The 56,123-nt window shown below is 52.1% G+C and carries 59 protein-coding genes, 1 pseudogene and 1 other annotated feature; of the genes and pseudogenes, 27 read left to right on the top strand and 33 right to left on the bottom strand.

The genetic code is table 11. The features are described from left to right. The first annotated feature begins 212 nt into the window (after positions 1 to 212). A complete protein-coding gene (gene tonB / locus ACLJR2_RS08080; RefSeq protein ID WP_001534062.1) occupies positions 213 to 941 on the top strand; it encodes a TonB system transport protein TonB in 729 nt (242 codons plus the stop codon). A gap of 59 nt (positions 942 to 1,000) precedes the next feature. Here tonB and yciA read toward each other — a convergent pair whose 3' ends face one another. From yciA to ACLJR2_RS08060, 4 genes are all read right to left on the bottom strand, one after another. After that, positions 1,001 to 1,402 (bottom strand): acyl-CoA thioester hydrolase YciA, encoded by a 402-nt coding sequence (yciA, locus tag ACLJR2_RS08075; protein WP_000210317.1) that lies wholly within the window; start codon positions 1,400 to 1,402, stop codon positions 1,001 to 1,003. A 160-nt stretch (positions 1,403 to 1,562) separates the two neighbouring features. Beyond that, positions 1,563 to 2,102: a septation protein A gene (locus tag ACLJR2_RS08070; protein ID WP_000808682.1), complete on the bottom strand. Its 540-nt coding sequence runs from the start codon at positions 2,100 to 2,102 to the stop codon at positions 1,563 to 1,565. Between the two features lie 56 nt (positions 2,103 to 2,158). Further along, positions 2,159 to 2,902 carry a YciC family protein gene (locus ACLJR2_RS08065; protein WP_000028507.1) on the bottom strand — a complete coding sequence of 248 codons (744 nt, stop codon included), beginning with the start codon at positions 2,900 to 2,902 and terminating at the stop codon, positions 2,159 to 2,161. 25 nt (positions 2,903 to 2,927) lie between these two features. After that, on the bottom strand, positions 2,928 to 3,332 hold the full coding sequence (locus ACLJR2_RS08060; RefSeq protein ID WP_000114955.1) for a YkgJ family cysteine cluster protein: 405 nt from the start codon (positions 3,330 to 3,332) through the stop codon (positions 2,928 to 2,930). A gap of 335 nt (positions 3,333 to 3,667) precedes the next feature. Between ACLJR2_RS08060 and ompW the strand changes: the two genes are divergently transcribed. Further along, positions 3,668 to 4,306 (top strand): outer membrane protein OmpW, encoded by a 639-nt coding sequence (gene ompW / locus ACLJR2_RS08055; RefSeq protein ID WP_000714798.1) that lies wholly within the window; start codon positions 3,668 to 3,670, stop codon positions 4,304 to 4,306. Positions 4,307 to 4,387: 81 nt separating this feature from the next. On the opposite strand, the gene ACLJR2_RS08050 is transcribed toward ompW, so the two are convergent. The 10 genes from ACLJR2_RS08050 to trpL form a co-directional block, all read right to left on the bottom strand. Then, complete coding sequence (locus ACLJR2_RS08050) at positions 4,388 to 5,266, bottom strand: manganese catalase family protein (protein WP_000488354.1); 879 nt, start codon at positions 5,264 to 5,266, stop codon at positions 4,388 to 4,390. Between the two features lie 19 nt (positions 5,267 to 5,285). Then, entirely contained in the window at positions 5,286 to 5,792 is a 507-nt protein-coding gene (locus tag ACLJR2_RS08045) for a ferritin-like domain-containing protein (RefSeq protein ID WP_001109977.1), read from the bottom strand. Positions 5,793 to 5,865: 73 nt separating this feature from the next. Continuing rightward, on the bottom strand, positions 5,866 to 6,369 hold the full coding sequence (locus tag ACLJR2_RS08040) for a ferritin-like domain-containing protein (RefSeq protein ID WP_001022822.1): 504 nt from the start codon (positions 6,367 to 6,369) through the stop codon (positions 5,866 to 5,868). Between the two features lie 89 nt (positions 6,370 to 6,458). Continuing rightward, on the bottom strand, positions 6,459 to 6,641 hold the full coding sequence (locus ACLJR2_RS08035; protein ID WP_000807657.1) for a general stress protein: 183 nt from the start codon (positions 6,639 to 6,641) through the stop codon (positions 6,459 to 6,461). A 479-nt stretch (positions 6,642 to 7,120) separates the two neighbouring features. Next, positions 7,121 to 7,927: a tryptophan synthase subunit alpha gene (gene trpA, locus ACLJR2_RS08030; protein ID WP_000443029.1), complete on the bottom strand. Its 807-nt coding sequence runs from the start codon at positions 7,925 to 7,927 to the stop codon at positions 7,121 to 7,123. Beyond that, complete coding sequence (gene trpB, locus ACLJR2_RS08025; protein WP_000209485.1) at positions 7,927 to 9,120, bottom strand: tryptophan synthase subunit beta; 1,194 nt, start codon at positions 9,118 to 9,120, stop codon at positions 7,927 to 7,929. The genes trpA and trpB overlap by 1 nt, the downstream gene beginning before the upstream one ends. Positions 9,121 to 9,129: 9 nt before the next feature. After that, a complete protein-coding gene (gene trpCF, locus ACLJR2_RS08020; protein WP_001195299.1) occupies positions 9,130 to 10,488 on the bottom strand; it encodes a bifunctional indole-3-glycerol-phosphate synthase TrpC/phosphoribosylanthranilate isomerase TrpF in 1,359 nt (452 codons plus the stop codon). Between the two features lie 3 nt (positions 10,489 to 10,491). Continuing rightward, the gene (trpD, locus tag ACLJR2_RS08015) at positions 10,492 to 12,087 is read right to left on the bottom strand and encodes a bifunctional anthranilate synthase glutamate amidotransferase component TrpG/anthranilate phosphoribosyltransferase TrpD (protein WP_000763489.1); all 1,596 of its coding nucleotides are present in this window, start codon (positions 12,085 to 12,087) and stop codon (positions 10,492 to 10,494) included. Further along, the gene (locus tag ACLJR2_RS08010) at positions 12,087 to 13,649 is read right to left on the bottom strand and encodes an anthranilate synthase component 1 (protein ID WP_001194389.1); all 1,563 of its coding nucleotides are present in this window, start codon (positions 13,647 to 13,649) and stop codon (positions 12,087 to 12,089) included. Before ACLJR2_RS08010 ends, trpD begins: the two co-directional genes overlap by 1 nt. 22 nt (positions 13,650 to 13,671) lie before the next feature. Continuing rightward, positions 13,672 to 13,767 (bottom strand) — a sequence feature (Trp leader region). Continuing rightward, complete coding sequence (gene trpL / locus ACLJR2_RS08005; protein ID WP_010989026.1) at positions 13,744 to 13,788, bottom strand: trp operon leader peptide; 45 nt, start codon at positions 13,786 to 13,788, stop codon at positions 13,744 to 13,746. It overlaps the preceding feature by 24 nt. Positions 13,789 to 13,909: 121 nt before the next feature. Between trpL and rnm the strand changes: the two genes are divergently transcribed. The 3 genes from rnm to rluB all read left to right on the top strand — a co-directional run bounded on the left by rnm (position 13,910) and on the right by rluB (position 16,395). Further along, positions 13,910 to 14,791: an RNase RNM gene (gene rnm / locus ACLJR2_RS08000; RefSeq protein WP_000500450.1), complete on the top strand. Its 882-nt coding sequence runs from the start codon at positions 13,910 to 13,912 to the stop codon at positions 14,789 to 14,791. A gap of 7 nt (positions 14,792 to 14,798) precedes the next feature. Further along, on the top strand, positions 14,799 to 15,419 hold the full coding sequence (locus tag ACLJR2_RS07995) for an L-threonylcarbamoyladenylate synthase (RefSeq protein ID WP_000077250.1): 621 nt from the start codon (positions 14,799 to 14,801) through the stop codon (positions 15,417 to 15,419). 100 nt (positions 15,420 to 15,519) lie between these two features. Further along, positions 15,520 to 16,395 carry a 23S rRNA pseudouridine(2605) synthase RluB gene (gene rluB, locus ACLJR2_RS07990; protein WP_001291233.1) on the top strand — a complete coding sequence of 292 codons (876 nt, stop codon included), beginning with the start codon at positions 15,520 to 15,522 and terminating at the stop codon, positions 16,393 to 16,395. 86 nt (positions 16,396 to 16,481) lie between these two features. On the opposite strand, the gene cobO is transcribed toward rluB, so the two are convergent. After that, entirely contained in the window at positions 16,482 to 17,072 is a 591-nt protein-coding gene (gene cobO / locus ACLJR2_RS07985) for a cob(I)yrinic acid a,c-diamide adenosyltransferase (RefSeq protein WP_001278856.1), read from the bottom strand. Continuing rightward, positions 17,069 to 17,830, bottom strand: a complete 762-nt coding sequence (locus ACLJR2_RS07980; RefSeq protein ID WP_000559310.1) for a YciK family oxidoreductase — start codon at positions 17,828 to 17,830, stop codon at positions 17,069 to 17,071. Before ACLJR2_RS07980 ends, cobO begins: the two co-directional genes overlap by 4 nt. 237 nt (positions 17,831 to 18,067) lie before the next feature. On the opposite strand from ACLJR2_RS07980, the gene sohB reads away from it, so the two are divergent. After that, on the top strand, positions 18,068 to 19,114 hold the full coding sequence (gene sohB, locus ACLJR2_RS07975) for a protease SohB (RefSeq protein ID WP_000422082.1): 1,047 nt from the start codon (positions 18,068 to 18,070) through the stop codon (positions 19,112 to 19,114). Positions 19,115 to 19,155: 41 nt separating this feature from the next. On the opposite strand, the gene ACLJR2_RS07970 is transcribed toward sohB, so the two are convergent. Further along, complete coding sequence (locus tag ACLJR2_RS07970; protein WP_000548616.1) at positions 19,156 to 19,407, bottom strand: YciN family protein; 252 nt, start codon at positions 19,405 to 19,407, stop codon at positions 19,156 to 19,158. 402 nt (positions 19,408 to 19,809) lie between these two features. Here ACLJR2_RS07970 and topA point away from each other — a divergent pair, with 402 nt between their 5' ends. The 6 genes from topA (at position 19,810) to acnA (ending at position 27,444) form a co-directional block, all read left to right on the top strand. Further along, complete coding sequence (gene topA, locus ACLJR2_RS07965) at positions 19,810 to 22,407, top strand: type I DNA topoisomerase (RefSeq protein WP_000513593.1); 2,598 nt, start codon at positions 19,810 to 19,812, stop codon at positions 22,405 to 22,407. A 410-nt stretch (positions 22,408 to 22,817) separates the two neighbouring features. Next, on the top strand, positions 22,818 to 23,792 hold the full coding sequence (gene cysB, locus ACLJR2_RS07960; protein WP_000776233.1) for an HTH-type transcriptional regulator CysB: 975 nt from the start codon (positions 22,818 to 22,820) through the stop codon (positions 23,790 to 23,792). A gap of 280 nt (positions 23,793 to 24,072) precedes the next feature. After that, a complete protein-coding gene (locus ACLJR2_RS07955; RefSeq protein WP_213083417.1) occupies positions 24,073 to 24,213 on the top strand; it encodes a YmiA family putative membrane protein in 141 nt (46 codons plus the stop codon). Further along, on the top strand, positions 24,214 to 24,384 hold the full coding sequence (locus ACLJR2_RS07950; protein ID WP_000029022.1) for a hypothetical protein: 171 nt from the start codon (positions 24,214 to 24,216) through the stop codon (positions 24,382 to 24,384). 109 nt (positions 24,385 to 24,493) lie between these two features. After that, the gene (gene ymiC, locus ACLJR2_RS07945; protein WP_223148964.1) at positions 24,494 to 24,586 is read left to right on the top strand and encodes a small membrane protein YmiC; all 93 of its coding nucleotides are present in this window, start codon (positions 24,494 to 24,496) and stop codon (positions 24,584 to 24,586) included. Between the two features lie 182 nt (positions 24,587 to 24,768). Further along, complete coding sequence (gene acnA / locus ACLJR2_RS07940; RefSeq protein ID WP_000099465.1) at positions 24,769 to 27,444, top strand: aconitate hydratase AcnA; 2,676 nt, start codon at positions 24,769 to 24,771, stop codon at positions 27,442 to 27,444. 55 nt (positions 27,445 to 27,499) lie between these two features. Here the strand turns inward: acnA and ribA are convergent, their stop codons facing one another. Further along, entirely contained in the window at positions 27,500 to 28,090 is a 591-nt protein-coding gene (gene ribA, locus ACLJR2_RS07935; RefSeq protein ID WP_001176284.1) for a GTP cyclohydrolase II, read from the bottom strand. 195 nt (positions 28,091 to 28,285) lie between these two features. Between ribA and pgpB the strand changes: the two genes are divergently transcribed. The 5 genes from pgpB (at position 28,286) to yciH (ending at position 31,938) form a co-directional block, all read left to right on the top strand. Then, complete coding sequence (gene pgpB, locus ACLJR2_RS07930) at positions 28,286 to 29,050, top strand: phosphatidylglycerophosphatase B (RefSeq protein ID WP_000948651.1); 765 nt, start codon at positions 28,286 to 28,288, stop codon at positions 29,048 to 29,050. Positions 29,051 to 29,199: 149 nt separating this feature from the next. Next, positions 29,200 to 29,508 carry a LapA family protein gene (locus tag ACLJR2_RS07925; RefSeq protein ID WP_000876301.1) on the top strand — a complete coding sequence of 103 codons (309 nt, stop codon included), beginning with the start codon at positions 29,200 to 29,202 and terminating at the stop codon, positions 29,506 to 29,508. A 6-nt stretch (positions 29,509 to 29,514) separates the two neighbouring features. Next, complete coding sequence (lapB, locus tag ACLJR2_RS07920; RefSeq protein ID WP_000891378.1) at positions 29,515 to 30,684, top strand: lipopolysaccharide assembly protein LapB; 1,170 nt, start codon at positions 29,515 to 29,517, stop codon at positions 30,682 to 30,684. Positions 30,685 to 30,874: 190 nt separating this feature from the next. After that, on the top strand, positions 30,875 to 31,612 hold the full coding sequence (pyrF, locus tag ACLJR2_RS07915) for an orotidine-5'-phosphate decarboxylase (protein WP_001537903.1): 738 nt from the start codon (positions 30,875 to 30,877) through the stop codon (positions 31,610 to 31,612). Next, positions 31,612 to 31,938 (top strand): stress response translation initiation inhibitor YciH, encoded by a 327-nt coding sequence (gene yciH / locus ACLJR2_RS07910; RefSeq protein ID WP_001285199.1) that lies wholly within the window; start codon positions 31,612 to 31,614, stop codon positions 31,936 to 31,938. Before pyrF ends, yciH begins: the two co-directional genes overlap by 1 nt. Before the next feature lie 119 nt (positions 31,939 to 32,057). Here the strand turns inward: yciH and osmB are convergent, their stop codons facing one another. The 9 genes and pseudogenes from osmB to ACLJR2_RS07865 all read right to left on the bottom strand — a co-directional run bounded on the left by osmB (position 32,058) and on the right by ACLJR2_RS07865 (position 40,634). Further along, complete coding sequence (gene osmB / locus ACLJR2_RS07905; protein ID WP_000481166.1) at positions 32,058 to 32,276, bottom strand: osmotically-inducible lipoprotein OsmB; 219 nt, start codon at positions 32,274 to 32,276, stop codon at positions 32,058 to 32,060. A gap of 258 nt (positions 32,277 to 32,534) precedes the next feature. Then, complete coding sequence (locus ACLJR2_RS07900; RefSeq protein ID WP_001088594.1) at positions 32,535 to 33,287, bottom strand: DNA-binding transcriptional regulator YciT; 753 nt, start codon at positions 33,285 to 33,287, stop codon at positions 32,535 to 32,537. An 86-nt stretch (positions 33,288 to 33,373) separates the two neighbouring features. After that, the gene (locus tag ACLJR2_RS07895; RefSeq protein ID WP_001279854.1) at positions 33,374 to 33,553 is read right to left on the bottom strand and encodes a hypothetical protein; all 180 of its coding nucleotides are present in this window, start codon (positions 33,551 to 33,553) and stop codon (positions 33,374 to 33,376) included. A 121-nt stretch (positions 33,554 to 33,674) separates the two neighbouring features. Continuing rightward, complete coding sequence (gene pdeR / locus ACLJR2_RS07890) at positions 33,675 to 35,657, bottom strand: cyclic di-GMP phosphodiesterase (protein ID WP_015632928.1); 1,983 nt, start codon at positions 35,655 to 35,657, stop codon at positions 33,675 to 33,677. Positions 35,658 to 35,918: 261 nt separating this feature from the next. Then, entirely contained in the window at positions 35,919 to 37,853 is a 1,935-nt protein-coding gene (locus ACLJR2_RS07885; protein WP_000485041.1) for an exoribonuclease II, read from the bottom strand. A gap of 244 nt (positions 37,854 to 38,097) precedes the next feature. Then, positions 38,098 to 39,075: pseudogene (locus ACLJR2_RS07880) on the bottom strand (CMD domain-containing protein); the annotation flags it as partial. A gap of 199 nt (positions 39,076 to 39,274) precedes the next feature. Beyond that, entirely contained in the window at positions 39,275 to 40,063 is a 789-nt protein-coding gene (gene fabI, locus ACLJR2_RS07875) for an enoyl-ACP reductase FabI (RefSeq protein ID WP_000506501.1), read from the bottom strand. Between the two features lie 117 nt (positions 40,064 to 40,180). Further along, on the bottom strand, positions 40,181 to 40,480 hold the full coding sequence (locus ACLJR2_RS07870; RefSeq protein ID WP_031607852.1) for a hypothetical protein: 300 nt from the start codon (positions 40,478 to 40,480) through the stop codon (positions 40,181 to 40,183). Next, positions 40,455 to 40,634, bottom strand: coding sequence for a hypothetical protein (locus ACLJR2_RS07865; RefSeq protein ID WP_001532376.1), 180 nt, complete (start codon positions 40,632 to 40,634; stop codon positions 40,455 to 40,457). The genes ACLJR2_RS07870 and ACLJR2_RS07865 overlap by 26 nt, the downstream gene beginning before the upstream one ends. A 34-nt stretch (positions 40,635 to 40,668) precedes the next feature. Between ACLJR2_RS07865 and steC the strand changes: the two genes are divergently transcribed. Together steC and ACLJR2_RS07855 are read left to right on the top strand one after the other, a co-directional pair. Next, on the top strand, positions 40,669 to 42,042 hold the full coding sequence (gene steC / locus ACLJR2_RS07860) for an SPI-2 type III secretion system effector kinase SteC (RefSeq protein WP_001116901.1): 1,374 nt from the start codon (positions 40,669 to 40,671) through the stop codon (positions 42,040 to 42,042). 466 nt (positions 42,043 to 42,508) lie between these two features. Next, positions 42,509 to 43,216 carry an EAL domain-containing protein gene (locus tag ACLJR2_RS07855; protein ID WP_001268397.1) on the top strand — a complete coding sequence of 236 codons (708 nt, stop codon included), beginning with the start codon at positions 42,509 to 42,511 and terminating at the stop codon, positions 43,214 to 43,216. 15 nt (positions 43,217 to 43,231) lie between these two features. Here ACLJR2_RS07855 and sapF read toward each other — a convergent pair whose 3' ends face one another. From sapF to pspF, 6 genes are all read right to left on the bottom strand, one after another. Next, positions 43,232 to 44,038, bottom strand: coding sequence for a peptide ABC transporter ATP-binding protein SapF (sapF, locus tag ACLJR2_RS07850; RefSeq protein ID WP_000230462.1), 807 nt, complete (start codon positions 44,036 to 44,038; stop codon positions 43,232 to 43,234). Position 44,039: 1 nt separating this feature from the next. Next, the gene (sapD, locus tag ACLJR2_RS07845) at positions 44,040 to 45,032 is read right to left on the bottom strand and encodes a peptide ABC transporter ATP-binding protein SapD (protein WP_001128869.1); all 993 of its coding nucleotides are present in this window, start codon (positions 45,030 to 45,032) and stop codon (positions 44,040 to 44,042) included. Continuing rightward, complete coding sequence (sapC, locus tag ACLJR2_RS07840; RefSeq protein ID WP_001146150.1) at positions 45,032 to 45,922, bottom strand: peptide ABC transporter permease SapC; 891 nt, start codon at positions 45,920 to 45,922, stop codon at positions 45,032 to 45,034. Before sapC ends, sapD begins: the two co-directional genes overlap by 1 nt. Next, positions 45,909 to 46,874: a peptide ABC transporter permease SapB gene (gene sapB, locus ACLJR2_RS07835; RefSeq protein WP_000583298.1), complete on the bottom strand. Its 966-nt coding sequence runs from the start codon at positions 46,872 to 46,874 to the stop codon at positions 45,909 to 45,911. The genes sapC and sapB overlap by 14 nt, the downstream gene beginning before the upstream one ends. Beyond that, on the bottom strand, positions 46,871 to 48,514 hold the full coding sequence (sapA, locus tag ACLJR2_RS07830; RefSeq protein WP_001241625.1) for a peptide ABC transporter substrate-binding protein SapA: 1,644 nt from the start codon (positions 48,512 to 48,514) through the stop codon (positions 46,871 to 46,873). The genes sapB and sapA overlap by 4 nt, the downstream gene beginning before the upstream one ends. 111 nt (positions 48,515 to 48,625) lie before the next feature. Beyond that, positions 48,626 to 49,606 (bottom strand): phage shock protein operon transcriptional activator, encoded by a 981-nt coding sequence (gene pspF, locus ACLJR2_RS07825; protein ID WP_015632931.1) that lies wholly within the window; start codon positions 49,604 to 49,606, stop codon positions 48,626 to 48,628. A 170-nt stretch (positions 49,607 to 49,776) separates the two neighbouring features. On the opposite strand from pspF, the gene pspA reads away from it, so the two are divergent. The 8 genes from pspA (at position 49,777) to tyrR (ending at position 56,012) form a co-directional block, all read left to right on the top strand. Further along, positions 49,777 to 50,445 (top strand): phage shock protein PspA, encoded by a 669-nt coding sequence (pspA, locus tag ACLJR2_RS07820; protein ID WP_000511009.1) that lies wholly within the window; start codon positions 49,777 to 49,779, stop codon positions 50,443 to 50,445. Between the two features lie 59 nt (positions 50,446 to 50,504). After that, entirely contained in the window at positions 50,505 to 50,729 is a 225-nt protein-coding gene (pspB, locus tag ACLJR2_RS07815) for an envelope stress response membrane protein PspB (RefSeq protein WP_001274953.1), read from the top strand. Beyond that, complete coding sequence (gene pspC / locus ACLJR2_RS07810) at positions 50,729 to 51,088, top strand: envelope stress response membrane protein PspC (protein WP_000508938.1); 360 nt, start codon at positions 50,729 to 50,731, stop codon at positions 51,086 to 51,088. The genes pspB and pspC overlap by 1 nt, the downstream gene beginning before the upstream one ends. Positions 51,089 to 51,110: 22 nt before the next feature. After that, positions 51,111 to 51,329, top strand: a complete 219-nt coding sequence (gene pspD, locus ACLJR2_RS07805) for a phage shock protein PspD (protein ID WP_001097607.1) — start codon at positions 51,111 to 51,113, stop codon at positions 51,327 to 51,329. Between the two features lie 75 nt (positions 51,330 to 51,404). Then, the gene (gene pspE, locus ACLJR2_RS07800) at positions 51,405 to 51,719 is read left to right on the top strand and encodes a thiosulfate sulfurtransferase PspE (protein WP_000913432.1); all 315 of its coding nucleotides are present in this window, start codon (positions 51,405 to 51,407) and stop codon (positions 51,717 to 51,719) included. Between the two features lie 148 nt (positions 51,720 to 51,867). Further along, a complete protein-coding gene (locus tag ACLJR2_RS07795; RefSeq protein ID WP_000825858.1) occupies positions 51,868 to 53,265 on the top strand; it encodes a YcjX family protein in 1,398 nt (465 codons plus the stop codon). Continuing rightward, positions 53,262 to 54,323, top strand: a complete 1,062-nt coding sequence (locus tag ACLJR2_RS07790) for a YcjF family protein (protein ID WP_001294481.1) — start codon at positions 53,262 to 53,264, stop codon at positions 54,321 to 54,323. Before ACLJR2_RS07795 ends, ACLJR2_RS07790 begins: the two co-directional genes overlap by 4 nt. A gap of 147 nt (positions 54,324 to 54,470) precedes the next feature. Further along, positions 54,471 to 56,012: a transcriptional regulator TyrR gene (gene tyrR, locus ACLJR2_RS07785; protein ID WP_001235493.1), complete on the top strand. Its 1,542-nt coding sequence runs from the start codon at positions 54,471 to 54,473 to the stop codon at positions 56,010 to 56,012. Positions 56,013 to 56,123 lie beyond the last annotated feature (111 nt).

Here is a 56,123-nt window from a genome sequence, read left to right as displayed (position 1 = left end):
CTTAATCGGTAAAAGTTGCTGATTACGTTATTGGAAAGGGCATTTAACTGCAATGTAAAGATACCGACTTTGTTAAACATGCACATTTTGTGTGGTGTTTTTGTGCAATATCATCTTTTAAATGCCGCTATCGGCAATGCCTTATTGAATATGATTGCTATTTGCATTTAAAATTCAGCTCTGGTTTTTCAACTGAAACGATTATGACTTCAATGACCCTTGATTTACCTCGTCGCTTTCCCTGGCCGACACTCCTTTCCGTAGGCATTCATGGTGCTGTAGTGGCAGGTTTGCTCTATACCTCGGTACATCAGGTTATTGAATTGCCTGCGCCAGCGCAGCCTATCACGGTGACAATGGTTTCACCCGCTGACCTGGAGCCGCCCCAGGCGGTTCAGCCGCCGCCGGAGCCGGTGGTTGAACCCGAACCGGAGCCAGAGCCGATCCCTGAACCGCCTAAAGAAGCGCCCGTGGTGATTGAGAAACCCAAACCTAAGCCAAAACCCAAGCCAAAACCGAAACCGGAACCGGTGAAAAAGGTTGAAGAGCAGCCGAAGCGCGAAGTCAAACCAGCCGCGCCGCGTCCTGCCTCACCGTTTGAAAATAGCGCCCCGGCGCGGCCAACAAGCAGCACCGCGTCGGCGACCAGCAAGCCGGCGGTGAGCGTGCCCACTGGACCTCGCGCTCTGAGCCGTAACCAGCCGCAGTATCCGGCGCGAGCACAGGCGTTACGTATTGAAGGCCGCGTAAAGGTGAAGTTTGACGTGACCGCTGCTGGGCGAGTGGAAAATGTACAGATTCTGTCCGCGCAGCCAGCCAATATGTTTGAGCGTGAAGTTAAGAATGCGATGCGCAAATGGCGCTATGAAGCAGGCAAGCCGGGTTCCGGGCTGGTGGTCAATATTATCTTCCGTCTGAACGGTACGGCGCAGATTGAGTAATCTCTGGCGCCGCCAGCCAGGAATATACCATCACCTGCTGGCGGCGTAAGCGGGTATACTTAACCCTGAACCGGGAGCGGGCGAGGTTTACCGTCCGGATCGACGGCAACATAAATAAACAGCGCCTCGGTGGCCTTGTAGCGCTGTCCAATCGGTTCTGACGCGACTTTTTTAACCCAGACTTCAATATTGATGCTAATAGACGTCGTACCGCGTTTAACGCAGCGCGCGTAGCAACATACGACATCGCCAACCGCGACGGGGCGCAGAAATGTCATTCCTTCCACGCGTACGGTTACAACCCGACCGTGCGCGATCTCTTTGGCCAGTATCGCGCCGCCAATATCCATTTGCGACATCAGCCAGCCGCCAAAAATATCGCCGTTCGCATTGGTATCGGCAGGCATGGCCAATGTACGTAAAACCAGCTCGCCCTGAGGAGTATTATCCATTGTTGTCATTGTAAAACCGACTATCAGAAAAAATTACAGCCGCGATGCTACTATGAATTTTGTGTGGAGAATAGTGGGAATAAAGGTACTGACGGGAAAGCGCAGGGCGTAAAGGCGGAGAAAATATCGCCAGGCGTTCGCAGTCTGGCGATGATAAGTCACGGGAGGGTTATGATTTATCTTCCTGTGGCAGATGCCGGTAGATATAGACGCCGCTCAGCAGGGTAAAAATGAGCGTCAGCGCCGTGAGTCCAAAGACCTTAAAGTTGACCCAGATATTTTGCGGCAACCAGAAGGCGATATAAATGTTAGCCAGACCGCACGCAATAAAAAACAGCGCCCACGCCAGGTTCAGCTTTGACCAGACCTGCTGCGGCAACGCCAGTTCTTTACCTAACATACGTTGGATTAACGGTTTTTTCATCACCCACTGGCTTATTAACAGCGCGCCGGCGAACAGCGCATAAATAACCGTCACCTTCCATTTAATAAATTCATCGTTATGGAAGAAGAGCGTCAGACCGCCGAAGACGGCAACCAGAACAAAGGTAATCAGCGCCATCTTCTCTATTTTCCGATAGCGCACCCAGCTATAAATCAGCACGATTGCCGTCGCGACAATCAGTGCGGAGGTCGCCGCATAGATGTCATAAAGTTTATAAAACGCAAAAAAGACAACCAGCGGTAAAAAATCCAGAAACTGCTTCATTCTTCGATTCCATCATCAACGAGCGTCGAATGCGCCGCGTAACGGCGCATTGCGGATTATTGGCGAATCAACATATACAGGCGGAATAAGTAGATAAGCAATACTGCGGAAATCAGATTGCTCAACGTATTCGCCAGTACAGCGCCTACATTTGGGGTCAGTACAGCGAAGCTGGGCGCGAACAGCAATAGCAATGTTTTAGCCAGTAACCAGCCTATCACCGCGGGCGCGACCAGTCTCATGTTAGCCCAGGCTAAACGCATACTGCTGCGCATTGCGGCAAACACGCCCATTTTCTCTTCAACCAACATCACTGGCGCAAGCGCCAGCACAATGGCCATAATAATCCCCGGAACGACAATCAGCATTATACCGATTTGCACTAACAGGGTAGTCAGAAAAATGAGAATAAACAGTTTAGGCAATGCAGGGGCGCTGGCGCCGATAGCGCGCAGCGCGCTAACCCGATGTCCCGCTGAAACTAACTGAATCATCAGGATGATACCGCCGGCCAGAATAGCGTTGCCGATAAGCCCGGAAAACGTCGAGGCGGCAGAGGCGCGCAACAGGATCTGCTGCTGCTCCGGCGTCATATTTTGTACCAGCTCAAACAGGCCAGCGCTGCCTGCCAGATGTTCTCCTTCACTGAGTTGCGCGATTTGCGCATCGCTGGGTGAAAAGGCATGACCTAAGACCACCGTGATAAATGCGCACAGCAACGAAACCAGCAAGATAGTAATAAATTGATTTCGGAAAAAATTTCCGGCGTCACGGTAAACGGACTTCGCCGTGATAGACATGCACTCTCCTTGAGTTTTGCAGGTGTTAATTTGCGGGCAATTGTACCCTGGATAACTCTACAGTGGCAGCATCAGCAGTTGTATGGAAAAGCATATCTTTGTAAAGCGGCGGTAATCCGTATCGCGCGCGGGCGCGATTGCACGCCTCATTCACTTCGCCTCCTTCGCCCGATATCGAAAATTCGCGACAGGTTGAAGGGCGGTTTTCATAAATAGCGCAACTGACGTTTTCACCCGGCGTGCCAATTAGCGCTTTACAGTGCGGCTGTTTTTGGTTTGTACCGGCCATACAACGTAAAAAAGGGGTAACAGGCTCGGTTAATGATGCCGGAACGCGTCCGCTGGCATCGTCGCCTTCAGCCCAATAAAAGGAGACACGAAAATAGGCACAACAGGCACCGCATGTCATGCATGGGTTAAGAACGCTCATGATTCACCTGCAAAAACTCACGTATCAATAGATTACAACGGAAATTAATCTGTCCCGCAGTGTTCGCGAATCTTAACGCCACGCGCCATTGCGGGACATTGATTACCTTAGCCAGCCTTTATCGCCAGGGCAACAGAGCAGACAAATATTTGCATAGCGTGAATATGTCAAAATTGATCTGAATTCCTATAACCAGGATTTTCAATACAAGTTCTAAATTAATCTGGATCAATAAATGTTAAATTATAAGAACAAATGTGATCTGTGTTAGATCACTTATTACTTCATTGTGGGTATATTCATCACGCTTTTATAACCATAACGATGGAGCGGGTATGAAAAAATTTACAGTGGCGGCACTGGCGTTAACAACTCTTCTCTCAGGCAGCGCGTTCGCGCACGAAGCCGGAGAATTCTTTATGCGTGCAGGTCCGGCAACCGTCAGACCTACAGAAGGGGCGGGTGGTACGCTGGGGCATTTAAACGGGTTTGATGTGAGTAATAACACGCAACTCGGCCTGACATTCACTTACATGGCGACGGACAATATCGGGGTTGAATTGCTGGCGGCCACGCCGTTCCGCCATAAGGTGGGTACGGGCGCGACGGGTGATATCGCCACGGTCCACCTGTTACCGCCAACGTTAATGGCGCAGTGGTACTTCGGCGATTCCAGCAGCAAAGTGCGTCCTTATGTCGGCGTGGGGGTGAACTACACCACCTTCTTCGATAACGACTTTAACGATAATGGTAAAAAGACCGGGCTGTCCGATCTGAGCTTTAAGGATTCCTGGGGCGCGGCAGGGCAAGTTGGGGTAGATTACCTGATTAACCGCGACTGGTTAATTGGCGCCTCTGTCTGGTACATGGATATTGATACTACCGCCAATTATAAAATGGGCGGCGTGCAGCAGCATGACAGCGTGCGTCTGGACCCATGGGTATTTATGTTCTCGGCAGGCTATCGTTTCTAATCGCATGATGTTGTGACGAAAAAAGACCCCGCCAGGCGGGGTCAAAAAAGGACATGACACACGGATTTTACTTGTCGGAACTCACTTGTCTTCTTTCGGTTCGCCGCAGCCTAGTTCTGCGCCAGTGAGAGGATCAACGGTGGGGTCCGATTTCGTTCTTTCTGCCATCGCTTTGAGCAGCGCCATCTGCTCGCGCGGCAATTTCACTGTCGCCAGGCCATCGCCGCCATCAACAGCAGGCATCGGTTCTGCGACATAGTTGAAGTTCTCATCGCTATTCCAGCTACCTCGCGGATCGTCGCCTTGCGACATGTTGTAGTACACGTCGGTATACTGTTCTACCGGCGGTAATTTACCCGGCGGGAAGTTGTTACGAATCGAATACAGCGCCTTTTCAAAAGAGAGCTGGTGCGCGACTTCACGGGTCATTAAGAAACTGAGCGTGTCTTTTACGCCAGGATCGTCGGTCAGGTTAATCAGGCGTTCATAAATAATCTTCGCTCGCGCCTCTGCCGCGATGTTTGAGCGTAGATCGGCTGTGACTTCGCCGATAGTATCAATATAAGCCGCGGTCCACGGTACGCCGCCGGAGTTCGTCAACGCCGGGCCGCCGCCATACAGCAGAGAGGTGATATGGCTGTCATTACCATTCTGCGTCAGCGAGCGATAAAGTTCCGCTTCGCTTTCGGTACCTTCCGCCAGCTCGCCTTTAGCGCCTTTATTAAGCATTCCTACCAGTGAGCCGATAATTTCCAGATGACTCAGCTCCTCGGTGGCGATGTCCATTAACATCTCTCTACGACCGGCATCATCATCGCTTAAACCTTGCGTGAAGTAGCGGCAGGCGGCCGCCAGTTCGCCCTGCGGGCCGCCAAACTGTTCCAGCAGCAGGTTCGCTAATCCAGGATTAGGTTCGCTCACTCGCACAGTATATTGAAGTTGTTTTACGTGTCGAAACATATTGCCTCCTGCTTATTATTTATTTTTTGGCTTCAACGCCATCTGCTTCAGATCGCAGTAAAAATTGTTCCGTTGTCTGCGGAATATGTTTGATAAGCCAGTCAGCCATTTGCATTTCTTCTTTCAGAATGGCTTCAATCGTTGGAATTGAGGCAGTGTCGCCAGCTTTTTTTGCCGCCGCCAGCAGGGAGGTATAACAAGCAATTTCGAACTGCTCGAAAACATAACCGCTAATTGAACCTTTGACAATTTCATCGGAAGGGAACATGCCACCGATAGATTGCCCCATTGCTGCCATTTTACTCATGGAGTCTTTCAACACCGAACGGGAAATGCCATTACGGTCCAACACTTCTTCGAGCATGGTAATTTGATGTTTGGTTTCACTAATATGTTGTTCAATTCTGGCTTTTATATCAGGATAATTTTCAATACGGCTGGCCATAGATTCAAGCATCGATTCTGCCTGTTTTTCCATGGCATGGGCGTCACGAAGCCAGTCATGATAATGTTCAGTATAATTCATTTTACATTCCTCAATGCGTGATAATCTGCCCCGATAATAAAATCGGAATCATGCAAGCTGATAATTAAAAATATTATTTCGATTTGCGTTCAGCACTTTTATTAACATTGCTGACTGCTAAATCGGTAAGTTTTAAATCAGTTTGTTTTTCCTCGTCGAGGGTTTCTTTGAGCAGTTTTAATGCCTTGCTATAGCCGAGCTGCTCGGCCAGGGTGGCTAGCGTGCCGTAGCTGGCGATTTCGTAATGCTCGACTTTTTGCGCCGCGGCGATAAGCGCTGCATCGCGTACTTCGTTTTTCTCCGTACTTTCGATGACTTCATTGGCTTCTTCGATCAGCCCTTCCATAGCGACGCATTTCATTCTTTTCAGTTTAATGCCAGATTCAGATTCGACGATCTGATCAATACGTTCAATCTGACCCTGGGTTTCTTCAAGATGAGATTGAAAGGCCTGGCTTAATTTTTCATTGGACGTGGCTCTGGCAAGTTTAGGAAGAGCCTTGGTTAATTGTTTTTCTGCACTATAGGTATCTGAAAGTAGATGGATAAAAAGGTCTTCAACGGTTTTGATATTCATAAATCTAATTCTCCCGGGCAAAATACTGCGAGCCAGAAGACTCGCAGATTGCTTGATAAAAGCATGTGTTATATTTACATTACAGTAAATCAGGAATTATCGGATTTACGTCCGCCGTGACTATTCTGACCACCTTTTTTACCGGCTTCAGAAGCTCGTTGCGGATCGTTTTTGAAATTCCCGCCGCTATGCTGACCGCCTTTGCGGCCCGCTTCAGATGCTTTTTCACGATTCTCGGCGAAATTTCCTGAACCACCACGATGTTCGGCCATATTATTTCTCCTGTCTCGTTGCTTGCTGAAAAAATCGGTTTTAACCGTGTCGACACCCTATTAAAATTAGTTGGTTAAACCGATTAGTCAAATTGACGGAAATAGTTGTGATTTACCGCGTAAATAACGCACAAAAAATGGTTTAGAGATAATATATTCTATATTTTCTTTTAGAATAAGCGATTTAACAGAAAATGCTTTGCATTGTTATTAATAACAAGAGTCACTATCTGCGGCCCTGGAAACGTTAATGCATTGTTTGTTGACATTTCTTTACATAAAGGCGGGGGAAATTGACGTGAAAACGCTAAATTTTTCGGCGTGATTAGGAGTTTTCTTAGCAAAAATTGACTTCAGACTTTTTGAAAGCTGGACGGGGAATAACACCAAAAAGATTGATGATGTACGCCTGAATCGTGATTCTGGTTTGGCGCCAACCTCTCATTAAGCCGCCAGCGTTATGCTGACGGCTTAACCCGTTATGCGCGGCTGGCGGCTTTCATCGCTGAGACAAAGGACCTGAGCTCCGCCAACATCTGTTCGGGAGACGCGAGGTTTTTCTCGATAATCTTGACAATGGCTGAGCCGGAGATAGCGCCAGCCGCCCCGGCACGCACGGCCGCAGACACCTGTTCCGGCGAGGAGATACCGAAGCCCTGTAACGCAGGCGCGGCATGGTACTCTTTAAGCTTCTCAATGAGATGATGCAACGGCAATGCGCCACGGTTTTCCGCGCCGGTGACGCCCGAACGCGAAAGCAGGTAGGTGTAACCGCGGCCGTAAGATGCGACCTGGCGCAGAAGATCGTCATCCGCATTTGGCGGGCAGATGAAGATCGGCGCGATATTATGCCGTAACGCCGCCTGGCGGAAGGGGGCCGATTCTTCAACCGGGACATCTGCGACCAGCACGGAATCTACGCCAACCTGTTCACAACGGGCATAGAATGCATCTATGCCGTTATTGAACACCAGATTCGCGTACATTAGCAGGCCAATCGGAATGGTCGGGTGTTTTTCACGAATCAGCGCCAGCATTTCAAAACACTGAGCCGGCGTGACGCCAGCGGCGAAGGCGCGTAAGTTCGCATTCTGGATGGTAGGGCCATCGGCCAGCGGATCGGAGAAGGGAACCCCCAGTTCCAGAGCGTCGGCGCCAGCGTCAATCAGTGTGTCGATAATTTTCAGTGACTGTTCAATGCCAGGGTCGCCCAGGGTCACGAAGGGGACAAAAGCGCCTTCCCGGCGATCGTTGAGCTGTGCAAATAAATTTTCGTAGCGTTCCATCAGATTTCCCCTCGCGCTTTCAGGATATCGTGTACGGTAAAGATGTCTTTATCACCGCGGCCAGAGAGATTGACCACCAGCAGTTGTTCTTTTTCCGGCTGCTCGCGCATCATTTTCAGAGCGTGCGCCAACGCGTGGGAGGATTCCAGCGCCGGGATAATTCCCTCATGGCGGCACAACGTTTTGAAGGCTTCCAGCGCCTCATCATCGGTAATGGAGACATAATCCGCGCGTCCGATGCTGTTCAGGTACGCATGTTGCGGCCCAACGGATGGGAAATCGAGCCCGGCGGAAATGGAATAGGACTCTTCAATTTGCCCGTCCGCTGTTTGCATCATCGGCGCTTTCATCCCGAAATAGATGCCAACGCGACCATGTTTAAGCGGCGCGCCATGCTCGCCGGTTTCAATACCGTGACCGCCAGGTTCAACGCCTATTAGCCCGACGCTGGTATCATTAATAAAATCCGCAAACATCCCGATAGCGTTTGAGCCGCCGCCGACGCAAGCGATAACGGCATCTGGCAGACGGCCCTCTTTGTCGAGGATTTGCGCTTTCGTCTCTTCGCCAATCATGCGCTGGAACTCGCGAACGATGGTGGGATAGGGATGCGGTCCTGCCGCCGTGCCGAGCATATAGTGCGCGGTTTCGTAACTACCGGACCAGTCGCGCAGCGCCTCGTTACAGGCATCTTTTAGCGTAGCGGAGCCGCTATGAACCGGGATAACCTCAGCGCCCATCAGACGCATACGGAAGACGTTCGGCGACTGGCGCTCAACGTCTTTGGCGCCCATATAGATACGGCATTTCAGACCCAGCAGGGCGCTGGCGAGCGCAGAGGCGACGCCGTGCTGGCCGGCGCCGGTTTCAGCGATAATCTCGCTTTTCCCCATCCGTTTGGCCAGCAGCGCCTGACCCAGTACCTGATTGGTTTTGTGTGCGCCGCCGTGCAGTAAATCTTCGCGCTTTAAATACAACGTGGTACGCGTACCGGCGGTAATGTTCTGGCATTTCGTCAGTGCGGTGGGGCGTCCCGCGTAGTTTTTTAGCAGATCGGCGAATTGCGCCTGAAATTCAGGATCTTTTTGCGCGCTGACGAAGGCCTCTTCAAGCTGGTTCAGCGCAGGCATCAGGATCTGCGGCACATACATGCCGCCGAATTCACCAAAGTAGGGATTGAGAAGTGTTGTCATGTTTTTTCCTTAATATGCGCGCAGTGTCTGAAAAACCGAGGCCAGAAGACGAGCATCTTTGATGCCCGGCTGTGACTCCACACCTGAATTAAAATCGAGACCGGCACAGCCGACTTGCGCCGCCTGGACGCAGTTATCGGCCGCCAGCCCGCCCGCCAGTAACACATTATCCAGCGGTTGCCCCCGTAGCAGTGACCAGTCGAAGCGCTGCCCGCTGCCGCCTTGCCCATTGTCGAAAATGTATTTATCGACATGGTGATAATCGCGTGCGGGAAGGGCATCGCTAACGCTCAGCGCCTTCCAGATTTGCACATTGCGCGGCAACGCCTCACGCAGTGCGTTGACATACGCCTGGTCTTCGCTGCCATGTAGCTGTACGGCAGAAAGCGACAGGACGGCGGCTTTCTGGCAAACATCGGCGATATCAGCGTCCTGGAAAACGCCGACATACTGTAATGGTGCGCCGCTTATCACTTCTCGCGCCTGCTCAACGCTCACCGCGCGCGGAGATGAGGGCACAAAAATCAACCCGCCATATATTGCGCCAGCGTCACAGGCCGCTTTAGCGTCCTGGGCGCGGGTCAGGCCGCAGACTTTATTTTCGCCAAGCAGCACGCGACGGACGGCGGCGTTAAGATCGTCATGCGCCATTAACGCGGAGCCAATTAAAAAACCGTTGGCGAAGTGGCTCAGTTCGCGTACCTGACCATAGGTGTTAATCCCGGACTCGCTGATGACAGTCACGCCGTGGCCCAGTTTTGGCGCCAGCTGGCGGGTGCGATTCAAATCAATCGACAGATCGCGCAGATCGCGATTGTTGATACCTACCACTTTTGCGCCTAACGCTATCGCGCGCTCCCGTTCTTCGTCATTACTGACCTCCGTGAGCACGCCCATTTTCAGACTGTGCGCGACGGCGGAGAGTTGGCGATACTGTTCGTCATCCAGAACCGAGAGCATCAGTAAACAGGCATCGGCCTGATAGTAACGGGCAAGGTAGATCTGATAGGGATCGATAATAAAATCCTTACACAGAATCGGCTGCGGCGCGCTTTGGCTAACGACCGGCAGAAAATCGAAGCTCCCCTGAAAATATTTTTCGTCGGTGAGCACCGAGATCGCCGAGGCGTAATGTTGATAAATACTGGCAATACGCGCCGGATCGAAATCGTCGCGAATCACGCCTTTTGATGGCGATGCTTTCTTACACTCCAGAATAAAGGCGGTACGCGCGCCCTGGAGCGCATCATAAAAATGGCGTGTACTTGGCTGGATCTCATTTTGAAAGCTGGCCAGCGGCTGTTGCTGTTTGCGGGCTTCTACCCAAATCGCCTTGTCTGCGACGATTTTCGCTAAAACGGTTTGCATTATTTACCCTCTTGCCGCCAGTGCGGTGACTCTGTCATATGCGGTGCCGTTGCGCAGAACATCAAGCACGGTTTGCGCGTTGGCTTTGAGATCTTCCTGACCATGCAGACGCATCAGCATCGCCACGTTGGCGGCGACGGCGGCCTCATGCGCGGCATCGCCTTTACCTTGTAATAACCGCGTCAGAATGTCACGGTTTTCTTCCGGCGTGCCGCCAGCCAACTGATCCTGATGGTAAGGCGTCAGGCCAAAATCCTCCGCCGTAAGTTGATAGCTTTTAATTTCTCCGTCATGCAGCTCCGCGACAATCGTCGGCGCATGGAGCGAAACCTCATCCATGCCGCCGCTATGTACCACCGCCGCGCGCTGATAGCCCAGTACCCGTAAGGTTTCCGCAATCGGCAGCACCAGTTCCGGGCTATAGACGCCAATCAATGCCAGCGGCGGATGCGCCGGGTTGATCAGCGGGCCGAGTACGTTGAACAGGGTTCGCGTTTTTAACTGTTGGCGAACCGGCATCGCGTGACGGAATCCGGTGTGATATTTCGGCGCGAACAGGAAACAGACGCCCAGTTCATCTAACGCCTGACGTGATTTATCGGCGTTCATATCCAGATTAATACCGAACGCCGCCAGCAGATCGGATGACCCCGATTTGCTGGACACGCTACGGTTGCCGTGTTTCGCCACTTTCAGTCCACAGGCCGCTGCGACAAAGGCGCTGGCGGTAGAGATATTGATGCTGTTACTGCCATCGCCGCCGGTACCAACGATATCCGCAAACAGATAGTCCGGGCGCGGGAACGGGGCGGCATTTTCCAGCAACGCAGTGGCGGCGCCGGCAATTTCATTGGGATGCTCGCCGCGAATTTTCATGCTCACCAGCGCGGCGGCGAGCTGTTCAGGCTTAAGTTCGCCGCGGACGACCGCCGAAAACAACTGATGGCTCTCTTGTTGCGTCAGTGTTTGCGCCTGATAGAGTTTCTCCAGAATCGGCTGTAGGGTGTTGGTCGGTTCCAGCTTTTGCTGCGCCCAGGCTAATGTTTGCTCCAGCAGACGCGCGCCCTGTGTCGTCAGGATGGACTCAGGATGAAATTGAAAACCGCAAACGCGATCCGCATCATGACGTACCGCCATCACCATGCCGTTGAAATGGGCGTTAATGGTTAGCCCGGCAGGAACATTACTGCCGACCAGCGAATGATAACGCGCGACCGGTAGCGGATTCGCCAGCCCGGCGAACATCGCCTGACCGTCATGCTCAATGCTGGAGGCTTTGCCATGCAGGATTTCTCCCGCCTGACCGACATAACCGCCGTAAGCTTCGACAATCGCCTGATGCCCCAGACAAATGCCGATGATCGGTAACTTGCCGCGTAGTCGGGTCAGCAGCTCCGGCATACAGCCTGCCTCGCTGGGAACGCCCGGACCGGGGGAGAGCATTAGCACCGGATTTTTCATTGTCGCCAGGCGATCGATAAGCGTCTGCGCCGGAATATGGTTACGGTAAATCACCACGTTATGACCGTTGGTCCGTAGCTGATCTGCCAGGTTCCAGGTAAACGAGTCGATGTTATCGAGCAGCAGAATATCAGCCATCAGAAGGTCTCCTGTGCATGATGCGCGGTGGCGATAGCACGCAATACGGCGCGCGCTTTATTACGGGTTTCATCGGCTTCAGACTGCGGAACCGAGTCCAGTACAATTCCGGCGCCCGCCTGTACGGTGGCGATACCGTTTTCCACCAGCGCGGAGCGGATAACAATACAGGTGTCCAGATCGCCGTGGGCGGTGAAGTAACCGACCGCGCCGCCATAGCTGCCGCGGCGCTGTCCTTCCGCATCGGCAATCAACTGCATGGCGCGTACTTTCGGCGCGCCGCTCAGGGTGCCCATGTTCATGCAGGCGCGATAGGCGTGCAGCGCGTCGAGATCGTGACGCAGTTCGCCCACCACCCGGGAAACCAAATGCATCACGTACGAATAGCGGTCAACTTTTGTCAGATCGGCAACGTAGCGACTGCCCGGCGTACAGATGCGCGCCAGGTCATTGCGCGCCAGATCGACCAGCATCAGATGTTCGGAAAGCTCTTTATGGTCGGTACGCATGTCCAGCTCAATACGGCTGTCGAGATCTCTGTCCAGCGTACCATCGGCGCGGCGACCGCGTGGACGGGTACCCGCGATGGGGTAAATCTCAATCTGACGACTGGCGGCGTCATATTTCAGCGAGCTTTCCGGCGACGCGCCGAAAAGCGTGAAATCATTATCCTGCATAAAGAACATATACGGGCTGGGGTTGCTCTTTTTCAGCACGTAGTAGGCAGCCAACGGCGACGGGCAGGGCAGTGAAAAGCGGCGCGACGGCACCACCTGAAATATCTCCCCCGCGCGGATGGCTTTTTGCAACTGGCGTACCACCGCGCCGAACGCGTCATCGCTCTGATTGCATTCGCAGCGCATGTCCGGCACCGGCGTGACCGGCAACGGCGGCGCAGGCTGGGTTAACTGTTGGCTAAGGTAAGCCAGGCGGGCGTTCAGGCGCTGTTTTTCCCGGTCGCTTGCGGTGAACAGACTGGCCTGAATACGAGTGCTTTTTTTCTGATGATCTATCACCATCAGCGTTTCCGCTAAATAAAAGCAGTAGTCCGGGCAGTTATTGCCAGCCTCAAGGTGTGGCAGCGCTTCAAAGCCAGCGACCAGGTCGTAGGCAAACAGACCGCCGAAAAACATAGCCTCCCGCTCTTGCGTCGGTATGTTCACCACTCCCTGTAACAGACGGAACGCATTAAATACCGACAGAGAGCATAAACGGGCGTCTTCATCTAATAATGGGCTGACGGGCGGAAAGCGTAGAATGCGACCGACAGGCAGGACTTCGTTCTCCACGCCAGCGGGGAGGGCGGTATCCAGTAGCGGTAATAACGAGGCGCCATTATCAGATAACGCCTGAATAGTGACAGTGTCACCTAGAGCGGTAATGCGCAGCGCGCTATCTACCAGCAGCAGGCTTTTTAAATCGTCTTTACTGTCGATATCCGCGGATTCCAGCAGCAGCGTTGCCGGGCGATCGCCGCAGACCTGATGAAAAAGCGCCGTTGGGTTTTCCCGGTAGGCGGCATCGCAGGTCAACAGTTCGAGCGTGGGTTTTGGTGTTTGCATGGTTATTCTCATTATTTTGTTCAAAAAAAAGCCCGCTTAACAGGCGGGCCGGGTATCGTTTGGCTGATTACAGCTGTTCATACACCGCCCGCTATCAGGAAGTGCGCCACCAACCGTGTAATGCAAATGTCGCTGCCATTTTAGATACCCTCTTCATGTGAACTTTCGTACTAGTTAACTAGTTCGATGGAATAATGTCAACACCTATTTCAGTATATTTGCCGGAACCGTTATGATGTACATGACATACCTTTATCTCTATGGGAGCCGCCTTGAGCGACACGAATTACGCAGTGATTTACGATCTGCACAGTCATACCACGGCGTCCGATGGACTGTTGACGCCAGAAACATTAGTACACCGTGCGGTAGAGATGCGAGTCGGCACGCTGGCGATTACCGATCATGACACCACAGCCGCGATTCCTGCGGCAAGAGAAGAAATTTCACGTTCCGGGCTGGCCCTGAATCTTATTCCCGGCGTGGAGATTTCAACGGTCTGGGAGAATCATGAGATTCACATTGTGGGTCTGAATATTGATATTGCGCACCCGGCAATGCGCGATTTTCTGGCGCAGCAGACACAGCGGCGTCAGGCGCGTGGTCGGCTCATTGCGGAGCGTCTGGAAAAAGCCCATATTCCCGGCGCGTGGGAAGGGGCATTGAGACTGGCCAATGGCGGCGCGGTGACGCGCGGCCACTTCGCCCGCTTTCTGGTGGAGTGCGGCAAAGCCGCAACCATGGCGGATGTTTTTAAAAAATATCTCGCGCGTGGGAAAACCGGTTACGTTCCGCCGCAGTGGTGTACAATAGAACAAGCTATTGATGTCATTCATCATTCTGGCGGTAAGGCGGTGTTGGCCCATCCGGGACGCTACGACCTTAGCGCTAAGTGGCTGAAAAGATTAGTGGCATATTTTGCCGACCATCATGGCGACGCGATGGAAGTGGCGCAGTGCCAACAATCGCCCAATGAACGCACCCAACTGGCGACGCTTGCGCGTCAGCATCATTTATGGGCATCGCTTGGATCTGATTTCCATCAGCCCTGCCCGTGGATTGAGTTGGGGCGTAAACTCTGGCTGCCCGCTGGCGTTGAAGGCGTATGGCAGACATGGGAACAGCCGCAAATATCACAGTGAGGGAAGTATGAGCCAGTTTTTTTATATCCATCCGGATAACCCACAGCAACGGCTGATTAATCAGGCCGTCGACATTGTGCGTAAAGGCGGTGTTATTGTTTATCCAACCGATTCCGGCTATGCCCTAGGTTGTAAAATTGAAGACAAAGGCGCAATGGAGCGCATTTGCCGCATCCGTCATCTGCCGGACGGCCACAACTTCACGCTGATGTGCCGCGATTTGTCCGAGTTGTCGACCTACTCCTACGTCGACAACGTGGCATTTCGTCTGATGAAAAACAATACGCCGGGTAATTACACCTTTATCCTGAAGGGGACAAAAGAGGTGCCGCGCCGTCTGTTGCAGGAAAAGCGTAAAACTATCGGCCTGCGCGTACCGTCAAACCCGATTGCGCTGGCGTTATTGGATACGCTGGGCGAACCAATGCTCTCGACGTCGTTGATGCTGCCTGGCAGCGATTTTACCGAGTCGGACCCGGAGGAGATTAAAGATCGGCTGGAGAAGCAGGTGGATCTGATCATCCACGGCGGTTACCTCGGTCAACAGCCTACCACGGTAATCGATTTGACCAATGACTCCCCGGTGGTGCTGCGCGAAGGCGTCGGCGACGTTACACCTTTCTTATAAGGGCGTAAGCCTGTATACTACGCGGCCTTAAAATGGCGCGGCAACGCGCCGTTCATTCTCCTGTTCGACGCCTGTGAAGGCGACACCTGAAGGAAGCTCTATGAGCGAAAAGTTACAAAAAGTGCTGGCGCGCGCTGGCCACGGCTCTCGCCGTGAAATCGAATCCATTATTGAAGCGGGACGTGTCAGCGTTGACGGTAAAATCGCCACGCTTGGCGATCGTGTTGAAGTCACTCCCGGTTTGAAAATCCGTATTGACGGTCACCTGATTTCGGTGAAAGAGTCGGCGGAACAAATTTGCCGCGTTCTGGCCTATTACAAACCAGAAGGTGAACTGTGTACCCGCAATGACCCTGAAGGGCGGCCAACCGTTTTTGATCGCTTACCGAAACTGCGCGGCGCGCGGTGGATTGCGGTAGGACGTCTGGATGTCAACACCTGCGGGCTATTGTTGTTTACCACCGACGGTGAACTGGCGAACCGCCTGATGCATCCTAGTCGTGAAGTTGAACGTGAATATGCCGTGCGCGTGTTCGGTCAGGTGGATGAATCGAAACTGCGTGATTTAAGCCGTGGCGTACAGTTGGAAGATGGTCCGGCGGCATTTAAGACCATTAAATTCAGCGGCGGCGAAGGCATTAACCAGTGGTATAACGTGACGCTGACGGAAGGGCGTAACCGCGAAGTTCGCCGACTGTGGGAAGCGGTAGGCGTTCAGGTCAGCCGTCTGATCCGCGTTCGTTACGGCGATATCCCGCTGCCGAAAGGCCTGCCGCGCGGCGGCTGGACTGAGCTCGACCTCGCGCAAACGAACTATCTGCGTGGTCTGGTAGAGCTCCCGCCGGAAACCTCGTCGAAGGTTGCCGTCGAAAAAGACCGTCGTCGTATGAAAGCGAACCAGATCCGTCGGGCGGTAAAACGCCACAGCCAGATAGCTGGCGGACGCCGCTCCGGTGGGCGTAATAACAACGGGTAATCTCTACCGCGGTCTATAGGCCGAGAATCATCAGACAAGAGGGTTTGTGCCGGATGGCGGCGCAAACGCCTTAATCCGGCCTACGGTTAATAATCAATTCCCATCTGGGCTTTTACGCCCGCGTCGAAAGCATGTTTAACCGGACGCAGTTCGCTGACGGTATCCGCAAGATCAAGAATATCCCGGTGACAGCCGCGACCTGTAATAATCACCGTCTGGTGACCAGGGCGCGCGTTTAGCGCGCTTATGACCTCTTCCAGCGGCAAATAGTCATACGCCACCATATAGGTCAGCTCATCCAGGACCACCATATCAAGCAGCGGATCGGCCAGCATCCGTTTCCCATGCTGCCAAACGGCCATACATGCTGCGGTGTCTGCCTCGCGATTTTGCGTCTCCCAGGTAAATCCCGTTGCCATCACCTGAAATTCGACGCCATGCGGTTCCAGCAGATTACGCTCGCCGTTGGGCCAGGTGCCCTTAATAAATTGCACCACGCCTACGTTTTTACCGTGTCCTACGGCGCGGGCGGCAGTCCCGAAAGCCGCCGTGGTTTTGCCCTTACCATTGCCAGTAAACACGATAATAATACCGCGCTCTTCCTGTGCCTGGGCGACACGGGCGTCAACCCGATCTTTTACCTTCTGCTGGCGCTGCTGATAACGTTCATCACTCATTGGGCGATTCCTGGTTTACGGCCCGGTTGGGCGTCAAAGGTCATACCGGTTTTACGGCGACTGTCGTCGCCCATAAGCCACAGGTAAAGCGGCATAATATCGGCAGGCGTTTTTAATTTCTGTGGATCTTCCGTCGGAAAGGCGCTGGCGCGCATACTGGTGCGCGTGCCGCCCGGGTTAATGCAGTTAACACGCAGAGAACGGTTCTGGTATTCGTCCGCCAGCACCTGCATCATTCCTTCAGTAGCAAACTTCGAGGTGGCATAGGCGCCCCAGTTGGCGCGTCCCTGACGGCCAACGCTTGATGACGTAAAGACCAGCGAGCCGGCATCGGACTTCAGCAATAACGGTAACAGCGCCTGGGTGAGCATAAAGGTGGCATTAACGTTTACCTGCATGACATCCTGCCAGATCTGCGGATCTTGTTCGCTCATTGGACCGATTTCCCCCAGTAACCCGGCATTGTGCAGGACGCCATCCAGGCGGGGATAGTGCGCGGCGATGCGGTCGGCCACTTGCCGGCACTCTTCAGCGGTGCAGGTCAGTAGATCAAGCGTAAACCACTGTGGTTGAACATGTTGCTCGTCAGCAATGTGCTGCGCGACCCGACGCAGTTTCTCTTCGTTACGTCCCAGCAGAATCACCGTTGCGCCGTAACGCGCATACGTGAGCGCGGCTTCCCGCCCAATGCCATCGCTGGCGCCAGTGACCAGAATAATGCGGTTTTGCAATAGATCTTGTTTCGGTTGGTAATGCATGGCTACTCCTCAACGGTGTGGTGCACCGTCCTGCCAGGTTGTCTTATCTTCGCGTTAACTTTTCGGGTTTATGCCTGAAAGCGCCTTTTTTTTCAATCAGACAGGGGCGATAACGCCGTAAAATGAACGTCTTGTCATACTTTTTCTTCCTCAACAGGCATACGGATGAAGAGAGACTGACTTCGATGCCTGTTGTACACTGAGCGCAAGTCGCGTTATTTAATCAAGGTGGGAGTCGTGGAATTGTTGTCTGAATATGGCTTATTTTTGGCAAAAATCGTCACCGTTGTGGTGGCCATTGCCGTCATTGTGCTGCTGATCGTGAATGCTACGCAACGCAAACGTCAGCGCGGCGAGCTGCGCGTGACCAATTTGAGCGAGCAGTATCAGGAGATGAAGGATGACCTTGCTGCGGCGTTGATGGATGGCCATCAGCAAAAACTGTGGCATAAAGCGCAGAAAAAAAAGCATAAGCAGGAGGCGAAAGCCGCCAAAGCGAAAGCGAAGCTGGGGGACATTGCGACATCGGACAAACCGCGCGTATGGGTGATAGATTTCAAAGGCAGTATGGATGCTCACGAAGTTAATGCGTTACGCGAAGAGGTCACGGCGGTGCTGGCAGTGGCGAAACCCGGCGATCGGGCGGTTGTGCGTCTGGAAAGCCCCGGTGGCGTTGTGCATGGCTATGGCCTGGCGGCATCGCAATTGCAGCGCCTGCGCGATAAAAATATTCCGCTGACCGTGACGGTGGATAAAGTCGCGGCAAGCGGAGGCTACATGATGGCCTGCGTGGCGGAAAAAATTATCGCGGCGCCGTTCGCTATTGTGGGGTCAATTGGTGTTGTCGCGCAAATCCCGAACTTTAACCGCTTTCTCAAAAGTAAAGACATTGATATTGAACTGCATACCGCAGGGCAGTACAAACGTACCCTGACATTGTTAGGCGAGAATACGGAAGAAGGGCGGCAGAAGTTTCGTGAAGATCTCAACGAAACGCACCATCTGTTCAAAGAGTTTGTGCAGCGGATGCGTCCGGCTCTGGACATTGAACAGGTGGCCACGGGCGAACACTGGTACGGTCAGCAGGCGCTGGAGAAAGGACTGGTTGATGAGATTAACACCAGCGATGAGGTTATCCTCGGCCTGATGGAAGGGCGCGAGGTGCTGAATGTGCGCTATATGCAGCGTAAAAAACTGATCGATCGTGTTACCGGCAGCGCGGCGGAAAGCGCGGATCGGCTGCTGCTGCGCTGGTGGCAGCGTGGACAAAAGCCGTTGATGTAAACCGCTATTGCCGGATGGCATTCAGCGCCATCCGGCATGGATTAATCAACCAGGTGATACTTCTCAGACAGCACATGCGCCAGGTGTTTAAACATGTTAAACACCGCGGTGCTTTTAGGGGTCGGTAACCCTTGCTCGTCTAAAAAGTAATCGCCGCTGAAAACCAGCACGCCATTTCTCTGCGTTACGCCGGTGGCGACAATACCTGCCATCGTGTCTTCGTGTTCCCGAATAATTTTGTTGGCTTCAAGCAACAGTGTTTCGCGATCGATAGGTTGCGTCTCTTTATGCATTTTTTACTCCTTAAACAAGGAGATTAGTCTACGCTGAGCACTTCTGATGGGCAAATATTCTCACAGGAAATTGATGGATTTGTCATGTTGCGTTCACTGGCAAGATTTGTTTTTGCATGCTAATAAAGTTGCGTATCGAATTTTATCAGGTACAGTGTGACGCTTTCGTCAATCTGGCAACAGAATTGCTTGACATTCGACCAAAATTCCGTCGTGCTATAGCGCGTGTGTGCAAAAAAGCCTGTTAACTCAGTCACCTGAGGGTTACATTTCGTACACAAAGCCAGTACAAGGGGTTGATATCCGCAGACGCAGAGACCATATATCGTTGTCTCGTCGCCAGTGGAAGGTGAATCAACGTGCGACGCATTCCTGGAAGAATCAACTTAGGTAAAGGTGAATATGGGTAAAGCTCTTGTCATCGTTGAGTCCCCGGCAAAAGCCAAAACGATCAACAAGTATCTGGGTAATGACTACGTGGTGAAATCCAGCGTGGGTCATATCCGTGATTTGCCGACCAGTGGCTCAGCAGCTAAAAAGAGCGCCGACTCTACCTCCACCAAAACGGCTAAAAAGCCCAAAAAGGATGAACGTGGCGCTCTCGTCAACCGTATGGGGGTTGATCCGTGGCACAACTGGGATGCGCACTATGAAGTGCTGCCCGGTAAAGAGAAGGTCGTCTCTGAACTGAAACAGTTGGCGGAAAAAGCCGACCACATCTATCTCGCAACCGACCTTGACCGCGAAGGGGAAGCCATTGCATGGCACCTGCGGGAAGTGATCGGCGGCGATGACGCGCGCTACAGTCGCGTAGTCTTTAACGAAATAACCAAAAATGCCATTCGCCAGGCGTTTGAACAGCCGGGCGAGCTGAATATTAACAGGGTCAACGCCCAGCAAGCGCGCCGCTTTATGGACCGCGTGGTAGGCTATATGGTCTCGCCGCTGCTGTGGAAAAAGATCGCCCGTGGTTTGTCGGCAGGTCGCGTTCAGTCTGTCGCGGTCCGTCTGGTCGTTGAGCGCGAGCGCGAGATTAAAGCGTTTGTTCCGGAAGAGTTCTGGGAAATTGACGCTAATACGACGACGCCGTCTGGCGAGGCGCTACCGCTACAGGTCACGCATCAGAACGACAAGCCATTCCGGCCGGTAAATCGCGAGCAGACGCTTGCCGCCGTCAGCTTGTTGGAAAAAGCGCGCTATAGCGTACTGGAGCGTGAAGACAAACCGACCAGCAGCAAACCTGGCGCGCCGTTTATCACCTCCACGCTACAACAGGCGGCCAGCACCCGGCTGGGCTTTGGCGTGAAGAAAACCATGATGATGGCGCAGCGTCTGTATGAGGCGGGCTACATCACCTATATGCGTACAGACTCCACCAACCTGAGTCAGGATGCGGTCAACATGGTGCGCGGTTATATTGGCGATAATTTCGGCAAGAAATACCTGCCGGATAACCCGAACCAGTACGCCAGCAAAGAAAACTCTCAGGAAGCGCACGAAGCGATCCGTCCTTCCGACGTTGCTGTCATGGCGGAGTCGCTGAAAGACATGGAGGCTGACGCGCAGAAGTTGTATCAGCTAATTTGGCGTCAGTTTGTCGCCTGTCAGATGACGCCAGCACAATATGACTCCACTACGCTTACCGTTGGCGCAGGCGAATTCCGTCTGAAAGCGCGTGGGCGTATTTTGCGCTTTGACGGCTGGACAAAAGTGATGCCGGCGCTGCGTAAAGGCGATGAAGATCGCACATTGCCTGCCGTGAATAAGGGCGATGCGCTGACGCTACTTGAATTGACGCCTGCTCAGCACTTTACTAAACCGCCAGCCCGGTTTAGCGAGGCTTCTCTGGTTAAAGAGCTTGAGAAGCGCGGTATTGGTCGTCCGTCTACCTATGCGTCGATTATCTCGACCATTCAGGATCGCGGCTATGTTCGCGTTGAAAACCGTCGCTTCTATGCGGAAAAAATGGGTGAAATCGTCACCGACCGGCTGGAAGAAAACTTCCGCGAATTGATGAACTACGATTTTACCGCGCAGATGGAAGATAGTCTGGATCAGGTTGCGAATCACCAGGCCGAGTGGAAAGCGGTGCTGGATAACTTCTTCAGCGATTTTACTCAGCAGCTCGATAAAGCCGAGAAAGATCCGGAAGAAGGGGGGATGCGTCCTAACCAGATGGTGCTGACCAGCATCGACTGTCCAACCTGTGGCCGTAAAATGGGAATTCGTACTGCCAGTACGGGGGTTTTCCTTGGATGTTCAGGTTATGCGCTTTCGCCGAAAGAGCGTTGTAAAACGACCATTAACCTGGTGCCGGAAAATGAAGTTCTGAACGTGCTGGAAGGCGATGACGCCGAAACCAACGCCCTGCGCGCCAAGCGTCGCTGTCAGAAGTGCGGTACGGCGATGGACAGCTATCTGATCGATCCGAAGCGTAAATTGCATGTGTGTGGTAATAACCCGACCTGTGACGGCTACGAGATTGAAGAAGGCGAGTTCCGCATCAAAGGGTATGACGGCCCGATCGTTGAGTGTGAGAAATGTGGTTCCGAAATGCACCTTAAAATGGGGCGTTTTGGTAAGTACATGGCCTGTACTAACGACGAATGTAAAAATACCCGTAAGATCTTGCGTAACGGCGAAGTTGCGCCGCCGAAGGAAGATCCTGTTCCATTACCGGAACTGCCGTGTGAAAAATCGGACGCGTACTTTGTGCTACGCGACGGCGCCGCAGGGATATTCCTGGCGGCCAATACGTTCCCGAAATCACGCGAAACGCGCGCGCCATTAGTCGAGGAGCTTTACCGGTTCCGCGATCGCCTGCCGGAAAAACTGCGTTATCTGGCGGATGCGCCGCAGCAGGACCCGGAAGGTAATAAAACCGTTGTTCGCTTTAGCCGCAAAACAAAACAGCAGTACGTTGCGGCGGAAAAAGACGGGAAGGCGACGGGATGGTCAGCGTTCTTCGTCGACGGCAAGTGGGTTGAAGGCAAGAAATAACCCCGGCCTGTCGCCACTGTAGTCAAGCGGGCCGCGTAAGCGGCCCTTTTTTATATCCCCTTCATATTTCAAGTGGCTTATGTGTTGGCTACGGATTACTCGGCCCATCTATGGGCCTCGCCCTGACGGGCCGTCGCACGCGACGTTCAAATCTGCTCCCGGCTGATTTGTCGCTCACCCCAGTCCCCTGGTTATCTATGCTCCAGGGAACTCACTCGCTTGTTGCCTTTAATCACTCGAATTATTTTGGGTATCGCGGGCTTATTATTTTATCGCGCTGGCTATACAGTTCAGATATAAATGATATAGTGGTTATAGTTAACATCTTTTTTATTATTAAATCGTATTAGCAGCCCAATGATGTCTGCAGATAAACGATGGCCTGATGGCGCTAATCTGGATGATGTATTATGAAATTGCAGCAGCTTCGTTACATTGTTGAAGTGGTTAATCATAACCTTAACGTCTCCTCTACCGCTGAGGGGTTGTATACTTCCCAGCCGGGGATCAGCAAGCAGGTTAGGATGCTGGAAGATGAGCTTGGCATCCAGATTTTCGCCCGCAGCGGTAAGCATCTGACTCAGGTGACGCCCGCAGGACAGGAAATTATTCGTATTGCGCGTGAGGTGCTTTCCAAAGTCGATGCCATTAAGTCGGTCGCCGGCGAGCATACCTGGCCGGATAAAGGCTCGCTCTATATTGCCACTACCCATACTCAGGCGCGTTACGCATTGCCAGGCGTGATTAAAGGCTTCATCGAGCGTTACCCGCGCGTTTCGCTGCATATGCACCAGGGGTCGCCAACGCAGATTGCGGAAGCGGTATCGAAAGGGAACGCCGATTTCGCGATTGCCACGGAAGCGCTGCATTTATATGACGATCTGGTGATGTTGCCATGCTATCACTGGAACCGTTCGATAGTGGTGACGCCGGATCATCCATTGGCGGCAACGTCTTCCGTAACGATCGAAGCGCTGGCGCAGTATCCGCTGGTGACGTATACCTTCGGCTTTACCGGGCGTTCCGAACTGGATACCGCTTTTAATCGCGCAGGATTAACGCCGCGGATCGTCTTTACTGCAACCGATGCGGATGTGATTAAAACGTATGTCAGGTTGGGACTAGGCGTTGGCGTCATTGCCAGCATGGCGGTCGATCCGCTTGCCGATCCTGATTTAGTGCGGATTGACGCGCACGATATTTTTAGCCACAGCACCACAAAAATTGGTTTTCGCCGTAGTACTTTTTTACGCAGCTATATGTATGATTTTATCCAGCGTTTTGCGCCACATCTGACGCGTGATGTGGTGGATACGGCGGTGGCGTTGCGTTCTAATGAAGAAATTGAAGCGATGTTTCAGGATATAAAGCTGCCTGAAAAGTAATATCACCGTCGATTTGTGTCGTAGTGGCATGGCAGACAAAGCCGCCTTTTGCAATATCCCTCGAAGTATTACGGGTAATGATCAGCAAAATAGTGTTGAATTACCCGTCCCGCCAGTTTCTTTTTCCAAATAGTTATCTTGAGTCAAAAGATTGATTTATTCACTGGCAACGATTCGTAAATTGACTGGATTTTTGACTAAAGTTTATTTAGGATTTGTCTCATCTGATGATTAATTGTACCGATTGTTTGGTGCTGAAATGATAAGTGATACCGATAGCATGAGGTTAGTAATGCCTTCTGAAAACCAGGAACCGCGCCGCGACCCTGAGCTCAAACGTAAAGCATGGCTGGCGGTTTTTGTGGGTTCTGCGTTGTTCTGGGTAGTGGTAGCGCTTGTTATCTGGCATTGGTGGGGCTAAGTGAGCATTACGTCGGAACGCGAGCGCGTGATCGCGCCCCCGATTCAATCTTGTGACGATGATAACACCCCGGATACGACCGTTTTCAGGTCTGTTCCGCAACACTGGACGCTCACACCGCAGCAGCGGGCATTTATTGATGCTTTTGCTGACGAGGTGTCACAAAAATAATATTCGTCTTTTTATTGGCGTTACTGTTTTATTAACGCTGTCTTATTACACCGCAGCAACCGTGTGCTGAGCGCTTCTCAGTATTGATTAAACACAGTTGGTGTCGCCTATGTTAACGTCAAATATAAAGTATTGGTCATGGACTGGCGCGTTTATATTATCGCTACTGTTCTGGGCCGAGTTAATCTGGATTGCCGTCTAATCTCGTCAAAGCCCGATAATGCGTTATTTATCGGGCTTTTTCATCTTCGCTCCTCGCCTGTTAGGTTTCTCCTCTTTTAGCAATTTGGGTTGTTATCAAAACGTTACATTTTGTTTGTGTTATCTTTAATACAACCCTGTGGAGAATCAGGGTAACGCAACCCTGTCATTTAAGGAGGAGCTATGTCGTCAACCCTACGAGAAGCCAGTAAGGATACATTGCAGGCCAAAGATAAAACGTATCATTACTACAGTCTGCCGCTGGCTGCCAAATCCCTGGGCGATATCGCCCGTTTGCCCAAATCACTTAAAGTGTTACTGGAAAACCTGTTGCGCTGGCAGGACGGCGAATCTGTGACTGATGAAGATATTCAGGCGCTGGCCGGTTGGCTTAAAAATGCCCATGCCGATCGTGAAATTGCCTGGCGGCCCGCCCGTGTCCTGATGCAGGACTTTACCGGCGTGCCTGCCGTTGTCGACCTGGCGGCGATGCGTGAAGCCGTTAAACGCCTCGGCGGCGATACGTCGAAAGTGAACCCGTTATCGCCGGTTGATCTGGTTATTGACCACTCTGTGACGGTCGATCATTTCGGCGATGATGATGCGTTTGAAGAAAACGTGCGGCTGGAAATGGAACGTAACCATGAGCGTTATATGTTCCTGAAATGGGGAAAGCAGGCATTCAGCCGTTTCAGCGTGGTGCCGCCCGGCACCGGCATTTGCCATCAGGTTAACCTGGAATACCTGGGTAAAGCCGTCTGGAGCGAATTACAGGACGGGGAGTGGATTGCTTACCCGGACTCGCTGGTGGGGACTGACTCCCATACGACCATGATTAATGGTCTGGGCGTATTGGGGTGGGGCGTGGGTGGTATTGAAGCCGAAGCGGCAATGCTTGGTCAGCCCGTGTCGATGCTTATCCCGGATGTCGTCGGCTTTAAGTTAACCGGTAAACTTCGGGAGGGAATCACCGCTACTGACCTGGTGCTAACCGTCACGCAAATGCTGCGTAAGCATGGCGTCGTGGGTAAATTTGTTGAATTTTATGGTGATGGTCTGGATTCGCTGCCGTTGGCGGATCGCGCGACCATCGCTAATATGTCGCCGGAATATGGCGCAACCTGTGGTTTCTTCCCTATTGACGCCATCACCCTGGAATATATGCGATTAAGCGGACGTAGCGACGATCTGGTCGAGCTGGTTGAAGCCTACGCGAAGGCGCAGGGAATGTGGCGTAATCCCGGAGACGAACCGGTATTTACCAGTACGCTGGAACTGGATATGGGCGATGTCGAGGCCAGCCTGGCCGGGCCGAAACGCCCGCAGGATCGCGTGGCGTTAGGCGATGTGCCGAAAGCCTTTGCCGCCAGCGCCGAGCTGGAGCTGAATACCGCGCAAAGAGATCGCCAGCCGGTTGACTATACGATGAACGGACAGCCATATCAGCTTCCGGATGGCGCTGTCGTCATTGCCGCCATCACCTCCTGCACGAATACCTCGAATCCCAGCGTGCTGATGGCGGCGGGATTACTGGCGAAAAAAGCAGTAACGCTGGGGTTGAAGCGTCAACCGTGGGTCAAGGCTTCTCTGGCACCGGGGTCAAAAGTGGTATCTGACTATCTGGCGCAGGCCAAACTTACGCCTTATCTGGATGAACTCGGTTTTAACCTGGTCGGTTATGGCTGTACGACCTGTATCGGGAACTCCGGTCCGTTGCCGGAGCCTATTGAGACCGCGATTAAAAAAGGCGATCTGACGGTAGGGGCCGTGCTTTCCGGTAACCGAAATTTTGAAGGGCGTATCCATCCGCTGGTGAAAACGAACTGGCTGGCGTCGCCGCCGCTGGTGGTCGCGTATGCGCTGGCCGGAAACATGAATATTAACCTCGCGACAGACCCGCTGGGGTACGATCGTAAAGACGATCCGGTATACCTGAAGGATATCTGGCCTTCAGCGCAGGAAATTGCCCGCGCCGTTGAACTGGTATCATCGGATATGTTCCGTAAAGAGTATGCGGAAGTGTTTGAGGGTACGGAAGAATGGAAATCGATTCAGGTTGAATCGTCCGATACCTACGGCTGGCAGTCGGATTCAACCTATATTCGCCTGTCGCCTTTCTTTGATGAAATGCAGGCCCAGCCTGCGCCAGTCAAAGATATCCACGGCGCGCGTATCCTGGCGATGCTGGGGGATTCGGTAACGACCGACCATATTTCTCCGGCCGGCAGTATCAAGCCGGACAGTCCCGCCGGACGTTATCTGCAAAACCACGGCGTTGAGCGGAAGGATTTTAACTCCTATGGATCACGGCGCGGCAACCATGAAGTGATGATGCGCGGTACGTTCGCCAATATTCGTATTCGCAACGAAATGCTGCCCGGCGTCGAAGGTGGGATGACGCGGCATTTGCCGGGTACGGAAGCGATGTCGATTTATGATGCCGCGATGCTTTACCAGCAGGAAAAAACGCCGCTGGCGGTGATTGCCGGGAAAGAGTATGGGTCGGGATCGAGCCGTGACTGGGCGGCAAAAGGTCCGCGGCTGTTAGGTATTCGCGTGGTGATCGCCGAGTCGTTCGAACGTATCCACCGCTCAAACCTGATTGGGATGGGGATCCTGCCGCTGGAGTTTCCACAGGGCGTAACGCGTAAAACGCTGGGACTGACCGGGGAAGAGGTGATTGATATCGCGGATCTGCAAAATCTGCGCCCTGGCGCGACCATTCCGGTTATGTTAACGAGAGCGGACGGCAGCAAAGAAACGGTGCCTTGCCGCTGTCGCATTGATACCGCCACCGAGCTGACTTACTACCAGAATGACGGCATATTGCACTATGTCATTAGAAATATGCTGAACTAAAGCCGTTTATCGGGCCTGCCGTAAACAGGCAGGCCCGCGCTTTAATACCGGTGGCTTACTTACTTAGCAGGTGGCCCATTTTGGCCGCTTTAGTATCGAGATAATGCTCATTATTTGGATTACGACCCACAATGAGCGGAACGCGTTCGACGATATTAATTCCCGCCTCGGTCAGTATTTCGACTTTCTTCGGATTATTGGTCAGCAGGCGAACTTCATCCACGCCCAGTAATTTGAACATATCCGCGCACAGGGTGAAATCACGCTCATCGGCGGCAAAGCCGAGCTGATGATTGGCCTCCACCGTGTCATAGCCTTGATCCTGTAACGCATAAGCGCGAATTTTATTAAGCAGGCCGATATTGCGGCCTTCCTGACGGTGGTAAATCAGAATACCGCGTCCTTCTTCCGCAATATGCGTCAGCGCGGCTTCCAGTTGAAAACCACAATCACAGCGCAGACTAAAAAGCGCGTCCCCGGTAAGACATTCGGAATGAACGCGAGCCAGTACTGGCGTTTTACCTGAAATATCGCCAAAAACCAGCGCGGCATGGTCGTGTCCGGTTGCCAGTTCTTCAAATCCCACCATCAGAAAGTCACCCAATGGGGTTGGCAGTTTGGCTTCTGCCACACGTTTAAGCTGCATGTATTTCTCCAGATTATGCTGACGCCTGCGGTGTCGTCGCCTGTTGGCTTGTATCCCGCTATTTTGCCATAAGGCGGCGGACATCACCTAATCACTACCACGTAATTGCTCAGGAATGGCACAAATTTGTCAATTTTCCAGTCCGGCGAGAATTTTCAGTTATGATTGTGATACTTATTTATAAAAGGAGCATCCATGCTTTCAATTGCGAGGCGCACCGCGGCAGGCGCCGCCCTGTTGCTTATCATGCCGCTTGCCGTATGGGTATCAGGCTGGCAGTGGCAGCCAGGACATCAGGTCTGGTGGCTAAAAACGCTATTCTGGATAACGGAAACCGTGACCAAACCCTGGGGCGTTATCACGCATGTGATTCTTTGTGGATGGTTCTTATGGTGCCTGCGATTTCGCCTGCGCGCCGCCATTATGCTGTTTGCGATTCTCGGTGGGGCGATTATCGTCGGGCAGGGCGTGAAGTCATGGGTAAAGGAGCGCGTACAGGAGCCGCGGCCATTTGTGGTCTGGCTTGAAAAAACGCACCATATTCCCGTCGATGAGTTCTACACTTTAAAGCGTACAGAACGCGGACATTTAGTGAAAGAGCAGTTGGCCGGGCAACAGAACATCCCCGTTTTCCTGCGTCAGCACTGGCAAAAAGAGACGGGCTTTGCGTTTCCCTCCGGACACACCATGTTTGCAGCGAGCTGGGCGCTTTTGGCCGTGGGTCTGTTATGGCCGCGCAGACGGACTTTCACCATCGCGTTTTTGTTAGTCTGGGCGACCGGCGTAATGGGCAGCCGTTTGCTTCTGGGAATGCACTGGCCGCGAGATTTAGTGGTCGCCACGCTTATCTCCTGGCTATTAGTTACCCTGGCGACCTGGCTGGCGCAGCGAATTTGCGGGCCGCTTATGCCGCCTCGTGAAGAAGCGCAAGAAATTGCTGAACGCGAGCAGGAAAGCTGACAACGGTTGATTTTCTGACTATTGCCCTTAAATCATCTGATGGCGGGCGCATTTCCATTTCGCGCGAGGCGGGAAAATGGTAATTTAGAAGGCTGGATGCGGTAAGTTGGACACGATTTATTCGCGCAAACCACATAACGGGAAGTAATGTGAAATATTTACTCATTTTCTTACTGGTATTGGCGATTTTTGTTATTTCGGTGACGCTGGGCGCGCAGAATGATCAACAGGTGACGTTTAACTACCTGCTGGCGCAAGGGGAGTATCGTATCTCCACGTTGCTTGCTGTGCTGTTCGCCGTCGGTTTTGCGATTGGCTGGCTGATTTGCGGCCTGTTCTGGCTGCGGGTCCGCGTTTCCCTTGCCCGTGCTGAACGTAAAATTAAACGACTGGAAAACAAGCTTTCGCCAGCAACCGACGTTGCGGTCCCTGCCGATTCGTCGGTTGTAAAGGAATAATCATTTATGTTGGAGTTGTTATTTCTGCTGTTGCCTGTAGCCGCTGCCTATGGGTGGTATATGGGTCGCAGAAGTGCGCAACAAACAAAACAGGATGAAGCTAACCGCCTGTCGCGCGATTATGTCGCAGGGGTTAACTTCCTGCTGAGTAACCAACAAGATAAAGCGGTGGATCTGTTCCTCGATATGCTTAAAGAGGATACCGGCACCGTTGAGGCTCATCTCACTCTCGGTAATCTGTTTCGCTCACGCGGCGAAGTCGATCGCGCCATCCGTATTCATCAAACGCTCATGGAAAGCGCTTCATTGACCTATGAACAGCGTTTACTGGCTGTTCAGCAACTGGGGCGCGACTATATGGCCGCCGGTTTATATGACCGCGCGGAAGATATGTTTAACCAACTTACCGACGAAACGGAATTTCGCGTAGGCGCGTTACAGCAGCTTTTGCAAATCTATCAGCTAACCAGCGACTGGCAAAAGGCGATCGAAGTCGCAGAACGGCTGGTGAAACTGGGCAAAGATAAACAGCGTATCGAAATCGCCCATTTTTACTGTGAGTTAGCGTTACAGCAGATGGGCAACGACGACATGGATCGCGCGATGGCGTTGCTGAAAAAAGGTGCCGCCGCAGATAAAAATAGCGCCCGGGTGTCTATCATGATGGGGCGCGTTTATATGGCGAGAGGGGATTACGCCAAAGCGGTCGAAAGCCTGCAACGTGTGATCGTTCAGGATAAAGAGCTGGTCAGCGAAACGCTGGAGATGCTGCAAACCTGTTATCAACAGCTCGGTAAAAATGCCGAGTGGGCGGAGTTTTTACGTCGCGCCGTTGAGGAGAATACCGGTGCTGGCGCTGAGTTAATGCTTGCCGATATTCTGGAAGCGCGTGAAGGTAGTGACGCAGCTCAAGTCTATATTACGCGTCAGCTACAGCGACATCCTACCATGCGGGTGTTCCATAAGCTGATGGATTACCACCTCAACGAGGCGGAAGAAGGGCGAGCGAAAGAAAGCCTGATGGTACTGCGTGATATGGTTGGCGAGCAGGTGCGCAGTAAACCGCGGTATCGTTGTCAGAAATGCGGTTTTACCGCCTATACCTTGTACTGGCACTGTCCGTCCTGCCGGGCATGGTCGACCATTAAACCTATTCGCGGACTTGATGGGCAGTAGTATATAAAAAAAGCTTCAATTTAGTTACAACATACTTGATGACGTAAAGCTAGAAACGACGCTGGCATCGGCGGCCAGGGCTTATCAGGTTGTCAATCGAACCTGTTAATTTCCCTGCGCCGCAGGTAGAATGCACGCCGTTTATCCAATTTGCGCCACTTCCGGTGCCCATCATCAAGAAGGTCTGGTCATGACGTTTACTGCTTCATCTTCTTCCTGCGCTATTACTGAATCGCCTGTCGTTGTGGCGTTGGATTACCATGAACGCGATAAAGCCCTGGCGTTTGTCGATAAAATCGATCCTCGCGATTGTCGCTTAAAAGTGGGCAAAGAGATGTTCACGCTGTTTGGTCCACAGCTCGTTCGGGATCTCCAGCAACGTGGGTTTGATGTCTTTCTTGATCTAAAATTTCATGATATTCCCAACACCACGGCCCGGGCAGTCGCCGCAGCGGCAGACCTGGGCGTCTGGATGGTAAACGTTCACGCGTCTGGCGGGGCGAGAATGATGGCCGCAGCGCGCGACGCGCTGGCGCCATTCGGTAAAGATGCGCCGTTACTCATTGCCGTGACCGTGTTGACCAGTATGGAAACCAGCGATCTGCGCGATCTGGGCGTGACGTTGTCACCGGCGGAACATGCGGAGCGGCTGGCGCGCCTGACGCAGCAATGCGGGCTGGATGGCGTGGTCTGTTCCGCTCAGGAAGCGGTCAGATTTAAACAGGCCTTTGGCGCTGCATTTAAGCTGGTGACGCCGGGCATTCGGCCCGCAGGCAGCGAGGCAGGCGACCAGCGACGCATTATGACGCCCGAACAGGCATTATCCGCCGGCGTCGACTATATGGTGATTGGCCGCCCGGTTACGCAATCGGTAGATCCGGCGCAAACGCTGAAGGATATTAACGCGTCACTGAAACGGGAGGCATAATGAGCGATTCCAATAGCCGTCTGGTTTATTCAACACAGACGGGGCGCATTGAAGAACCTAAAACGGCGCCGGTTCGTCCCAAAGGGGATGGTATCGTTCGCATTCAGCGTCAAACCAGTGGCCGTAAGGGTAAAGGCGTATGTTTGATTACCGGTATCGAGATGAATGATGCGGAATTAACCAAACTGGCGGCTGAACTGAAGAAAAAATGCGGCTGTGGCGGGGCAGTAAAAGAAGGGATTATTGAAATTCAGGGTGATAAACGCGACTTGATAAAATCATTGCTGGAAGCTAAAGGAATGAAAGTAAAATTAGCTGGCGGCTAATGAAAACGCCACGGTTGTAAATTACCGTGGCGTAAAAGTCAACTTTGTCTATTTTTGTAATCCAGACCTGAAAAGAATAAACGTATTATTTTGAGCCGTTCAATATTTAAACGTCTGGATTATTTTCCAACCTGGTGACCAATCACGCCGCCGACCGCCGCGCCGCCCAGGGTGCCTAATGTACTGCCGTCCGTTAACACTGCGCCGCCTAACGCCCCCGCACCTGCGCCAATAGCCGTGTTGCGATCGCGCTTGGACCAGTTTGAGCAGGCGCTCAGAGACATTGCTACGGTGATTGCCAGCACAGCAGCGGCCATTTTTTTGCTCGTCATAAACATAATACTCTCTCCTGAATTAACGATTCACGGAATTAAGCTCACTATAACTATAGTTAAAATAAAACCTGTTAAGAGATTTTCCGTAAAACCTGATTGCGCAGGGGTATATCACGCAGGTGATAGTCACTTCCTGTTATTTCGCTAATATTAATTTTACGATGTTACGCTCGTTACAACAGGTAAATAGTCTTAATTGGGATGTCAGAAAAGTCTTAGAGAGAGGATGATTTGCCATAGGGCAAACCATCGGGAAATATTTTAAACGGATGAGCCAATAACATTGACTAGCAGCCCTGCATGCTCTAACTGCATTTGATCGCTGGCGGAAATTCTGGAATCCGTAATGACACGATGGAAGCGAGAGAGCGGGCCTAGGGGATAGGGATGCACACAGCCAAATTTGGAGCTGTCGGTGAGGACAATCGCTTCTGAGCCTTTTTCCAGAACAGCGTTAACCACATCCGATCGCATCATATCGCGTCCGGTAAAGCCGGTATCAGCCTGCCAGCCATCAATACCGATAAATGCTTTGCTGAAATGCACTTGATGGATAAACTGTCGCGTCAACGGCCCTACCATGCTTTCACTTTTTTTCTGATAGATTCCACCGAGGAGAATGACTTCGCAAGGGGTTTCTTTGAGCAGATGCGCGATATAACTGCTCACGGTGATGATCGTGACATCTTTTTGTTCCGCCAGCGTCCGGGCCAATAGCGCATTGCTGCTGCCATTTTCAATAAAAACGGATTCCCCTGGACTGACCAGCGAGGCGGCGAACTCCGCCAGTCGGCGTTTTAGCGTGTAGTTCGTCATCATGCGAGTCTCTACGTCATCGCTCTCAAGCGAAACGGCGAAACCGTGCGCACGGCGTAAATAGCTCTGTTTTTCCAGGGTATTCAGATCCTGACGAATCGTGACTTCAGATACGCCGGTAATTTTCGCCAGTTCAGCAACGCTCATCTGGCCTTTATCAACCACCATTTGCAAAATTGATTGTTGTCGGGAGTTCATAGTATTAATTTTATACGTTAAGAGGAGTCAACAGACAGTCAGAGAGCCGGGAAGGGCTAACGGCCATCCCGGACAAATAATCGCTATCAGATTTCCCAGGGCGATCCGGGCGCCTGGGATGGCGAGATACCGTCTTTAACCTGATCTAACAGCTCTGCTCTCAATATTTCAAGGTTATTGATGGCCGAGTGGTAATCGCCAGCAACAAGGATATCCAGCACGGTATCAATGCGTGCGGCAATTCGTTGTGCTTCGATATCAGACATGTTTGTCATCCTTAATGTCAGAAAAGGTTTCAATTCATGATGCAGAAATTAATCTGAAAAGAGAAGGGAAAAATAGGGCTATGCCTGTCTGCACAGGCTGTTCTCCCTATTATCGCCGCCATTAACGCATTTTTTTCGTCTGATAACGTTTGTACCAGCGTTCAAAAGAAACGGCGGGCATAGGTTTGGCGAATAAAAAGCCCTGTCGTTCATTGACGCCGTTTTTTGTCAGGAAGGCATCTTCTTTAGCATTTTCTACGCCTTCGGCAATCACTTGTAAATTTAGCGCCTGAGCCACCGCGACAATCGCCCGAACCAGAGATTGCGACAGCGGTTGCTTATGGATATCTCTGACGAAAGCCTGATCCAGTTTAACGGCATCAATAGGGAACCGGGCGAGTTGAGAAAGCGAAGAATACCCGGTGCCAAAATCATCCAGATGAATCTGGGCGCCGAGCTGACTAAATTGCTGGATAACCGATAGCGCCAGCGTGTCGTTTTCGATCAGGCAACTTTCCGTTAGCTCGACATCGATCGGGCAATACTCAAAATTCAGATCGTACAAAGCCTGTTTAAGCGCAGTAAAAAGCGTCTGGTCGGCCAGTTGTCGCGCCGAAAAGTTAACGGCTACGCGCAAGTTAATCCCCTTATCGCGCCATCTCGCAATCTGGCGAACCACATCCAGAATCACCCAGCGGCCCAGCGGGACGATGAGTCCTGACTCTTCGGCGTATGAGATGAACTCCAGCGGCGGAATTAATCCGCGTTCCGGCGATTGCCAGCGTACCAGCGCTTCCAGGCTACGTACTTCGCCGCGCCAGGTAATTTTGGGCTGATAGTGAATAAGTAACTGGTCGTTTTCCAGCGCTTTTCGCAGGTTTGTATCCAGCCAGTGATAGTCAAATACGCGCTGATTCATTTCCGGCGAAAAAACGCAGAACTGACCGCGGCCACCTTCTTTGGCGTTATACATTGCGGTGTCGGCAGTGCGAATGAGACTTTCGCTGTCCTGTCCGTGCCGGGGGGCCAACGAAATGCCAATGGCGCATCCCGTGTAAACTTCAATGAGTCCAATACGAAACGGTTGCCGCAGACGGGTAAGGATTCGTGAGGCTACTGCTTCCAGCGCGGCCTGAGACGTATGGGCAGCGAGGACAATGAATTCATCTCCCCCCAGTCTGGCCAGCAATTGGTCTTCCTCCAGACAACTCAACAGCGCCAGCGAAACGGCCTGTAAGAGCTGATCGCCAAACATATGCCCATAGGCGTCATTAATTTTCTTGAAGTTATCCAGATCGAGATAAACGATACCCACCTGCGACTCGCCAGCCGAGGCAATAGCATGATTAATAAATTCATGAATAGCATTGCGATTGGGCAGGCCGGTGACGGTGTCTGTATTCGCCAGTATGCGTAAACGCTCCTGAGCCCGCCTTTCTTCGGTGATATCCGTGCCTGCGCAGATCAGGAAAATTTCGTTTTTTCCGCTACCGTTATGGATGAATTTATTACGAAATAAGAACAAGCGTTGGCCTTTACGGGTCTTTATCCAGCGTTCGATTTCATAGGCATTGCCATTGCGAAAAAAATTCTCAATGTAGTGTCGGGAGGCAACAGCCTCCCGGCGGCTCATAAATAATTTAAAGACGCTTTGACCAATTACATCTTGCTCTTTTAAGCCCGTGTACTCTTCGCATAACCGATTAAATCGACAGATTTTTCCCCGACTATCCAGTATCGCAATGACTGAGTTGGCTTCTGATACGATTTGCTCGGCAAAAGAGAGCTCCTGCGCCTGCGTTGGCGCGATGGCAGGCGTATCAGGCCAGGTTGCCAGGCTGCCAGCCCATTCACGGTTATTAATCTTACGGCCTACCAGGTGCACTGCGGTAACCTGTTTTTCTATCAACAACGTTATCAGCAGACTGGACGTAATCGCCGTTATTTCCCGGATACGCTCGGCTTGTTCCGGCGATAGCTCAACCGTTTTTTCTGCATCCGTTTCACCTGTCGGGGAGAGATACAGCACGTTGCGGTCATCAGCCAGACGCCAGTGAGAGTGAAGGGGATTTAGCGCCGTTTGTTCCTGAATCTGTTTCATCATGCGTACCATCCCATTTAAGCGCCAGGTGCCCGAAAAGAAAGGTTAGCCATGTTATAAATAAGGGTAATTATGGCTGAACGTATTGTTTTATCTATGTATTCATATGTAATCCAGATTCTGGAAAAAGCATAGTCGCCAGCTAAAAATAACAAGAAATGGGGCGCTTGAATAAGATTAAACTTAGAGCATGACGGAAGGGAGAAGAAGAAAAGAAACGGCCTTTGCCTTCTCAGCAAAGGCCGTTGAGCGAGCTAAGCGTGGTTACGCTGCCGGTCGGGCAATAATGCTGCGGGTTTCCATGCGAACTTCCGCAATAGTGACATCAATGACATCCGTCACTTTATAAACCGTCTCACCTTTAATCTGTACCGTACCGTTTTCCTGGCTGCATACCAGTTCATCGCGAACGGCGTGCAGGAACGGGGCAGGGATAAAGGCGATAGCGCCGTTATCGACCAGTCGCACACGCATACCACCACGGCTGACGTCAATAATTTCTGCCGCGAAACGGGTATTTGTCCCCGCCTTATCGTTAAGGAAGCGTGCATATAACCAGTCGCCGACATCGCGCTCCGCCATGCGGTTCAGGCGACGGCGTTCCGCCATTTGCTGGGTGATATCTTCCTGCGGACGCGCAATAGCTTCCCCCTTGATGACCGCTTTCAGCAGGCGATGGTTAATCATATCGCCATACTTACGGATGGGAGAGGTCCAGGTGGCATAAGCCTCAAGACCAAGACCGAAATGCGGCCCCGGCTCGGTGCTGATTTCCGCAAAAGACTGGAAGCGACGAATGCGGCTGTCAAGGAAACCGGAGGGCTGCGCATCCAGTTCGCGACGCAGTTTACAGAAGCCTTCCAGCGTCAGCACCTCTTCGGCATCGACATGCAGACCATGCGTTTTCAGCAGCGCGGCCAGCGCGTCGGCATTCGCGGGATCGAAGCCCGTATGTACGTTGTAAATACCGAAACCGAGCTTATCGCGCAGTACGCGCGCGGCGCAAAGGTTAGCGGCGATCATCGACTCTTCTACGATACGGTTAGCGATACGGCGCGGTTCCGCCACAATATCCAGTACTTCACCTTTTTCGCCAAGCACAAAGCGGTAATCCGGGCGGTCTTTAAAGACTAACGCATGATGATGACGCCACTCACTGCGGCTTAGACAAATACGGTGCAACAGACGAATCTGCTGGGCAATGCCTTCGTTATCCGGCTGCCAGGTGCCGTTATTTTCCAGCCAGTCGGAGACATTGTCGTACGCCAGCTTGGCCTTCGATTCGATCGTGGCCGCAAAAAAGGCGATATCATCGTCAATGGTGCCGTCCGCGGCGATTATCATGCGACAGGCGAGCGCCGGACGCACTTCGTTGGCGCGCAGTGAGCACAGATCGTCAGACAGCTCACGTGGCAGCATAGGAATATTGAAGCCCGGCAGGTAGTTGGTGAAGGCGCGAATTTTCGCGGCGTTATCCAGCTTACTGCCTTCGGCAATCCAGGCGGTAGGATCGGCGATAGCCACCGTAAGCTGGAGTCTGCCGTCCGCTAATTCCTCAGCATATAGCGCGTCATCCATATCTTCAGTGCTGGCGCTATCGATAGTGACGAAATTCAGCGCGGTCAGATCCTGACGCTCCAGCCCTTCGTCCAGCATCTCCGTCGCTACGCCGTTCGGCGCTTCTTTTTCCAGGTTGTGGCGAGCAAGCGTAACCCACCAGGGAACAAAGTGATCGTCGGCAAAGGTGATGTACTGCGTTAAATCGGCGTAAAACGAACGGTCGCCTTTAAGCGGATGGCGGCGCATTTCGGCAACCGCCCAGTCACCTTCTTTGAACTCATGCTGAACGCCGCGCGCGGCGCGGCAGGGAATCGCGTCTTTCAGCAACGGATGATCCGGCACGATGGACAGGCGGTCATTTTTACCCTGAACTTTTCCCACAAAGCGCGTCAGGAACGGTTCGATCAGTTCTTCCGGCTCGGCAGACTCCCGTTCTTTTTCCGTGTGGATGACCGCGACGATACGATCGCCATGCATCACTTTTTTCATCTGCGGCGGAGGAATGAAATAGCTTTTTTGCGCGTCAACCTCAAGGAAGCCAAAGCCTTTTTCCGTGGCTTTTACGACCCCTTCAGCGCGCGGCGTCTGGGAATGCAGTTGCTGTTTAAGCTGCGCTAGCAGCGGGTTGTCCTGAAACATATTCGTCTATTTTCGTAGCCAAAAGAGCGGCTGACAGTTTTACGCGATTCTGCCTGGCGCAGCAAGCGCTCTTTCTGTAATGGATGAGTTAATAGGTTTCGCCCAACGCGATTTTTAAACGATTCAACCATCCGCACACGCCGCACCAGCCTAACATATTAATGGCCTGCTCCGATGAAACTCCCCTGGTGAGTAGCGGGAAAAAATGCGCGGCGCTAAAGCGATCGGGCGCTCTGGTGAGCCATTGTATCGCCTGTGTCAGCGCAGGCTCAAGCTCCCAACGAGCGATATCGTCGTCTTCCTGGCGTAACGTGATAACAGCGCGGCGCCACGCGCCAGGTTGGGTTGCCTGTTCGTTAAAGCAGGCGGCGCTGCCGTTGATACGTGATGTGAGGAGCGTGATAAGTGGAAGTAAAGAAGGGGGCGATGCAGTGTGTAATGTGCTGGTCAGTATGCGTTCGAGTAACGCGAATGAAGACGGATCGCGCATGAGTACCGGCGCCATCATTTGGCATTGTGAAGACGAATATTGCCGCCGAACTTTGGTATGGGCTGGAGGATATTCTACCAGACTGGCGGCGGGCCGCCATATCGTCTGGGGGTTTTGAAACCGCGCGGCCCTGGCAAAGCGCTGCATCTCCTGGCCGGGCAGCTCACGCACGGGCAGACGGCAAAACGCCTGAAATATCGCCGCTACCCGCGCCTGAAAACCGATAAACCCAATGATCTGATTGATGAGTACGGTATCCCGGGCGGTTAATCCCACCTCTGCAAGCTGTTCGCGGGCCCGCGTATTGATAACGGAGGGGGAGCCGGCAAGCTGACGAGCGTATTGCGTAATTTGCGCCAGCCGTTGATTGCTCTCTCTTGAGGCGTCAGGGCCAGGTAGCGGCGCCAGACGCGCGGCATAATGGCGGCACAAACGCTGAACCCCAAATACCTGAGCGGCGGTCAGCGCGGTGCTCATACGTTCATAGGCGCTAAACGTATGAAGCCGGTCGTTGAGAACCGTGCGGGGAAATAAGACATCCGCCAACTGGCGAGCGGGCTTTAACCATGACTCAAAAGGCGTCAACGCGGTTTCTGCTACCGTTAAATCCAGTAAAAAACGATCGTTAACATACGCGGCTTCCGGCATCAGCGAAAGCGGGGTTTGTGACGACATAGTGGATTGTGTTTCATGATACCAGTGGCTTTTACCCGCTTTTCGGCATTGTTCCATAGGGTTTCCCGAGGATGAAATGGCGATCGATAATGATTCGGCGTCGGATCGTTTATGCTGGATTATCCTGGCGTATGCGGGAAAGGGATGAAAGATTGTTAGGTGATAACAAATATCAGAACGCTATATAACGAGATGAGCGGTGAGTGAGGGGAATGGGGCAGCACAGCCGTGCTGCCCGCTAATAAACTTAATGCGCTTACTTCAGTTCCAGTTCATTCATTGCCGCAATGCTGAACCCGCCGTCAACATGAACGACTTCGCCAGAAATGCCTGCCGAGAGATCGGAGCACAGAAACGCCGCTGAGTTACCCACATCTTCAATAGTCACGGTGCGACGAATTGGCGTAACGGCTTCACAATGCGCCAGCATTTTACGGAAGTCTTTAATACCGGACGCCGCCAGCGTGCGGATTGGACCCGCAGAGATGGCGTTGACGCGAACCCCTTCCGGTCCCATAGCGTTTGCCATATAACGCACGTTGGCTTCCAGAGAGGCTTTCGCCAGACCCATGACATTGTAGTTCGGGATGGCGCGCTCCGCTCCCAGATAAGACAAGGTCAACAGCGCAGAACCCGGATTCAGCATGGTGCGGCAGGCTTTCGCCATGGCAACAAAGCTGTAAGAGCTAATATCGTGAGCGATTTTAAAGCCTTCGCGGGTAACCGCATTAACATAATCGCCGTCCAGCTGATCGCCAGGCGCGAAACCGATCGAGTGTACGAAACCGTCAAATTTCGGCCAAACGTTACCCAGCTCCGCAAACATAGCGTCAATGCTGGCATCTTCAGCGACATCACACGGTAAAACGATGCTGGAACCCAGCTGGGCAGCAAATTCTTCTACGCGGCCTTTCAGTTTGTCGTTCTGGTAGGTGAACGCCAGTTCAGCTCCTTCGCGGTGCATCGCCTGTGCGATACCGTAGGCGATGGACAGTTTACTGGCCACGCCAGTGACCAGAATGCGCTTACCGGAAAGAAAACCCATAGCTTTAATCCTTATAGTCATTGCTTATTTTTTGCTTTTACGAACAATGGTTAACAGCAACTTTTCAACATTATTCGAAATTAGTCTGAAATTATATCCCACTCCTGGCCCCGTGTGTCACGCTATTTTTCCGCCGCTATCTCCGGCAGGTGACGTTCTAAAACCACACGGTAACGAAGTCCCTGAGGATTTTGAGCACTCCCCAGGGCCAAACTGGCAAATCAAAGAGTCTAATGGGACAGGCCCTACGGTGCAGTATACCAGCTGGTGTAAGGTTCGCCTCATCCAACCAGAGACACCGGGACGGATAGCAAGTACGATAGCGATGCGCCTTCCACCAGACAAATAAAGGTTCTGTAGGAAGCCTGAATATTCATCCGAATGGTTTACCTCACCTATTAGCGATGTTATGGACATGTAATTTTAACCAGCAAATGCTTAACAAAAATAATTTCTTTTTTAGGCGCTGAAGGTTTTCTCTATTTATTGATGCAGAGTAATACTGGATATGAAAAATTTTGGAAATCAGGTGATTACAGTAGTTACAAATCAGGTTTTTATATGTTTGCATGTGTATTATAATAAATTTTCAGAGGATGAAACATATGCCGTTTACATTTCATATCGGAAATCATAGTTGTCAGATATCAGAAAAGTATTTAAGAGATATCATCGATAATAAAAAAGAGCATGTTTTTTCAACGTATGAGAAATTCATAGATTTTTTCAGGAATATATTTACCAGGCGAAGTTTAATTTCTGATTATAAAGAGATATATAATCTACTGTGCCAAAAAAACGAGCGTCCCGATATTACGAAGCCTTTCTCGCTACGACCATTTTCGAGGCGAGATGAAGACTGTACACGATGGCGCCCCCTTCTTGGATATATTAAACTTATTGATGCCTCCAGACCTGAAACAATGGATAAATACACTGTAGAGGTATTAGCACATCAAGAAAATATGTTACTACTACAGATGTTTTACGATGGAGTATTAGTGACCGAGACGGAGTGTTCTGAACATTGCGTCGATTTTTTAAAAGAAACGATGTTTAATTATAATTCCGGGGAAATTACGCTTGCCGCTTTGGATAATGATCACCTGACGCCGAGCGAAGCAGGTAGTAATGGAATCTATGAGGCTTTTGAGCAACGTTTGATAGACTTCCTGACCACGCCCGCCACGGCGTCTGGTGATGAGAATGGCGCTATTGATCAGACGGATGCATCACAACCAGCGGCAATAGAGGCGTTTATTAACTCGCCGGAGTTTCAGAAAAATATTCGCATGCGTGATATTGAAAAAAATAAAATAGGTAGCGGAAGTTATGGGACAGTCTATCTGTTAAATGATGAGTTTGTTGTTAAGATTCCAATTAATGAGCGGGGAATAAAAGTGGATGTTAACTCTCCGGAGCATCGTAATTGTCATCCTGATCGTGTCAGTAAGTATTTGAATATGGCCAATGACGACAAGAATTTTTCTCGTTCGGCCATCATGAATATTAATGGTAAAGACGTTACGGTTTTAGTTTCAAAATATATTCAAGGTCAGGAGTTAGATGTTGAAGATGAAGATAACTATCGAATGGCGGAGGAGCTTCTTAAATCCCGGGGGGTTTTTATGCATGATATAAATATCTTAGGTAATATTCTGATTAAAGAAGGGGTTCTTTTCTTTGTGGATGGCGATCAAATCGTGTTGTCACAAGAATCCCGGCAACAGCGAAGCGTTTCTCTTGCAACAAGGCAACTGGAAGAGCAAATTAAGGCCCATCACCTGATAAAATTAAAGCGGGCCGAGACCGAAGAAAATACTGAAGATATTGAATATTATAAGTCACTTATTGCGGATCTTGATGCGTTAATCGGAGAGGAAGAACAGACACCTGCGCCAGGAAGACGTTTTAAACTAGCCGCGCCTGAGGAAGGGACTCTTGTGGCTAAGGTATTAAAGAATGAATTAAAAAAATAGCATTTAGTTCAGTTCTTTTCTGCGAATCGCCGGGGGCTCATTCGCTACAGATTTGCCGATCAATTATTGAGAGTTGCTATTCGCTTCAAGGTCGTTCGGGGGATCTGGACAGCCTGTAGCGGAGATGCAACTCGCCATTAGGGTTGGCGATGCCGCGCTGCCATAGTGGGTGAAATGCCACGCGATGGTGCAACACCATTAACTCGCCTTGATTTTTCCCCTCTGCCTGACAAGAAAAACCTGGCTTTACGGATGGTCTCATGCCGTCGTATTAGCGTTGTTCGGCGTAGTATGTAAATTTCCTTATAGCAATAGAAGAACATTCTCAAAACATAAAATTAGCAAGTTATCATGAAGTTAACATGTATTGTTTTTTTCGATCATTTTTTATATATTGATCGTTTTTATTGATTGATTTGCGTTAAAAGCGCATTATCAGGGAGTTAAGATCAAGTGGAGTGGTCACATGCGCTATTTTTTTATGGCAGAGCCGATAAGGGCAATGGAGGGGGATTTACTGGGTGTCGAAATCACTACCCATTTTGCATCGTCGCCCGCTCGTCCGCTACACCCTGAGTTTGTTATCTCGTCATGGGACAATTCGCAGAAGCGCCGTTTTCTGCTTGATCTGTTGCGGACAATCGCGGCCAAACATGGCTGGTTTCTACGCCACGGCCTGTTCTGTATCATAAATATCGATCGGGGTATGGCGCAGTTTGTCCTTCAGGACAAAGATATTCGCGCATTACTACACGCCATGCTATTTGTGGAGCTGCAGGTCGCTGAACATTTTTCATGTCAAGATAACGCCTTAATCGATCCTTTAATACACGCGCTTCATAAGCAACCTAATCCATTATGGCTGGGCGACCTGGGCGTAGGGAACGCAACCGCTGCGCCATTAGTTTGCGGGTGTTTTAGCGGCGTGAAACTTGACCGCAGCTTTTTTGTCTCACAAATTGAAAAAATGACGTTTCCGCTGCTCGTCAAACATATCCGGCATTATTGTGACAAGATTGTGGTGGGTGGCCAGGAAAACGCACGCCATTTGTCGGCGTTAAAAACGGCAGGCATTTGGGCAACCCAGGGCACGTTATTTCCTTCCGTTGCGTTAGAAGAGGTTGAAACATTGCTGTTGGGCAGTCGCATGAACACCCTCAGAGAATCGAACTGAGGGTATTTGTGTCGCTTAGCGATCCTTTCGCCATGCGTCAGCGGTCAGCGCCTCGCCAAAATGGCCTGCGATTAAACGGCGGGTAAGCTCATGTAGCGGAGAGGCGAGCACATCGGCGGTGCTGCCGCGTTCAACCACTTCCCCCTGATGCATCACTAATACCTGATCGCTAATATGTTTCATCATGCCGATATGCTGCGTGACATAGATATAGGAGATGCCTTGTTTTTCCTGCAATTCAAGCATCAGATTGATGAGCTGCGAGCGCATGGACATATCAAGCGAAGCCAGCGCTTCGTCCGCGATAATGACTTTAGGGCGTAAAATCAGCGCGCGGGCCAGGCCCAGACGCTGTTTCTGCCCCGGCGCCAGCATATGCGGGTAGTAGCTCACGTGATCGGGCAATAGCCCCACCATACGCATCGTCTCGACAATCTGTTTGCGCCGCTGTTCCGGCTCCAGATCGGTATTAAGGCGCAGGGGAAAGTCAAGGATCTGCGAAATACGTTGACGTGGATTCAGTGACGTTGAGGGGTCCTGAAAAATCATTCGAATACGTTGGCTTCGAAACGAATAGTCGCCGTAATGCAGGGGATGATCGTCAATAAGAAGCTCGCCGCTGGTGGGTTCAATCATGCCGGCCAGCATCTTTGCCAGCGTGGATTTGCCGGAACCGTTTTCGCCGATAATGGCCAGAGTCTGACGCTCACGAAGCGTAAAGCTTAATGGTTTCACGGCGTCTACGGTCTGGCGGCGAAACCATCCTGTCCGGTAGCGAAAGGTTTTACTCAGGTTGCGCACTTCAAGCAGAGTTTCCACCATATCACTCTCTCTCCATATTCAGCGGAAAATGACAGGCATAGAGATGATTTTTCGCGCCGGTTAAGCGTGGCGTGATAATGCATTCTCGTTGCGCGTAAGGGCAGCGCGGCCCCAGACGACAACCTATCGGTAACTGCTCCAGTAGCGGGATCGCGCCCGGCAGCGTATTGAGACGGCTTTTATGCGGCATCGCGCTGCCAAAATCCGGAATCGCGCGGATAAGCGCCTGCGTATAAGGATGATGTGGCGTTGTCACCAGATCTTTACTTGGCGCGGTTTCTACCGTCTGGCCGCAGTATAAAACGTTGATTTTGTCAGCCCACTGACTCAGCATTTGCAGGTCGTGGCTAATCAACAGAATGGTGGTATTACTGTTTTGATTCAGTCGGGTCAACAGGCGAAAAATTTGCGCCTGCGTCGTTGGTTCCATTGAGTTGGTGGGTTCATCAGCGATCAGGAGTCGCGGTTGATTCGCCAGCGCGATAGCGATCATAACTTTCTGACACTCGCCATCGGTCAGTTCATAGGGAAAACTGCGCATCGCGTCTTTATGATCTTTAATGCCCACCCGGTGCAGTAATTCAATTGCACGCCGTTTACGCCAGCCTAAACGCTGCCACCAGCGGCCTTTATAGGTCCAGGCGGGAATATTTTGCATTAGCTGGCGGCCGACGCGTTCGGAAGGATCAAGGCACGACTGCGGCTCCTGGAAGATCATCGACACATTATGCCCGACCAGCTTACGCCGTTCACGAGAGGAGAGGCGCAGCAGATCGATATCATCAAAACGCATACGGTCGGCAGTGACTCGCCAGTTGTCTTTCGCGACGCCGCAAATAGCTTTAGCAATCAAGCTCTTTCCGGAACCCGATTCACCTACCAGGCCGCGAATTTCGCCTTCGCTTAATGTCATACTGACGCGATCGACCGCTTTTACCCAACCTTCGCTGGTTTTAAATTCAATGGTGAGATTGCGGATATCCAGTAACGGCATTATTCCACCCCCGCAATAATCGCACGACGAATCCCATCTCCGAGCAGGTTTACCAGTAAAACACTGAGCGTTATCGCCGCGCCGGGTAGCATAACGGTCCACGGCGCGACATAGATTAGCTCCAGCGCATCCCCCAACATGGCCCCCCATTCAGGAGAGGGAAGCTGCGCGCCGAGATCTAAAAATCCCAGCGCGGCGATGTCCAGAATCGCCATCGACAGCGCCCGGGTAATTTCGGTGACCAGACCGGCGGTAATATTCGGTAAAATGGCGAACCACAGAATATTCAGCGTTGTCGCGCCATCCAGACGGGCGGCAATGACGTACTCTTTTTCCAGTTCATCATGCACCATGCTATAGACGGAACGTACCATTCGCGGCAACAGAGCCAGCCAGACGGCAAACATCGCGTGTGACAGATGTGGGCCGGCAAATGCCACGACGATAATCGCCAGCAAGAGCGAAGGGATGGAAAGCAGCGTGTCCAGAATATGGTTCAGCACGGCAGAGCGTAAACCGTGCGTCGCGCCTGCCACTACGCCGAGGACTAATCCACATAGCGTAGCCGCCAGCGTTACGATAAACGCGCCGCCGACCGTGGGCGCCGCGCCGCTTAACAGGCGGCTCAGCACATCGCGCCCCAGATCGTCAGTCCCCAGAAAAAAGGAGACTTCGCCATAGCGTGACCAGGAGGGCGGCAGTAGCTGATAGCCCAAAAATTGCTGATCGATACCATAGGGCGCGATCCAGCCGCCAAAAATACACAACAACGCCAGACCGGCGCATCCATACAGACCCACCATCGCAGGCGCGTCGCTATAAAATTTGCGCCAGGCAGTACGCAGGGTGCCTGGCGGGCGCTTTTCGCTGTAGACGCTATCGTAAGGCATACCATTCCTTATGTTTCAGAGGGTTAGCCATAGCACCCAAAATATCGGAAATCACATTGACCACAATAACCAGCGACCCAATGACCATCACGCCAGCGGAAATAGCGGCATAGTCCTGCTGACGAATGGCGTGAATTAACCATCGTCCCAGCCCTGGCCAGCTGAAAACCATTTCGGTAATCATCGCCAGCGTTAACATGGTTGAAAATTGCAGACCAAGACGGGGAATGACCGGCGGCAGCGCATTATGCAACACGTGACGGCGTAAAATCGTAAAGCGCGACAAGCCGCGCGTGGCCGCCGCTTTAACGTAGTTCTGATCGTAGACCTCAATAGTGCTGATTCGCATCAGGCGGATCACTTCTGTGGTCGGCGCGACGGAAAGCGTGAGCACCGGTAAAACCATATGCCGTATGGCGCTCATCACCATTTCATCACGCCACGGCGAATCTGAAATCCAGGCGTCAATGATGGCGAAACCGGTAACCGGTTTAACTTCATAAAGCAGGTCAAATCGCCCGGATACCGGCAGCCACCCTAGCGTGAGCGAAAAGAACAGTGTGAGCAGAAGCGCCAGCCAGAAAACCGGAATTGAGAAACCTAATAGCGCCAGCGCGCTGATAAAACGATCCGGCCATTTGCTACGCGTCACGCCAGCCAGCATCCCGACCGGGATGCCGACCATCAGCGCAAAACCAAAGGCGAGAATGCACAGCTCCATCGTGGCGGGAAACACCTCTTTAAGCTGTTCGGAGATCAGCTGGCCGTTAATGCTGGACACGCCAAAGTCCCAGTGCAGCAGACCGTTGAACCAGAAAACCCAGGCATTCCATAATGATGCGCCTTGTAGCGGCGCGTGCGGCGTAAAATAGCTCAGGCTAAAGCCGATAAAGGTCAGGAAGAATAGCGTCACCAGCAACAGCAATAACCGACGCAGGGTGAAGATAATCATGGTTTTTTCACCTCTTCGTGTTTTTCGCGGGAGACGCCGGCAAAAGACGCATTGCCGAACGGGCTTAACACCAGCCCTTTAATATCGTAGCGGTAAGCCTGCAGGCGTAGTGATGATGCCAGCGGCAGTATCGGCAGCTCTTTCTCCAGGATATTCTGCGCTTCCTCATATGCTTCTATGCGCGAAGCCAACTGCTGCGACGACAGTGCTTTACGCAGCACGCTGTCAAATTCAGGGTTACACCAGTGGGCGAAATTGGTTTGCGAATTGATGGCCGCACAGCTTAACAGTGGTCTGAAAAAGCTATCCGGATCGTTGCTGTCCGTGGCCCAGCCGGATAAGGTCAGATCGTGATTCATATCCATCAGGCGCGCCTCCTGAAAACGACCTTCAACCGGCACAATGACCACTTTTACGCCAACCTGCGCCATATCCGCCTGAATAAGCTCCGCCGTTTTTAGCGGACTTGGGTTCCAGGCCTGAGAACTGGTCGGCACCCAGAGATGCAGCGTAAGATTCTCAATGCCCAGCGCTTTTAGCTGTTCGCGCGATTTTTGCGGATTGTACTCCGTAATTTTGGCATCGTTATCGTAAGCCCATGAGGCTCTAGGTAAAATGGAGGCTGCGGTTTCCGCCGTGCCGTAATAAATCGACTGCATCAGACGCTGGTTGTTGATCGATAAGGCCAGCGCATGGCGCACTGCGGGATTATTCAACGGCGGCTTATCGGTGTTAAAGGCCAGATAGGCGATATTCATCCCCGGGCGCAACGTCAGGCGCAAACGCGGATCGTCGCGTAAAATAGTTAGCTGGCTGGCGGCGGGCCAGGCCAGAACATCGCATTCACCGGTCAGTAATTTCGATAAACGCCCGGTACCGCCGGAGCCTAAATCCACCACCACTTGCGGCATCAGCGGTTTGCCGCGCCAAAACCCATCGTGGCGCTGGAGACGAATAAACTGCCCGGCACGGTACTCCGAAAGCTGGAAAGGCCCGGTGCCGACCGGTTGGCGGTCTAGCAGTTCCTGACGATCTTTTCGGCTAAGCTGCGCGGCGTACTCAGCGGACATGACGGAAGCGTAGTGTGTGGCCAGATGCCATAAAAAGGAGGCGTCTGGCTGCGTCAGGCGAAACTCAACGGTGTTATTGTCCAGCTTACGCACGCTTTTTACATTGTCGGCGAACTGTAGGCTATCAAAGTAGGGGAAGCTACTGCCGTTGATGTTATGCCACGGATGCCGACGATCAAAAATCCGCTGAAAGGTAAAGACGACATCATCAGCATTGAGTTTTCGGGTCGGCGTAAACCAGGCGGTTTTTTGAAAGGAAACGTCGCGGCGCAGGTGAAAACGGTACGTTGCCCCGTTATCCAGCACTTCCCAGCTTTCTGCCAGCTCTGGGACTAAACGATAAGTATAGGGATCGACATCCAACAGGCGGTCATATAACTGGGCGGCCAGGGTATCGACGATGAGGCCGCTACTCGCTTTTTGCGGATTAAAGGTGTTGACCTGCCCGCTGACACAATACACAAAGCCGCTATCGCGAATATCTGCACTCGCAGTTTGTTCGGGCGCAGCCGTAGCCTGACTACTCAGTAGACCCGCTATCACGATCAGAGACGATAAAACCAGGCGCATAATAGTTAAGTTTTTGAAGTTCAATTTGCAAAGTGTATCGCACTTCGGCCCGCTACGTAAAAATGTCGGTGGATAACTGGCGTAAATGTCGTCAATTAGCCGGAGAAATAGCTAAAGCTGATGCTTTTTAAGCAAGGCGCGAAACTGGTGGTAGGTGAGTGCCAGCAAATCGGCGGCTCGTTTCTGGTTAAATTTCGCCTGCTGTAAGCTACGTTGCAGCAGCGCTTTTTCCTGTTGCAGTTGAAACTCCCGCAACTTGAGCGGCAGGTCAGGCGTGACGGATGCCGCTGGCAGGGCGGGCGCGGGCGGTTCAGCGGGATGGCGTTGAAAAGGATCGATAACAATTTCATCCAAAGGATGTTCACTACTGCCGTGGCGATACACTGAACGTTCGACTACGTTTTTCAGCTCGCGGACATTACCTGGCCAGGCGTAATGCAACAACGTTTCTTTTGCCCGATCGGTAAAACCGGGAAATAAGGGCAGATGTAGCTCACGACACATCTGAATAGCAAAATGCTCGGCCATCAGCATGATATCGCTCCGGCGTTCGCGCAGCGGCGGCAGTTGTACAACGTCAAAAGCCAGCCTGTCGAGCAGATCGGCACGAAATGTCCCTTCCTTCACCATGGCGGGTAAATCGGCATTGGTGGCGCATACTAATCGCACATTAACCTGTAACGGCTGGCTGCCGCCGACGCGCTCTAGCTCGCCATATTCAATCACCCGCAGCAGCTTTTCCTGTACCAGCATCGGCGCTGTCGCCAGTTCATCCAAAAACAGCGTGCCGCCATCGGCGCGTTCAAAGCGACCGGGATGACGTTTTTGCGCCCCGGTAAAAGCGCCCGCTTCATGACCAAACAGTTCGGAGTCCAGCAGATTTTCGTTAAGCGCCGCGCAGTTAAGCGAGATAAGCGGCCCCTGCCAGCGTGAAGAGAGATAATGCAGTCGATTGGCGATAAGTTCTTTACCCGTCCCGCGTTCGCCAATAATCAGCACTGGCTTATCCAGCGGCGCGAGCCGGGAGACTTGTTCCAGTACTTCAAGAAAACGGTTTGCCTCGCCGAGCAGGTTATCTTTAAATTCAGCCATGATGAAAATCGCCACTTGTTAGTGTTTTTCACCACTTTATCCTTTTTTGCTGGCGAGGTAAAACGAAACAATTTCTTTATTATCAGTGGTATGAAAAGTTGGCACGCAAATTGTATTAATCACATAGCAGGGCATCGCCCGTTATCAGAACATTATGTGAGGATTGAATTATGGGTATTTTTTCTCGTTTTGCCGACATCGTGAACGCCAATATCAATGCGTTGTTGGAAAAAGCGGAAGATCCGCAGAAGCTGGTGCGCCTGATGATTCAGGAGATGGAAGATACGCTGGTGGAGGTTCGCTCGAACTCCGCGCGAGCTTTAGCGGAAAAGAAACAGTTATCCCGTCGTATTGAACAGGCTACAGTTCAGCAGGCCGAGTGGCAGGAAAAAGCGGAACTGGCTCTGCGCAAAGATAAAGACGATCTGGCGCGCGCCGCATTGATTGAAAAACAAAAGCTGACCGATTTAATTGCTACGCTTGAACAGGAAGTCACGCTGGTGGATGACACGCTGGCGCGCATGAAGAAAGAGATTGGCGAGCTGGAAAACAAACTCAGCGAAACACGCGCTCGCCAGCAGGCGCTGATGCTGCGTCATCAGGCGGCGAGTTCTTCCCGTGATGTCCGTCGTCAGCTTGACAGCGGCAAACTGGATGAAGCCATGGCGCGGTTTGAATCCTTTGAACGTCGTATCGATCAAATGGAAGCGGAAGCGGAAAGCCATCGTTTTGGTAAGCAGCAATCGCTGGACCAACAGTTTGCCAACCTGAAAGCCGATGATGAAATCAGCGAGCAGCTGGCGCAGTTGAAAGCCAAAATGAAGCAAGATAATCAATAATGACAATGGCGGCGCCGATACGCGCCGTCGCTCATCAGCTTTAGGTGTAAGGAGAACGCATGAGCGCGCTATTTCTGGCCATCCCGTTAACCATTTTTGTGTTGTTTGTGTTACCGATTTGGCTGTGGCTGCATTACAGCAACCGTGCCGGTCGGGGAGAACTGTCGCAAAGCGAGCAGCAACGCTTACTGCAACTCACAGACGATGCGCAACGTATGCGCGAGCGCATTCAGGCGCTGGAAGACATTCTTGATGCAGAGCATCCGAACTGGAGAGAGCGCTAATGGGTGGAATCAATCTGAATAAAAAACTATGGCGTATGCCGCAAAAGGGCATGGTGCGTGGCGTTTGCGCCGGGATCGCCGACTACCTTGATGTACCGGTAAAACTGGTGCGTATTCTGGTCGTGCTGTCGATTTTCTTTGGGCTGGCGTTTTTTACCGTAGTGGCCTATATCGTTCTGTCTTTTGTACTGGACCCTATGCCGGATAATCTGGCCGCAGGCAAACCGCAGCCGACCAGCGGCGAACTGCTGGATACCGTAGACAGAGAGCTTGCCGCAGGCGAAAAGCGTTTGCGAGAAATGGAACGCTACGTCACGTCAGATACGTTCACATTGCGTAGTCGTTTCCGTCAACTTTAAGTGATATATCGGGAAGGTGAAGATGAATACTCGCTGGCAACGCGCCGGGCAGAAGGTGAAGCCCGGCTTCAAAATAGCAGGTAAGCTGGTTCTGTTGACCGCGTTACGCTACGGGCCTGCCGGCGTGGCGGGATGGGCGGTAAAATCCGTCGCCCGTCGTCCGCTAAAAATGTTGCTGGCGTTTGCGCTGGAGCCAGTACTTCGTAAGGCGGCGAATAAAATTTCGCAGCGTTACAAATAGCGAGTCTGGTCATAATATTTCGTTAAGCTCTGGCGTATAGTGTGTGCGAAATACATTACGTGTCAGGACGGAAGTATGTTGAAAAAAGGAATATTTGCGTTAGCGTTATTCGTAGCCATGCCGCTTTATGCCGCAGAATACTGGATAGATGTCCGCATTCCGGAACAATATCAGCGTGAGCATATTCAGGGCGCGATTAATATCCCATTGAAGGAGATTAAATCTCATATCGAAACGGTAGTTCCAGACAGGAACGATACGGTAAAGTTATATTGCAACTCCGGACGACAGTCGGGCATGGCAAAACAAATGTTGCTTGATATGGGGTATACGCACGCGATGAATATGGGCGGCATCAGTCGTCTTGATATGCCGAAAGTAAAAAAATAGATAATCTATTGCTCAATACTCATACTAACCGCGGCGCTTAATGCGCCGTTGTTGATCTCTCCGGGTAGTTGATAATAACGTTTTTGCACATATCTATAACGCAGGCTCGTTATTATTTTTTCTTCTCTTCAGGCTCAACAGGATGTCAATGAAGCGACTTAAAACTGAACTCAACGCGCTGGTCAATCGTGGGGTAGACAGGCATTTGCGTCTTGCCGTAACCGGGTTGAGCCGCAGCGGTAAAACAGCGTTTATCACGGCGATGGTTAACCAGTTGCTTAATGTCCACGCGGGCGCGCGCTTACCGTTGCTCAGCGCGGTACGTGAAGAACGCCTGCTTGGCGTAAAGCGCGTGCCTCAACGTGATTTTGGTATTCCCCGTTTTACCTACGACGAGGGGATACTTCAGCTTTATGGCAATCCTCCCGCCTGGCCCACACCGACGCGCGGCGTCAGTGAGATTCGGCTGGCGTTGCGCTATCGCTCAAACGACTCGCTGCTGCGCCATTTTAAAGATACCTCGACATTGTATCTGGAGATTGTGGACTATCCAGGGGAATGGTTACTCGATCTGCCCATGCTGGCTCAGGATTATTTAAGCTGGTCCCGTCAGATGAACGGCTTGTTGCAAGGGCAACGCGCTGAGTGGGCCGCAAAATGGCGGCAACTTTGCGACGGGCTCGATCCGCTGGCGCCCGCCGATGAAAACCGGCTGGCGGAGATTGCCGCCGCCTGGACGGATTATTTGCATCAGTGTAAATCGCAGGGATTGCATTTTATTCAGCCTGGACGGTTTGTTTTGCCGGGCGATATGGCGGGTGCGCCAGCGTTGCAGTTTTTCCCGTGGCCGGATGTGGACGCCTTCGGCGAGTCAAAACTGGCGCAGGCGGATAAACAGACCAACGCTGGAATGCTGCGCGAACGCTTTAACTACTATTGCGAAAAAGTGGTCAAGGGGTTCTACAAAAATCATTTTCTACGCTTTGATCGCCAGATTGTGCTGGTCGACTGTCTGCAACCGCTTAATAGCGGGCCGCAGGCGTTTAATGATATGCGTCTCGCCTTAACGCAGTTGATGCAAAGTTTTCACTATGGCCAGCGGACTCTGTTTCGCCGCTTGTTTTCGCCGGTGATTGATAAATTGCTGTTCGCCGCGACGAAAGCCGACCATGTCACCCTCGACCAACATGCCAATATGGTGGCCTTGCTCCAGCAGCTTATTCAGGATGCCTGGCAAAATGCCGCGTTTGAAGGCATTAGTATGGATTGCCTGGGGCTGGCGTCGGTACAGGCGACCACCAGCGGCGTGATTGAGGTCAACGGTGAAAAAATCCCGGCTTTACGTGGAAACCGTTTGAGTGACGGCGCGCCGTTAACCGTGTACCCCGGCGAAGTGCCTTCGCGTTTGCCGGGACAAGCGTTTTGGGATAAGCAGGGCTTTCAGTTCGAAGCCTTTCGTCCGCAGGTGATGGATGTTGATAAACCATTACCACACATTCGTCTGGACGCTGCGCTGGAGTTTTTAATAGGAGATAAGCTGCGATGAGCGAACCGTTAAAACCGCGTATTGATTTTGCAGAACCGCTAAAGGAGGAGTCTACGTCGGCCTTCAAAGCGCAGCAAACTTTCAGCGAAGCGGAGTCGCGTACATTTGCGCCTGCAGCTATCGATGAGCGCCCGGAAGACGAAGGCGTGGCAGAAGCGGCGGTCGATGCCGCGCTGCACCCCAAACGCAGCCTGTGGCGTAAAATGGTGATGGGAGGACTGGCGCTGTTTGGCGCGAGCGTGGTCGGGCAAGGCGTGCAGTGGACAATGAATGCCTGGCAAACTCAGGACTGGGTCGCTTTAGGCGGCTGTGCCGCAGGCGCGCTGATCGTTGGCGCTGGCGTGGGATCGGTGGTCACGGAGTGGCGGCGATTATGGCGCTTGCGCCAGCGGGCGCATGAACGCGATGAAGCGCGTGAACTGTTACATAGCCATAGCGTCGGGAAAGGTCGCGCATTTTGCGAAAAACTGGCGCAGCAGGCGGGGATTGATCAATCACATCCGGCATTACAACGTTGGTATGCCGCTATTCACGAAACGCAAAACGACAGGGAAATCGTCGGTTTGTATGCGCATCTGGTACAGCCGGTACTTGACGCGCAGGCGCGACGTGAGATTAGCCGTTTCGCCGCGGAATCGACTCTGATGATCGCCGTCAGCCCGTTAGCGTTGGTGGATATGGCGTTTATTGCCTGGCGTAATTTACGCCTGATTAACCGTATCGCAACGTTGTATGGCATTGAACTTGGTTATTACAGCCGCCTTCGTCTGTTCCGTCTGGTGTTGCTGAATATCGCGTTCGCGGGAGCCAGTGAGCTGGTGCGTGAAGTCGGTATGGACTGGATGTCTCAGGATCTGGCCGCACGCCTGTCCACGCGCGCGGCGCAGGGGATTGGCGCAGGTCTCCTTACCGCTCGACTGGGAATAAAAGCGATGGAGCTATGTCGACCATTGCCGTGGATCGACAACGATAAACCACGTCTCGGTGATTTTCGTCGTCAGCTTATCGGTCAGCTAAAAGAGACGCTGCAAAAGAGTAAGTCGTCGCCTGAGAAATGACCTTCCACAGGGCGCTGATTGCCTGGCTTTACGCCGCAGCGCCCGTTTTTCCGCCATGCTGTCAATATTTGTTGACAGAATCCTTCCTGCCAGCCGAATAGTGGCTTATCATCTATTTAATGGTTCATTATTCAGGTGAAGGTTCCCATGCGTCTGGAAGTCTTTTGTGAAGACCGACTTGGTCTGACCCGCGAATTACTTGATTTACTGGTGTTACGTAGCATTGATTTACGCGGAATCGAGATTGATCCCATTGGGCGAATTTATCTTAATTTTGCTGAGCTGGAATTCACCGACTTTAGCAGCCTGATGGCCGAAATCCGCCGTATTTCCGGCGTAACGGATGTCCGTACCGTTCCCTGGATGCCGTCCGAACGTGAACATCTGGCCCTGAGCGCGCTGCTTGAGGCGTTGCCGGAGCCGGTGCTCTCATTGGATATGAAGAGTAAAGTGGAGATGGCAAACCCGGCGAGTTGTCAGCTTTTTGCCCAGAGCCAGGAGCGAATGCGGCACCATACCGCCGCACAATTAATCAACGGCTTCAATTTTCAGCGCTGGCTGGACGGTAACCCGCAAAGCTCCCATAACGAACATGTCGTAATCAACGGGCAAAACTTCCTGATGGAGATTACGCCGGTACATTTACAAAACGAAAATGACGAATACGTGTTGACCGGGGCGGTCGTGATGTTGCGTTCCACGATTCGTATGGGGCAGCAGCTACAGAATTTGTCCACGCAGGATCTGAGCGCGTTTAGTCAGATTATTGCCGTGAGCGCAAAGATGAAGCACGTCGTTGAGCAGGCGCGCAAACTGGCGATGCTCAGCGCGCCGCTGCTGATTACCGGCGATACGGGAACCGGCAAAGATCTTTTCGCCTATGCCTGTCACCAGGCAAGCCCTCGTTCAGCGAAGCCGTATCTGGCGCTCAACTGCGCTTCAATCCCGGAAGATGCGGTAGAAAGCGAACTATTTGGCCATGCGCCGGAAGGTAAAAAAGGCTTTTTTGAACAGGCGAATGGCGGTTCGGTGCTGCTGGATGAAATTGGCGAAATGTCGCCGCGTATGCAGGCGAAGCTGCTACGTTTTCTCAATGATGGTACGTTCCGTCGCGTCGGCGAAGATCACGAAATTCATGTTGATGTCCGCGTTATCTGCGCCACGCAGAAAAATCTGGTGGAGCTGGTGCAAAAAGGACTGTTCCGCGAAGATCTCTATTATCGACTTAACGTTCTGACGCTTAATTTGCCGCCGTTGCGCGATTGTCCGCAGGATATTATGCCGTTGACCGAACTGTTCGTGGCGCGTTTTGCCGACGAACAGGGCGTTCCGCGACCGAAACTGTCTGCCGATCTGAGTACGGTCCTCACTCGTTACGGCTGGCCGGGTAACGTTCGCCAGCTTAAAAATGCGATTTACCGGGCGCTGACGCAACTGGAAGGGTATGAGCTGCGTCCGCAGGATATCCTGCTGCCTGACTACGATGCCGCGACGGTGGCAGTCGGCGAGGATGCGATGGAAGGCTCGCTGGATGACATTACCAGTCGTTTTGAACGTTCTGTCCTTACTCAGCTTTATCGTAGCTATCCGAGTACGCGTAAACTGGCGAAACGGTTGGGGGTATCGCACACTGCGATTGCCAATAAGCTGCGTGAATATGGTCTGAGCCAGAAGAAGGGTGAAGAGTAGAAAAATAAATATCCTCCGGCATAGCCGGAGGTTTTTCTGATGCGCCTGTAAGGCTTTCTTACCAGCCGCGCCCTAACAGGCGCATACGATCTGACATTTGCATCAAACTTC

It is taken from the genome of Salmonella sp. SAL03688 (assembly GCF_046551895.1).
Taxonomy (GTDB): domain Bacteria; phylum Pseudomonadota; class Gammaproteobacteria; order Enterobacterales; family Enterobacteriaceae; genus Salmonella; species Salmonella enterica.
This window is presented reverse-complemented; position numbering and strand designations above follow the sequence as displayed.

Coding starts and splice junctions, on each gene's coding strand:
- ACLJR2_RS08010 (WP_001194389.1), bottom strand. CDS start 13,649: ATGCAAACACCAAAACCCACGCTCGAACTGTTGACCTGCGATGCCGCC.
- pspE (WP_000913432.1), top strand. CDS start 51,405: ATGTTGAAAAAAGGAATATTTGCGTTAGCGTTATTCGTAGCCATGCCG.
- trpB (WP_000209485.1), bottom strand. CDS start 9,120: ATGACAACACTTCTCAATCCCTACTTTGGTGAATTCGGCGGCATGTAT.
- ompW (WP_000714798.1), top strand. CDS start 3,668: ATGAAAAAATTTACAGTGGCGGCACTGGCGTTAACAACTCTTCTCTCA.
- pspA (WP_000511009.1), top strand. CDS start 49,777: ATGGGTATTTTTTCTCGTTTTGCCGACATCGTGAACGCCAATATCAAT.
- ACLJR2_RS08060 (WP_000114955.1), bottom strand. CDS start 3,332: ATGAGCGTTCTTAACCCATGCATGACATGCGGTGCCTGTTGTGCCTAT.
- sapC (WP_001146150.1), bottom strand. CDS start 45,922: ATGCCTTACGATAGCGTCTACAGCGAAAAGCGCCCGCCAGGCACCCTG.
- ACLJR2_RS07980 (WP_000559310.1), bottom strand. CDS start 17,830: ATGCATTACCAACCGAAACAAGATCTATTGCAAAACCGCATTATTCTG.
- ACLJR2_RS08035 (WP_000807657.1), bottom strand. CDS start 6,641: ATGGCCGAACATCGTGGTGGTTCAGGAAATTTCGCCGAGAATCGTGAA.
- yciH (WP_001285199.1), top strand. CDS start 31,612: ATGAGCGATTCCAATAGCCGTCTGGTTTATTCAACACAGACGGGGCGC.
- osmB (WP_000481166.1), bottom strand. CDS start 32,276: ATGTTTATGACGAGCAAAAAAATGGCCGCTGCTGTGCTGGCAATCACC.
- ACLJR2_RS07955 (WP_213083417.1), top strand. CDS start 24,073: ATGAGGTTAGTAATGCCTTCTGAAAACCAGGAACCGCGCCGCGACCCT.
- ACLJR2_RS07865 (WP_001532376.1), bottom strand. CDS start 40,634: ATGCAAACATATAAAAACCTGATTTGTAACTACTGTAATCACCTGATT.
- sapF (WP_000230462.1), bottom strand. CDS start 44,038: ATGGTGGAAACTCTGCTTGAAGTGCGCAACCTGAGTAAAACCTTTCGC.
- rluB (WP_001291233.1), top strand. CDS start 15,520: ATGAGCGAAAAGTTACAAAAAGTGCTGGCGCGCGCTGGCCACGGCTCT.
- ACLJR2_RS07790 (WP_001294481.1), top strand. CDS start 53,262: ATGAGCGAACCGTTAAAACCGCGTATTGATTTTGCAGAACCGCTAAAG.
- ACLJR2_RS08050 (WP_000488354.1), bottom strand. CDS start 5,266: ATGTTTCGACACGTAAAACAACTTCAATATACTGTGCGAGTGAGCGAA.
- cobO (WP_001278856.1), bottom strand. CDS start 17,072: ATGAGTGATGAACGTTATCAGCAGCGCCAGCAGAAGGTAAAAGATCGG.
- ACLJR2_RS08040 (WP_001022822.1), bottom strand. CDS start 6,369: ATGAATATCAAAACCGTTGAAGACCTTTTTATCCATCTACTTTCAGAT.
- pspC (WP_000508938.1), top strand. CDS start 50,729: ATGGGTGGAATCAATCTGAATAAAAAACTATGGCGTATGCCGCAAAAG.
- pspB (WP_001274953.1), top strand. CDS start 50,505: ATGAGCGCGCTATTTCTGGCCATCCCGTTAACCATTTTTGTGTTGTTT.
- fabI (WP_000506501.1), bottom strand. CDS start 40,063: ATGGGTTTTCTTTCCGGTAAGCGCATTCTGGTCACTGGCGTGGCCAGT.
- pdeR (WP_015632928.1), bottom strand. CDS start 35,657: ATGATGAAACAGATTCAGGAACAAACGGCGCTAAATCCCCTTCACTCT.
- ribA (WP_001176284.1), bottom strand. CDS start 28,090: ATGCAGCTTAAACGTGTGGCAGAAGCCAAACTGCCAACCCCATTGGGT.
- ACLJR2_RS07795 (WP_000825858.1), top strand. CDS start 51,868: ATGAAGCGACTTAAAACTGAACTCAACGCGCTGGTCAATCGTGGGGTA.
- tonB (WP_001534062.1), top strand. CDS start 213: ATGACCCTTGATTTACCTCGTCGCTTTCCCTGGCCGACACTCCTTTCC.
- ACLJR2_RS07900 (WP_001088594.1), bottom strand. CDS start 33,287: ATGAACTCCCGACAACAATCAATTTTGCAAATGGTGGTTGATAAAGGC.
- sapA (WP_001241625.1), bottom strand. CDS start 48,514: ATGCGCCTGGTTTTATCGTCTCTGATCGTGATAGCGGGTCTACTGAGT.
- pspD (WP_001097607.1), top strand. CDS start 51,111: ATGAATACTCGCTGGCAACGCGCCGGGCAGAAGGTGAAGCCCGGCTTC.
- ACLJR2_RS07870 (WP_031607852.1), bottom strand. CDS start 40,480: ATGTCCATAACATCGCTAATAGGTGAGGTAAACCATTCGGATGAATAT.
- topA (WP_000513593.1), top strand. CDS start 19,810: ATGGGTAAAGCTCTTGTCATCGTTGAGTCCCCGGCAAAAGCCAAAACG.
- pspF (WP_015632931.1), bottom strand. CDS start 49,606: ATGGCTGAATTTAAAGATAACCTGCTCGGCGAGGCAAACCGTTTTCTT.
- ACLJR2_RS08065 (WP_000028507.1), bottom strand. CDS start 2,902: ATGTCTATCACGGCGAAGTCCGTTTACCGTGACGCCGGAAATTTTTTC.
- trpCF (WP_001195299.1), bottom strand. CDS start 10,488: ATGCAAACCGTTTTAGCGAAAATCGTCGCAGACAAGGCGATTTGGGTA.
- ACLJR2_RS07855 (WP_001268397.1), top strand. CDS start 42,509: ATGCGCTATTTTTTTATGGCAGAGCCGATAAGGGCAATGGAGGGGGAT.
- acnA (WP_000099465.1), top strand. CDS start 24,769: ATGTCGTCAACCCTACGAGAAGCCAGTAAGGATACATTGCAGGCCAAA.
- lapB (WP_000891378.1), top strand. CDS start 29,515: ATGTTGGAGTTGTTATTTCTGCTGTTGCCTGTAGCCGCTGCCTATGGG.
- pyrF (WP_001537903.1), top strand. CDS start 30,875: ATGACGTTTACTGCTTCATCTTCTTCCTGCGCTATTACTGAATCGCCT.
- sapB (WP_000583298.1), bottom strand. CDS start 46,874: ATGATTATCTTCACCCTGCGTCGGTTATTGCTGTTGCTGGTGACGCTA.
- ACLJR2_RS08070 (WP_000808682.1), bottom strand. CDS start 2,102: ATGAAGCAGTTTCTGGATTTTTTACCGCTGGTTGTCTTTTTTGCGTTT.
- sapD (WP_001128869.1), bottom strand. CDS start 45,032: ATGCCGTTACTGGATATCCGCAATCTCACCATTGAATTTAAAACCAGC.
- rnm (WP_000500450.1), top strand. CDS start 13,910: ATGGGAGCCGCCTTGAGCGACACGAATTACGCAGTGATTTACGATCTG.
- trpD (WP_000763489.1), bottom strand. CDS start 12,087: ATGGCTGATATTCTGCTGCTCGATAACATCGACTCGTTTACCTGGAAC.
- pgpB (WP_000948651.1), top strand. CDS start 28,286: ATGCTTTCAATTGCGAGGCGCACCGCGGCAGGCGCCGCCCTGTTGCTT.
- ACLJR2_RS07895 (WP_001279854.1), bottom strand. CDS start 33,553: ATGTCTGATATCGAAGCACAACGAATTGCCGCACGCATTGATACCGTG.
- ACLJR2_RS07995 (WP_000077250.1), top strand. CDS start 14,799: ATGAGCCAGTTTTTTTATATCCATCCGGATAACCCACAGCAACGGCTG.
- steC (WP_001116901.1), top strand. CDS start 40,669: ATGCCGTTTACATTTCATATCGGAAATCATAGTTGTCAGATATCAGAA.
- ACLJR2_RS07970 (WP_000548616.1), bottom strand. CDS start 19,407: ATGCATAAAGAGACGCAACCTATCGATCGCGAAACACTGTTGCTTGAA.
- cysB (WP_000776233.1), top strand. CDS start 22,818: ATGAAATTGCAGCAGCTTCGTTACATTGTTGAAGTGGTTAATCATAAC.
- yciA (WP_000210317.1), bottom strand. CDS start 1,402: ATGACAACAATGGATAATACTCCTCAGGGCGAGCTGGTTTTACGTACA.
- trpA (WP_000443029.1), bottom strand. CDS start 7,927: ATGGAACGCTACGAAAATTTATTTGCACAGCTCAACGATCGCCGGGAA.
- ACLJR2_RS08045 (WP_001109977.1), bottom strand. CDS start 5,792: ATGAATTATACTGAACATTATCATGACTGGCTTCGTGACGCCCATGCC.
- ymiC (WP_223148964.1), top strand. CDS start 24,494: ATGTTAACGTCAAATATAAAGTATTGGTCATGGACTGGCGCGTTTATA.
- tyrR (WP_001235493.1), top strand. CDS start 54,471: ATGCGTCTGGAAGTCTTTTGTGAAGACCGACTTGGTCTGACCCGCGAA.
- ACLJR2_RS07885 (WP_000485041.1), bottom strand. CDS start 37,853: ATGTTTCAGGACAACCCGCTGCTAGCGCAGCTTAAACAGCAACTGCAT.